Genomic DNA, 56,797 nt, shown 5'->3' with positions numbered 1-56,797 from the left:
TGCCATGGCGATCGAGGGCGAAGCGCGGTGACGAGCGCAATGCGCGCCCGTGACACGCGCCCCGCAGACAGGACGTTTTGCCTCGGTGTGGAGAAAATGTCCCTCCCCACGCTGGCGCTGATGAGCGATGTTTGGCAGCTCACACTTCGATCGGGCTCGCAGCCGCCGGCGGACCGCCGCGCCCGGCCGCTGCGGGCGGAGTCGCTGGCGATCGGGGCCGAGTTCGTTTACTCCGTTGTAAGCAGGCTCATGCGAGGTCTCAGGTAAGGCGGGGACGAGATGCGCGTGGGAGACGTCATCGACCGTCGCTTCCTGATCGAGCGCCTCGCCAGCTCGGGCGGGATGGGGGACGTCTACCGCGCCTGCGATCTGGTCACGAACGAGCCGGTGGCGCTGAAGGTCTTGCAGCGGCGAGGGCTCCAGGAGGCGATCCGGTTCGCGCGCGAGGTCGAGGCGCTCGAGGCGCTCACCGCGCTGCGGCACCCGGGCATCGTGCGCTACATCGCGCACGGCGCGACCGACGCGGGGCAGCCCTACCTCGCGATGGAGTGGCTCGCCGGCGAGACGCTGACCGAGCGGCTCACCCGCAGCTCGCTCACGATCGCCGAGAGCATCGCGCTCGCGTCGCGCATCGCGTCGACGCTCGGCGTCGTGCACCGCGCCGGCATCGTGCACCGCGACCTCAAGCCGAGCAACCTGCTCCTCGTGGGCGGCGCGATCGAGGGGGTCACGCTCATCGACTTCGGCGTGGTGCGCCTCGGCGCCATGGACCGGCACCTCACCATGCCCGGCACGATGCTCGGCACCCCGGGCTACATGGCGCCGGAGCAGGCCCGCAGCGAGCCGAACATCGACCCCCGCGCCGACGTCTTCTCGCTCGGCTGCGTGCTCTTCAAGTGCCTCACCGGGCGCTCGGCGTTCCAGGGCGCCGACGGGCTCTCGGTGCTCATCAAGGTCATCCTCGAGGAGCCGCCGCGGCTCCGGGAGCTGCGCGGGGACATCCCCGAGGCGCTCGACGACCTCGTCGCGCGCATGCTCGCGAAGCCGCCGAAGGACCGGCCCCGCGACGGCGACGCGGTCGCGGCGGAGCTGCTCGCGCTCGACGACGCGGGCGTCGGCGCCGCGAGCAGCCGCCCGTCGAACACCCTGCGCGGGGGCGAGATCACCACGAACGAGCGCAAGATGATGTGCCTCGTGCTCGCGCGCGACGCGAGCGGCGACGCCGAGGCGACGCGCTCGCAGGAGGAGGACCTGGAGCGCAGCAAGGCGCTCATCGCCGTCGCCGAGCGCTACCAGGGAGAGCTCGAGATCCTGGAGTCCCGCTCGCCGCTCATCGTGCTCACCGCCGGCGGCGCCCCGACCGACCTCGCGGCGCAGTCCGCCCGCTGCGCGCTCGCGCTGAACGCGCTGCTCGGCAGCGTGCCGGTCGCGCTCGTCACGGGCCGCGCGGAGATGTCCGCGCGGCTGCCGGTCGGCGAGCTCATCGACCGCGCGGTCCACCTGCTGCCGCCCGCGCACGCGCCCGCCGGCGCGCACGCCGTCTGCATGGACGAGGTGACCGCAGGGCTGCTCGGCGCCCGGTTCGACGTGACCCGCGACGCGGGCGCCCTCCGCCTGCACGGCGAGCGCGAGGAGCTCGCCTCCACGCCGCCCCTGCTCGGCAAGCCGACGCCGTGCGTCGGGCGCGACCGCGAGCTCGCGCTGCTGGAGGCGGCGTTCTCTCACTGCGTCGAGGAGTCGACGCCGAGCGCCGTGCTCGTGACCGCGCCCGCGGGCGCAGGGAAATCCCGCCTGCGCTCCGAGCTGATCCGGCGGCTCCGCGACCGCGGCGAGGACCTGGAGGTGTGGATCGGGCGCGGCGACCCGATGAGCGCCGGCTCGGCCTTCGCGCTGCTCGCCCCGGCGCTGCGGCGCGCGATCGGCCTCTTCGAGGGCGAGCCCATCGAGGCGCGGCAGCGCAAGCTCCGCGCGCGCGTCGCGCGGTACGGCCACGCCGAATCGGCGCGCACCGCGGCGTTCCTCGGTGAGCTCGTCGGCGTGCCGTTCCCCGACGGCGACAGCGTGCAGCTGATGGCGGCGCGGCGCAGCCCCGTGCTGATGAGCGACCAGATCCGCGTCGCCTGGGAGGAGCTCCTCAGGGCCGAGTGCTCGGCGAGGCCCGTGCTGCTCGTGCTCGAGGACCTGCACTGGGGCGATCTGCCGAGCGTGCTGCTCGTCGACTCGGCGCTCCGCAGCCTCGGCGATCAGCGGCTGATGGTGCTCGCGCTCGGCCGGCCAGAGGTGCGGGAGCTCTTCCCGAAGCTCTGGGCGGGGCGCGGCGTCCACGAGGTGCAGCTGTCGGGGCTGCCGCGGCGCGCGAGCGAGCGGCTGGTGCGCCAGGTGCTCGGCGAGGACGTCGCGCCGGAGCTCCTCGCGATGATCGTCGACCGCGCCGACGGGAACGCGTTCTACCTGGAGGAGCAGCTCCGCGCGGTGGCCGACGGCAAGGGCGCCGACCTGCCCGAGACGGTGGTGGCGATGGTGCAGGCGCGCATCGAGGCGCTCGACATCGAGGCGCGGCGGGCGCTGCGGGCGGCGAGCGTGTTCGGGCAGACGTTCTGGCAGGGCGGGGTGTCGGCGCTCGTGGGCGGGGCGCAGGTCGCGCCGAAGCTGGTCGAGCTGGAGCAGCGCGAGGTGATCTCCCGGCGCGGCGAGGGCAGCCTCCCCGGCGAGGTGGAGTACAGCTTCCAGCACGCGATCGTGCGGGAGGCGGCCTACGGGATGCTGACGGACGGCGACCGGCGGCTCGGGCACCGGCTCGCCGGCGAGTGGCTGTCGCGCGCGGGCGCGGGCGCGGTGGACGCGATGGCGCTCGGCGAGCACTTCGAGCGCGGCGGCGAGCTGTCGCGGGCCGCGGCCGCGTACTGCCGCGCGGCGGAGCAGGCGCTGCGGGCGCAGGACCTCGCCGCGGCGATCGAGCGCGCCGAGCGCGGCGTCGCGTGCGGCCCGAACGCGCAGGCGCTCGGCGCGCTGCGCCTCGTGGAGGCCGAGGCGCACGTCTGGCGCGGGGAGCTCGCGCTCGCGGAGCAGCGCGGGACCGAGGCGGTGGACCGGCTGCCCGCCGGCTCCGCGGCGTGGTTCTCGGCGATCAAGCACGTCGCCATGGCCGCGGGCAAGCTGGGCGGCTTCGAGCGGGTGGAGCGCTGGATGAGCGCGGCGCAGGCCGCCGAGGCGGAGGCGGAGGGCGCGCTGGTGGCGAAGCACATGTGCCTCGGCGAGGGGGCGCTGCTGCTCGTGTTCGGGGGGCGCTACGCGTTCGCGGACGCGCTGATCGAGGCGATCGAGGGCGACGGGACGGATCTCGCGGAGCGGGAGGTCGAGGTGGTGGCGCGGCTGCACGCGGCGCGGTCGGCCCGGGCGCTCGTGAGCGGCGATCCCAGCGCGTGCCTCGCGGGGCTGTCCGCGGCGCTCGCGGCGTTCGAGCGCGCGGGCGACCGCGGCAACGCGTGCGCGTTCCGCATGAACGTCGGGTACATGCACGCGGAGCTCGGGGATTTCGCGGGCGCGGAGGAGGTGCTGCGCAGCGCGCTCTCGGGCGCGGAGCGGATGGGGTTGCACGATCTCGCGGTGGCGACGCTCAGCAACCTGGGGCACGTCCTCGGCTACCGGGGGCGGATCGAGGAGGCGGAGCGGACCGAGCGCGAGGCGATCGCGCTGTCGCAGCGGCTCGGGGATCCGCGCACGGAGGGGAGCGCGCGGACGTACCTCGCGCGGATCGCGCTGCTCGCGCGGGACTTCGAGGGGGCGGAGCAGGAGGCGAGGGCGGCGGCGGAGATCCTGCAGAGCGCGCCGCCGCTGCGCGCGGCGGCGGTGGCGGCGAGGGCGAGGGCGCTGCTCGGGCTGGGGAGGTTCGACGAGGCGCTGTCCGCGGCGGGGGAGGCGTTCTCGATGTTGCAGGCGATCGGGGCGATCGAGGAGGGGGAGTCCGCGGTGAGGAACGTCTACGCGGAGGCGCTGGCGGCGAACGGGATGGAGGCGGACTGCGCGGCGGCGATCGCGGCGGCGAGGGAGAGGTTGATGGAGAGGGCGGGGAAGATCAGCGATCCGGTGTGGAGGGAGCGGTTCCTCACGATACCGGAGAACCAGCGGACGCTGGAGATGGCCGAGCGGTGGGCGGGATAGGAGGGCGAAGAAGCCCACTCCCCCTCCACCATCGGTCACCAACCTGAACGTGAACGTTCGAATGTAGGAGAACGCGGCGCGAAGGTTGGTTAGCGCCTACGGGACGGGGGGATCAGCCCTCGCCGGGCTCGGCCGGCAGGCCGGCGTTCTTGCGGAGGGTGGCGATCAGGCGGTCCATCGCCTCGCGGTAGCTCTTCTGGACCGCGGCGATGCGCTCCTCCATCGTCTCGTCGATCTGCTTCGCCTGGGTCGCGGACGAGTCGAGCATCGCCTTGCTGCGCCCGAGCTCCTCGATGCGCGCCTCCGACGCCTTCTTCTCCTCGTCGGTGCGGCGGCCAGAGGACTGGAATGCTCGCTCCGCCTCGACCGCCTCGTCGATCGACTTCTTGATGGCCTCGATCTCCTCGAGCATCCGGCGGAGCCGGAGCTTGTGCTCGACCATGTCGATGTGGACGACGTAGCTCACGAAGCTCACGGCGTCGGCCTGCTTCTCGAGCGTCGCGGCGTTCTCCTTGCCGAGCGAGGCGCGGTAGCGCTCGATGCGGCGGTGCGCCTCGCTGCGCTCGCGGACGTACTTCTCGAGCTGGCGCTCGACGCCCTCCTCGAGCGCGTGCGCCGTGGCGCCCGTGACGTCGACGTCGCACCCCTTCTGCTTGACGACGTACTGCGCGGCGCCGCTCACCTTGCGGGTGAGGTCCTCCTTGTTGTCGTTGAAGAACGCCGCCGCGCCGTCGACGGCGCGCACGCGCTCCACGTAGTCGTAGCTCCGGCCCGCCGCGTCCGCCTGCTCGATGACGTCGAGGACCTGCTTCCAGTCCGGCTTCTTGAGCTGATCGGGATAGCCCGCGAACTGCGCTGTGGCGCGCTTCGCGAGGTCGTCGCGCTCGCCGAACGACGTGGCCGTCGCCTGCAGCTCGGCCGGGTAGCGCTCCGCGTAGCCGCTCTGCGAGGCCGAGGACGCGATCTCGGGCTCCGGCTTGGGGGCGCTGCAGCCGAGCGCGAAGAGCTGGCCGGCCAGGAAGAGCGCGCCGGCGATAAGGTACGGTCGGTTCATGGGCGCTGGCCTATAGCCCATCTCCGCCCTGGCCGCGCGCTCCGCGCCGACGCCACCTCGGTCAAGGGTGACGTGACCCACATCCGCGCAGCCCTGCGCAACCAGGGCGACGCACGCGCGACATCACGGCACAAGGAGCCATGCTGCGCGTCGCGAGCGCGTCGCGTTACGACGCGTAAAACGCCGGAATCGCTTCCCTTTCGTACCCGCCCTTGGCATTGTCATGGGCCCGCTCTGCGCGCTCAGCTCGCGCTCCAGACGGTCGAAGACGGTTGTTCCTTAACTCTGCATTTCACAAGCGCCGGCGCCTGTCACGGAGGCGCCGGCCACCTTCGCGAGGGATGTGAGGCATGGGAGCTCTGAAAGACAAGGTCGTCATCGTCACGGGCGCGAGCTCGGGCATCGGCAGGTCGACGGCCGTCGCGCTGGCCGCCGAGGGCGCCAGGGTCGTCGCGAGCGCGCGGCGCGAGGCGCAAGGGCGCGAGCTCGTCGCGGCCGTCAAGGATCGCGGCGGGGAGATCACCTGGGTCACCGCCGACATGCGGGTCGAGGGCGACGTCGAGGCGCTCGTGAAGGCCGCGGTGTCCACCTACGGGCGCCTCGACTGCAGCTTCAACAACGCCGGATCCGGCTTCTTGATGCCGCTCGCCGACATGTCCAACGCCGACTACGACCTGGTCATGGACACGAACCTCCGCGGCGTCTTCTGGTGCATGAAGTACCAGATCAAAGCCATGCTCGCGAGCGGCGGGGGCTCGATCGTCAACTGCGCGTCGGTGGCCGCGTCGCGCTTCTTCCCCGGGCTGGCGGTCTACGCTGCCTCCAAGGCCGGCCTCGTCGCGCTCACGCGCACGGCCGCGGTCGAGTACGCGCAGAAGGGGATCCGCATCAACGCGGTGAGCCCCGGCGTCGTCGAGTCGGAGATGTCGACGGCCGGCTGGCGCCTCGACGATCCCCAGGGACGCGCCTTCGCCGCGTCGCTCCACGCCATGAACCGCGTCGGCGGGCCCGAGGAGGTGGCCGCGCTCGTCGCCTTCCTCTTCAGCGACAAGGCCTCGTTCATCACCGGCCAGGACGTCGCCGTCGACGGGGGCCTCCTCTCGGCGGCGTGGCCCGCCAACTACGCGGGCGGGGGCTGATCCGCGCGCCGCGGCGGCGCCCGGGGGAGCGCGCCGCGGCGGAGCCCGGCCGGAGGCCACGCGCCTCACCCCGCCGCGCTCGGATCCTCCGAATCCCGGGTTCCCGAGCCTCCTGCGCCCCATACTTCGGCCATGGGTCAGCCTGAAGCGGAGCCGCCCCCCGCGGCGGGTCGTGGCGAGCGCCCGGCGGCCTCCGCCCCGTCGCTGTTGCGCGCGCTCCGCCACCGGAACTACCAGCTCTTCTTCGCCGGCCAGCTCGTCTCGCTGGTCGGCACCTGGATGCAGTCGGTCGCCCAATCGTGGCTCGTCTACCGGCTGACGGGCTCGTCGCTGCTGCTCGGCACCGTCGGGTTCGCGACGCAGATCCCCGTCTTCCTGCTCGCCCCGATCGGCGGCACGGTGGCCGACCGGCGGAGCCGCCACCGCATCCTGCTCGCCACGCAGTCCGCCGCGATGGCGCTCGCCTTCGGGCTCGGCGCGCTCACCCTGAGCGGGCACGTCCAGGTCCGGCACATCCTCGGGTTCAGCGTGCTCCTCGGCGTCGTGAACGCCTTCGACATCCCGACGCGGCAGGCGTTCGTCGTCGAGATGGTGGGCAGGGAGGACCTCGCCAACGCCATCGCGCTCAACTCCTCGATGTTCAACGGCGCGCGGATCCTCGGCCCGGCGGTGGCGGGCATCCTCGTCGGCGCGATCGGCGAGGGGTGGTGCTTCGTCGCGAACGGGGTGAGCTTCCTTGCCGTGCTCGGGAGCCTGCTGGCGATGCGCGTCGCGCCCCGTCCGGCCGCCGCCGGGCGCGGCTCCGCGTTCGCCCACACGGTCGAGGGCTTCCGGTTCGTCGCGCGCACCAGGGCCATCCGCGCGCTCCTCCTCCTGCTCGGGGTCGTGAGCGTCACCGCGATGCCGTACGCGGTGCTGATGCCGATCTTCGCCGATCGGATCCTGCGCGGGGGGGCGCAGGGGCTCGGCATCCTGATGGGCGCGTCGGGCGTCGGGGCGCTGCTCGGCGCGCTCGTCCTCGCCAGCCGGAGGCGGCTCCGGGGCCTCGGCCGCTGGGTCGCCGCGGCCTGCGCGGGGTTCGGGGTGGCGCTCGGGCTGTTCGCGCTGTCGCGGTCGTTCTGGCTCTCGGCGCTCCTGCTCGTGCCCGTCGGCTTCTCGATGATGGTGCAGATGGCGGGGTCGAACACGCTCGTGCAGGCGATGGTGCCGGACGCGCTCCGCGGGCGCGTCATGGCGGTCTACGCGATGATGTTCATGGGGATGGCCCCGCTCGGCGCGCTGCTCGCCGGCTGGCTCGCGGGCAAGATCGGCGCGCCCGCGACCGTGGCCTCGGGCGGCGCGTGCTGCGTCGCCGCGGCGGCGGTGTTCGCCGCGAGGCTCCCCGGGCTGCGGCAGCAGGCGCGGGAGCTGATCATCGCCCAGCAGATGGCCGCCGGGACGCCCTCGGAGCAGCTCACCCAGCCGGTCGCGGTGGGGGCCGCCTCGGAGGAGCAGGGCGCGGTGCGGCCGGCGTGAGCGGGCGGGGCCGGCGCGGTCCGGCACCTCGCATGCACGCCGCGGGTCGAGGCGGGCGTGTGTGCGGTCGACGCACCGCGCGCCGGGCGAGGGGAGGGGATCATGGGGCAAAAGGCCAAGCAGCGGTCCGAGGCGCAGGCGCAGGAGAACAGGCGGTTCGACGAGGTCGATCAATCGAAGGGGATCTTCCGGCTCGACGGGCCGCACCCCAAGGACGCCGAGCTCCGCGCGCCGGGCTCGCTCGGCGGCGGGCCGTACGAGGAGTCGGGCCGCGGCGGCCCCGCGGGCTCGCTCGAGCTGCGGGAGGCCGGCGCCGAGGCCACCGCCGCGGGCGCGGCGGCCCCGTCCGAGGAGGAGCCGCCGTCGGAGAGCGGCGCGACCGAACAGGCGCAGCCGAGAGGCGCGTTGCCCCAGCACGAGGAGCCGGGCGCGAAGGACCGCAAGGCCGCCGGGCAGAGATAGCGGGGCGCGGCGCCACGGCGGCGCTCGCGCCGGCGCCTCGCGCGCTCACCGCGGGGCGACGGCGCTCGCGACGCCGATGGCGATGTATTGGCCGACGATGCCGGCCACGCCCACCGTGTCTCGGAGGCTCTTCATGAGCCGGTCGGGCAAGACCAGGTCGTCGACCAGAAAGCAGCCGAGCGCCGACAGCGCGCCCGTGAGCGCGCCGCCGCGCCGCCCCGCCGCGTCGAGCGCCTTCTCGTAGCCGATGCCCCACACGAGCAGGCCCCCGGCGAGCGCCGCCATCCCTGCGGGCGTGGCGACCGGGTCGAACCGGCGCTTCGCGCGGCGACCCCCGAGGCCGACCGCCGCCGCCATGGCGTTCATGGCGGCCCAGGGGGATCCGCGCTTGATGGTGGACGCTGCCATCATCGTGCACATCGTCGCTGCCGTCAGCACGGCGCCCGTCCGCAGCCCGCGCGTGACGATCTCGCTCATCCGGATCGCCTGCTGAGGGCGCTGCGCCGCTGCGCGAGGCGTCGCCCCGGGAGACCCGGGCATCGCCGCGGGCGGCAGCGCCGTCGCCTCGGGCGGCAGCGCCGTCGCCTCGGGCGGCAGCGCCGTCGCCTCGGGCGGCGAGGCGATCGGCGCGGCGGCCACCGAGGCGGCTTCGGGCGGCGGGGACGCCGCCTGGAGAGGTGATGTCATCCCCTCGGAAGGCGGGACCAGCGCCTCGGGCTGATCCGGCTCCGCGCCCTCCCGGCGGCCGACATGGAGGTAATCCTCGCGGCCGTCATGGTACGTGTAAGGGACCGGCCTGGGACCCTGGTGCTCCGGCTCCGCCGTTCCTGCGGCGCGTTCCGGGTTCATTCGATTGTCCATCTGACACCTTTCAGCGATTTCTGCGGATACGTGGGTTCCTCTCCCCGACATGTGCCAACTCCGTGCCAGGCCCGAGCTGGCCAGTCCATGGAGTCGGGGCGCCGTTGGTTCATGGCCGGCGAAAGCGCCGCGGTCCGACGGCGGCGAACCGGTCGCTCCGCCGGCCCGACCGATCCGTCCTCCGCCGCCCGACGGCTGTGGTTTGCCGCTCGCATGGGGGCGCGCTCAGGAGGATTTCATGAGCACAGCCCGCCCGCTGGAGATCATCGCCGCCACGAGGACATCACGCGCCGTGAAGACGGCGGGGGTGATCTTCGGCATGGGCGCAGGTGGCCTGATCGACGGCATCCTGTTTCATCAGCTCCTGCAGTGGCATCATCTGATCTGCTTCAGCTGCCATCCAGGCGCGACCATCGACGATGTGAGGCGGAACATCTTCGCCGACGGTCTGTTCGGCGTTGTCGCATTGAGCCTCACCGTGGCAGGTGTCATCAAGCTCTGGAGCGCCCTGCGCGCGGGCGGAGCTGAGCTCCCCGGACGGATGTTCCCGGGCGCCGCCGCCATGGGCTGGGGGCTGTTCAACCTGGTCGAGGGGGTGATCGATCATCACCTCCTGCAGATCCACCATGTCCGTCCAGGTCCGGGGCAGCTCGGCTGGGACCTGGCCTTCCTCGCGTCCGGTGTCCTGCTGATGCTGGTCGGCCGGCGTCTGATGCGCGAGGCGCCCGCGTCAGCGGCCGCGCCGGCTCGGACCTGACTCGCCCCCGCGCCAGGCAAGCTGGACCAGGCGGTGCAGCAGCGACTGCGAGGGCGCCTGAGGGCCTGCCTCGAGCGACGGAAACGCGCTCGTCAGCTGGGCCGCGGCGAACGGCGTCCTCCTGGCGATGAGCAGCTCGCAGCGGCCGTTGAACACCGCGGGGTCCCGGGGCGAGGCGGGGGGGTCCAGCGAGAGCGCCTCCGGGAGCTCTGCGACGGCCCGCCTCAGGTCGTCGAGCTCCTCGATCGCGAGGCGCCGCTCGTGCGGCGCTTCTGCGCCGTCGCCGCCCGCGCGCAGCAGCGCGTGCCCGCTGGCCTGCGAGCGGAACGGGCCGTCCGAGGAGGGGGACAGCGAGAGCTCGACCTTGACCCAGCGGCGCCCTCCGCCGGCCGGCGCGACGCCCTCGAGGACGAGCAGCCAGTCGGGGGCCGCGGGCCGGCGCGCCAGCGCGCGCCTGGCCCAGCGGCGCTGCGCGGCTGGCCCGACCCACGGCGAGAGCCCCGCGTGCCACGCGCGGAACGCGAGCTCATCGCGGTACGCCGCGCCCGGGAGCCACCCGCTGGCCACGCCGATCGACTCCCAGACCGCGAGCCCGGCCGCGAGCGCCGGACCCACGCTGATGCACTGGACCAGCCCCGGAATGCAGGCGCCGGCCGCCGCGAGCACGGCGCCTCCGGCCGCCGCCGAGGCGGCCAGCTGGACCGCGCCGAGCCCGAGCTCCCACGGCTTGCAGCCCCGGCACCGCTGCCGCAGCTCGGCGGTGCTCAGCTCGCTCGGATCGCGCAGGTCGCATGCCGCTCTGGTCATATCCCTCGTCGCCGCCCGGCGCCGGACCGGAGGCGAGCTCTGCCAGCATACCGCGGATCCGGCGGCCCGCGCGTTCAATCCGCGTCGCCGCCAGGAGCCGCGATGGCGCCGACCTTCGCCCTGGTCGCGCGCAGGTACTCGCCGGGAGCGACGAGGATCTGCGTGCCGCGCACGCCGGCCGAGATGGAGACGACCTCGAAGAGCTCGATCGTCTCGTCCGCGTAGACGGGATAGGCCTTCTTCGCGCCCAGCGCCGTGACCCCGCCGCGCACGTAACCGGTGAGCGGCTGGACCTCCTTCAGCGACACCGTGTCGACCTTCCGGTCGCCGGTGAGCCTGGCCATCGCCTTGAGATCGAGCTGGGCGTTGCCCGGCACCACCGCGAAGCAGACGCCGTGGCGATCGCCGCGCGCCACCAGCGTCTTCCACACCTGCTCCGGCGGCAGGCCGATCTTCCTGGCCACGGTGCCCGCGGTCAGGTCGCTCGGGTCGACCTCGTAGGTGCGCAGCTCGTAGGGGATGCCGAGGCTGTCGAGGATGCGCGCGGCGTTGGTCTTCATGGCGATGGGCCGGGCCATGCTATACGCGCCGGCTGCGCCGATGACGACCGAGAAGAAGCATCGGCCAGGTGCACCGCGCTGCGCTCGCGGATGGGCGCGAGGTCGCCGTGAAGGTGCAACACCCGGGGATCGACCGGCGCTCCGCAAGGACGAGGCGGCGTTCGCGCGCCACGCGGCGCTCATCCTGGGCACGCGCGGCGGGCGGTTCGAGGAGCTCTCGCTGGCGTACACGCGCCGGTGCTTCGAGCCGCTGTTCGGGTTCTACTCGGTCCTCGCGCGGCTCGACGTGGAGGCCGACTACGCCGCGGTCGAGGGCGCCTTCCTGCGGGAGGCGGGGCTGCTCGGGTAGGCGATCGGGCGCGCCGCGCCGGCTCAGCGCGGTCGCCGGTCGTGGAAGAGGAGCGTCTCGATGGTGCCGGCCTCGCGGAGCCAGGGCTGGTCGTGCGGCCCCGGCAGGACGCGGAGGGTGTGGGGGATCGAGCGCTTCGCGAGCTGCGCGGCGAGGGTGGCGTTCGCGTCGCGGAACGGGTCTCCCTCGCTGGTGAGCAGGTGGAGGTCGCGCGGGCCGGCCGCGGCGACGGCCCTGGCGAGCCGGTCGGCGTAGGCGGGGGCGCGGTGGGCGCTGATGGCGGACTGCACGCCGCCGAGGGCGCCGAAGAGCTCGGGCCTGCGGAGGAACACCTCGATCCCGATGAAGCCGCCGAGGGAGCAGCCGTCGAGCGAGGTGCGGGCCGCGTCGTCGAACGCGGGCGCCTCGGCGCGGGCGCGCGGCAGGACCACCTCCGCGAGCCAGCGCGCGTAGCCGTCGAGCGCCGCGGCGGGGTTCGGGGCCTTGTGGACGTTGGGCGTGAACGGACACGCGATCGCGAGGCCGCGGAACGGCCGCGCCGCGAGCGCGGCGTTCACCTCGGCGAGCCGCGCGTCAGTCCAGTCCTTGCGACGCGAGGTGCGCCCGAGCGGCGGGCGGCGCAGCCGCTCGTAGGCCGGCCCTAGGCCGTACCGCTCTAGCCACGCGAAGGCGCCGAGGCGCTCGTCGCCGGTCTCGCCGAGGCCGTGGAGGAGCACGAGCAGCGGCACGCGCTCGCCCGGGGCGAGGTGCTTCGGGACGAGCAGCGTGAACCGCCTGCCGAGGGCGCGATCGCCGGGGACCTGGAGGTCGCGGACATCGAAGGCGGGCGGGGAAGCGGGGGGCGGCGGCGAGGGCGGCGCGGCGCCGGCGTTGTCGGCGAGGGCGGCGCGCGGGGCGAGGGCTGCGGCGCACAGGGCCAGGAAGGGGCGCCGGTGGAGGAGCATGCGCCGAGTGTCGCAGCTCCGCGGCCGTCAGCCAGCCCGCGGCGGAGGTCTGTGGCGATCCTGACCTTCGGCTGCGCTTGAATGACGCCGTTGCCATGCCTCGCTCGGACGTGAAGGGAGGTGGTCCAGCGCCGTGAGGGGCTGACAGGAAATGCCCGAGATGCGCGGGAGGGAGTGGACGCACCGGCCGCGCAGCGGGTACACCGACGCGCCCATGGACACGACGCACGATGCGACGGACGCGACGCACGACGAGGTGGGGCAGACGAGCCCGATCCGTCCTGAAGATCAGGACCCGAAGCTGTGGAAGGGGAACGGGTGGACGGCGCGGGTCATCAAGAACGAGGACGACGATGGGTGGGCCGTCGAGATGACGTGCGACGGCCAGAGCGAGCCCTCGCTGGTGGGGCCGTGGACGATGGGGCGTGACAAGAAGAACCCGAAGCCGCTCGACGCGAGCGCCTTCGCCACCCTGGTGAAGACGGCGAACGAGATCCTTTCGCGGCACGACCAGCAACGCCGGGCGCAGCTGCACCGGAGCGTGACGACGGTGGTCGGGGGCGGCGCCCGGATGCGGGTGGACCTCGACATCGTGCCCGACGAGGACGATCCTCACGCCATCCTCACGGGGCGAGACGCGGCAGGGGAGACCGTGAGGCGGTCGAGGGTGTCCCCGGACTTCAAGCTCACCGCCGAGAGCGCGCGGGCGTGGCTCGAAGAGGGCGTTCCCGAGCCGTGACGGGCGCGCGGCCGGCGAGGGTCCCCGCCGCCGCCATGCCGCGGCGCTCAGCCCGGGTGGATCGGCGTCCAGGCCGGCGGGTCGCTCGCGGGGAACGACTCGTCCGACGCCTCGTCCACCGGCTCCCACGCCTCGCGCTGCGAGACCGCCCCGCCGCGATCGAGCGGTGTCTGCGGGCTCCGCTCCTTGCGCGTCTTCGCCCTCGTCGCCTCGGGTCCGGCCGCGGCGCCTTCAGGCGATTCCGGCTGTCGCTCCGCTGCCTTCTTCTCGTTCGTTCCCATGCGTCACCCTCCGGCGCTCCCGTGCCCGACACGACAGGTGGAGCCGGCGAGGCGTGCCGCAAGGGGACCCCGCGCCGGATCGAGACCGCTCTCGCTCGCTCCTCCCCGCTCAGCGCGCCGGCTGAGCCTCGACGAATCGCTCGAACACGGCCTTGCGCAGCAGCTCCGGCGGCAGGATCCCCTGGGCGAGCACGAAATCGTGAAATCGCTGCGCATCGAAGCGAGGGCCCATCATGGACTCGACCTCTGCCCGGAGCTCCATCAGCCGGGTGAACCCGTAGAAATACGATGTCGCCTGCCCCGGCGCGCGAAACGTGTAGCGCTCCACCTCGGACCGAGCGAACGGCGCCGACAGCACCACTTCCTGCTCCAGGAAGGCGCGCGCGGCCGCAGGCGTGATCTTGCCGGCCTGGAGCTCCGGATCCAGGAAGGCGCGCGCGGCCCGCAGCAGGCGGTATTGCAGCGAGACGAGCTGACCCTCGGGCGGCATGAACGGGAACACGAGGGCCTCGGAGTACAGCCCCCACCCCTCGGTGTTGGCGCTGTTCATCGCGAAGACCGCCCGGGCGATCGAGACGCCGCGCTCGACGAGCGAGGCGAACTGGAGCTCGTGTCCGGGGCGCGCCTCGTGGGCGGTGAGCGTCCACGACGCCGCTGCATGGGTGAAGTCGTCAACCTTCTGCAGCCCGTCCGCGGCGCCGGGGGGGCCCGGGAGGCTGAGCGGCAACACGAACTCCCCCACTTCCCCCTGGTTGCCGAGCAGCCGCGGCGGCCGCATGTGCGGCGCTGGCGTCTCGGCGCTCTCGGCGGCGGTGCCGAGCCGGATGCGCGCAGGCCGCTCGGGCAGCGTGACGAGGCGCTCTTTCCTGATGATGTCCTCTATCTGGGCCAGCCGCGCCTTGTAATGCGGCAAGATGGCCTCGCCCACCAGCTGCTCTTTCTTCAGGGCGCGGAGCACGTCGCGGTAATCCGCGCCTGGCAGCTCGCGCGCCCTGGCGACCGAGCTCGAGAGCTCCTGCATCTGCGCCGTCAGATCCTCGAAGGCGGCGTGGGCCAGGGGCGCGAGCTCGGCGGGCGGCAGATCGACGCCGTACGACTCGAGCGCGAACGCATAGAGCGGCCGCGGCAACGCGAAGTCGGTCCGCGCCCGGGGGAGCACGTCGCTGCGCAGCGCCGCGTCGTACGCCTCGAGCTGGCGATTCAGCGCCGCGAGCGGCTCGTCATGGCCGCTGATGCCGTATTTCCTGAACAGCTCACCGATGCCCTCCCGCACGCGGGCGTTCGTGGCGAGGTGCCGCTCGATCTCCATCCTGGGCGGGGCGAGCAATCCGGGCTTCTCGAGGTCCTGGAGGAGCCTGGCCATGGCCTGCTCGGCGATGGGCACGTAGCCCGCCTCCATGCCGGCATAGCGCCGGAGGCGCGTGCGGGCCGCAGCCCGCCGCGCCGGTGATACCCGGTCGTCCAGGAGGTTCGAGATGCCGTCGAACACGAGCCCCGTGACGTGCACGTAGGTGACGCTGTACTTCTCCTCGAGCTCCGAGCTGCGAACGGCCCGGTCCGCGGCGTCCAGCAAGATCTGCAGATCTTCGGCGACCGCCGGGTCCTTCTGGGTTTCTCGCCGTTTCTGGAGCTCCACGATGGCCGCGCGGAAGGCCGCGCGTTTCTGCGCCTCGACCCCGGGCGATAGATCCGCGATCTCCCGGTCCGCGCGCTCGATCCCCAGAGCTCCGGCGCGCTCCGGCGAGAACCGGACGAGCACGTCGAGGAGGACCTTTGCGTGCTCGTTGCTGCGCTCGACCCAGGCCGGGAGTCGCTGGGCCGCGGCAGGCGCCGAGCGCGCGGCGGGCGCGGTGCTCGCGGCCGCCGAGGGCGCCGGCGAGGGCAGGGGAGCCGGCGCGGCGGCAGGAGGCGGGGCGCCTCGGGCGCACGCAGCGGCGAACAGGGGGACGAGGACGAAGGTGCGAAGTGCGCGCAGGGCCATGCCGGACATCTTGCGACGGAGCCGCCGCGCGCCAGCCGCAACGCGGGGCAAATGCGGCCGGCGTGAGCCCAGCTCAGCTGTGCTCGAGCGGAAGCCCCGCCTTCACCCAGCCGCTCGTGCCGCCATCCAGGTTGTAGAGCTGGTTCAACCCGAGCCGCTCGGCGAGCTTCGCCGCCGTCAGGCTGCGGGCGCCCTTCGCGCAAACGAACACCACCCGATCACGCGGCAGGGCCCGCTGCGGATCCGCTCTCAGTTGATCGAGGGGCACCAGCCGCGCGTGCGGCACGTGTCCGACCGACCACTCGCGTGGCTCACGCACATCCACAACGTCCACCTCGCCGCTCTTGATCAGCTCGTCCGCGTCCCTGGGCGATATCGTCTGGATCATTCGTCCATTATAACGGACGTGTGCGACAGTGGCAACCCGGGGGACACAAGTTCGCCGTCGAGACGAAAACCTTCGAAATCCCGTGTGTTCAGCCTGTTTTGAAGATCCAACCAGGGGGGTGGACGGCGAGGGCGGCTGGCAGGGAGCCCGGCGGCGTCCGCCTCAGCGGACAGCCGCCGGACGGCCAGTCAGCGCGACCTCCCGATCTGGATTCTATGCAGCGCGTCAACCAGCGCGTCGATGTCCTCGCAGGTGTTGTAGGGGGCGAGCGACGCGCGCACGGTGCTCTCCAGGCCGAAGCGGCGCAGGATGGGCTGCGCGCAGTGGTGGCCCGAGCGCACCGCGATGCCCTCCCTGTCGAGCGCCCCGCCCACGTCCTCGGTGCGCTGCCCATCGAGGACGAAGGAGAGCACGCCCGCCTTGTCGGCCGCGGTGCCGATGAGCCGCAGCCCGGGGACGGTCGCGAGGGCGTGGGTGGCGTAGTGCAGCAGCTCGTGCTCGTAGCGGCCGATGTTCTCGATCCCGATCCGCGTCACGTAGTCGAGCGCGGCCCCGAGGCCGACCGCGTCCGCGATGTTGCCGGTTCCGGCCTCGAAGCGCGCGGGAGGCGGGTGGTAGATCGTCCGCTCGAAGGTGACGTCCGCGATCATGTTGCCGCCGCCCTGCCAGGGCGGCATCGCGTCGAGCACCTCGCTCTTGCCGAAGACGGCGCCGATGCCCGTGGGACCGAACACCTTGTGGCCCGAGAACACGTAGAAGTCGCAGTCGAGGAGCTGCACGTCCGCGCGCATGTGGGACACCGCTTGAGCGCCGTCCACGACGACGCGCGCGCCGTGCCGGTGCGCCATCGCCACCATCTCGCGGGCGGGCGTGATGGTGCCGAGCGCGTTCGAGACCTGCGTGATCGAGACGATGCGCGTCCGCGGGCCGAGCAGCTTCTCGTACTCCTCGAGGATCACCTGGCCCCGGTCGTCCACGGGAGCGACACGGAGCCTTGCGCCCTTCTCGGAGCAGAGCTGCTGCCAGGGCACGATGTTGGCGTGGTGCTCGAGCCACGTGATGACGATCTCGTCGCCCGGGCCCACGTTCCTCCGGCCCCAGCTCTGGGCGATCAGGTTGATCCCCTCGGTGGTGCCGCGCACGAACACGATCTCGCGCGTGGACGGGGCGTTGATGAAGCGGCGCGTCGCCTCGCGCGCCGCCTCGTACGCGTCCGTCGCGCGGGCCGCGAGCGCGTGCGCCGCGCGGTGGATGTTGGAGTTCTCGTGCTCGTAGAAGTACGAGAGACGATCGATGACGGCCCGGGGCTTCTGGGTCGTCGCCGCGTTGTCGAGCCAGACGAGCCGCTTGTTGTGGACCCGCTCCTCGAGGATGGGGAAGTCGCGGCGGATCGCGTGGGGGTCCAGGATGCCGGCGGAGCCGCTCACGCCGCGGACCAGCGCCGGATCCACGGCGCGGATCTCGTGCGCTTCGACCTGGGGAGGGCCGACCGGCGACTCGATGCCCAGCGCGGGCGCGCCGGGCACGAAGTACGGGTCGGCGTCGCGGCCCGCGAGATCGCCCAGCACCGGGATGCGGAGCACCTCGTCGGCCGCTCCCAGGCTCAGCGGATCGGAGCCCACGAGCGGGACGCGGACGAACCCAGCGCGCACCGTCGAGTCCGGCAGCGACGCCTCGCCGGGGAAGGCGGGCGTCGCGCCGGAAGAAGCGGGGACCGAGCCGGGAGGCGGCAGCGCCGCGCCGGAGGAAGCGAGGACCGAGCCGGGAGCCGGCAGCGCCGCGCCGGAATAGGGGGGGACAGAGCCCGAATAGGCGGGGACAGAGCCGGAGTAGGCGGGGGCCGACCCGGGGTAGACGGGGGCCGCCGCCGCGGACGGCCCCGGTACAGGTGACGGCGCCGCGCCAGCCGCCGCCAGGTGCGGGACGGGTGACTGCGACGGCGCGGCGCCAGGAAGCGGCGCCGCCTGCGCCGCCGCCCCCTGCTTCACCGGCGCGCCGAGCATCTCGTTCGCGAGCTGCGCGATCACCGCGGCCAGGGAGGCGGGGTCGAAGCCGGGGACGCCGGGCGCCGGCGCGGGCGCGCCGCCCGGCGCCGAGAGAGGCACGTTCAAGGGCGCGATCCCAGAGCTCCCTACGGCGTGGGTCACCTGCGGCAGAGCACCCTGGAGATCCGCTGTCAGGATCTCACTTGTACTCATAGTAGCTGTCCACCTGGACGCCCTCGAGCACGCCGAGCGCGTCTTCGGTCAGAACCGCCGCCGAGCAGTACAGGGACGCGAGGTACGAGGCAGCCCCGAGCTGGTTGATGCCCATGAAGCGAATCGACAGGCTCGGGCTCACCTCGCCGGGGATCCCGGGCTGGAACAGGCCCACGACACCGCGCTTCTTCTCGCCGGTGCGGACCAGGAGGATATCGGTCTTGTTGCCCGCGAGGTGCAGCTTGTCGGTGGGGATGAGCGGGAGGCCGCGCCAGGTGAGGAACGGCGAGCCGAACAGGGTCACCGTCGGCGGCGGAACACCGCGCTTCGTGCATTCGCGACCGAACGCCGCGATGGCCCGCGGGTGCGCCAGGAAAAAGGCCGGCTCCTTCCACACGCGCGCGATGAGCTCGTCGAGATCGTCCGGCGTGGGGCCGGCGCCGCGCGGCTTGATCCGCATGCTCTCATGCACGCTGTTGAGCAGGCCGTAGTTGCCGTTGTTGATCAGCTCGTCCTCTTGCTTCTCCTTGAGCTTCTCGACGAGGACGGTGAGCTGCTCTTTCACCTGATCCATGGGGCTGCGGAACAGGTCGGAGATCCGGGTGTGCACCTGGATCGTCGTGGTCACCGTGTTGAGCACGAACTCGCGCGGCTGCTCTTCATAGTGAATGCGTGCCGTGGGCAGCTCGGCCGCGTCATCCGGGCTGCAATCGACCGCGAAATCGCTATCGGTGACCCGGTTGAGGCGGTACACGCCTGCTTCGACGGGCGTCCAGGGGAGCAGCTGCACGAGCCAACGCGGGGTGGAACCGGCCCACTGGGGCGGAGTCTTGCTCGTGTTGGCGTGTTGCCTTGCGGCGCGCTCGCCAAGCAAATGGCTTTCGTGGTTCGTCATGGCAGGGCTTTTCCTCGAGCTTTGGCGCGTGGGGGGATGTCTCCGCCAAAGCTGAGCCAGTACTACAGCTTCTTCCTGGGTTGCCGCAATGGCGCTCGTGATCCCTGGACGCTTTCCTCCTGTAAAGCAGATGTGTTTTCCATCATGCTGGACTCCTATAAAACGGATTTTCCTTCGTGATGGTGGAGCGCAGGCGCACGTGCCGTGGTGGATGCGGACACCGGCGGACGTCAGCTGAGGTCAAGGCCCAAGCGGGTTGCGGTGTCGTTGCGGCAGCGTTGCGGCGGCGTTGCGGTGTCGTCCGAAATGAAAGATGAGGAGTCGGGTGATTGTTCTTCCCGGCGCACTTCGGGCCCGCGGATCTCACCGAGGAGGGGACCGACTACTTCGTCGGGCACACGCTCGACGCGGCGCTGCTCGCGCTCCACGAGCAGGTCCGGAGGGGCCTTGGCTTCCCGAGGGAGCTCGACGCCCGCGAGGCCGCCCGCCCTCGCCGAGATCGCGCGCGCCGACACCGGCATCGACATCCACCCCGGCGCCGAGATCGGGGCGAGCTTCTTCATCGATCACGGGACGGGCGTCGTCATCGGGGAGACGTGCCGTATCGGCGAGCGCGTGCGCCTCTACCAGGACGTCACCCTCGGCGCGAAGAGCTTCCCGCGCGACGCGAGCGGGAACCCCATCAAGGGGATCGACCGCCACCCCATCGTCGAGGACCAGGTGGTGGTGTATGCCGGCGCGACGATCCTCGGGCGCATCACCATCGGCCGCGGATCGAGCATCGGCGGCAATGTGTGGCTCACGCGCAGCGTCCCGCCGAACAGCCGGATCAGCCAGGCCCAGGTGCGGAGCGACGTCTTCGAGGACGGCGGCGGCATCTGACGGGTCCGAGCGCGTCGTCACGGCGCGCTCGGCGCCGGCGAGATCCGGCTCGTGCCCGGCGTCGACGCGGTGTATGAGCGCCGGCCTCCCGCCGAGGCCGCCCCGCGATGATCCCCCGCCGCCGCCTGCACCGCGCCGTCTTCGCGCTGGCTGCCCTCTACAACGCCTGCTGGGGGCTCTACGCCGCCGCCGACCCGCAATGGCTCTTTCGCTTCGCGGGCATGGAACCCCTCAATCACCCGCCGATCTTCGCCTGCCTGGGGATGGTCGTCGGGGTGTACGCCATCCTCTACGCGGAGGTCGCGCGCGCGCCCGAGCGCGGGTTCCTCCTTGCGAGCGTCGGTCTGCTCGGCAAGGTGCTCGGGCCGATCGGCCTCGCTGGGCTGCTCGTCACCGGGCAATGGCCGCCTCGGTCCGCCGTGCTCTGCTTGACGAACGATCTCGTCTGGTGGATCCCCTTCGGCCTGTACCTCCACGACGCGTGGCCGTTCTTCGTGCGGCAGTGGAGAAATGCGCCGGGGAGCCCGTAGCTCCTCTGGGGGCTGACCTCCGGACCGAGCCGGGGACGAGCTCGGCCGGCATGTGTCGTTCGCGCGGGCCAGGACAGGCTATACGCTGCCGCGGTTCGCCGGCGCGAGGGCCGGCGGGAGGGTGTGCGTTCATGAGCTCGAACAAGGCAGCGGTCGTCGTCGGCGTCGGCCCCGGACTCGGGGCCGCGGTGTCGAGGCGCTTCGCGCGCGAGGGGTTCTCCGTCGGCCTCATGGCCCGGACGGCCGCCGCGTGCGAGGCGGTGCAGCGGGAGATCGAGGGAGCCGGAGGGCGCGCCTTGAGCGTCCCGGGGGACGCCACCGACGCGGCCTCCGTCGCCGCGGCCTTCGCGCGCGTGGAGGCGTCGCTCGGGCCGGTCGAGGTGCTCATCTACAACGCCAGCGCCTTCCGCGTGGCCGGCGCGCTGGAGCTCACGCCGCGAGAGCTCGAGGACGACTGGAAGATCAGCTGCCTCGGCGGTTTCGTGAGCGCGCAGGCGGCGCTGCCCGGCATGCTCGAGCGCGGCCGGGGGACGATCCTCTTCACGGGCGCCACCGCCTCGCTCCGCGGCGGAGCCCGCTTCGCGTCCCTCGCCGTCGGCAAGTTCGGCCTGCGCGCCGTCGCGCAGTCGCTCGCGCGCGAGCTCGGCCCGCGCGGCATCCACGTGGCGCACGTCGTCATCGACGGGCTGATCGACACCCCGCGGGTGCGCGCGATGGTGCCCGGGAGAACGGCCGCCACCCTGCTATCGCCGGAGGCGCTGGCAGAGACCTACTTCCAGCTCCACGCCCAGGCGCCGAGCGCCTGGACCCACGAGATCGACGTGCGCCCGTCGGTGGAGAAGTTCTGATCCTGCCCAGGGAGGCGCGGTCACCGACCAGCGTGGACGGTCGTCTCGAGCGTGAAGGGGTCGTGGCGATCGCTCGACAGGCCGCGCCATCGGTCCCGAGCTCCGCGCGCAGGCGCGCTGCCGGCGGGCCCGAGCGCGTCGGGCGAGATCCCCGATCCATCTCGCGGAGCCCGGGGTAGAATCGTGGTGAGCTGGCCGTGGCGCCCGCCGGCGAGCGTGCAGCCGCGGAAGCGGGCGCGCGCCGCGTGGAGGCGCGGCGCGCTCGCGAGGAACGAAGGATGACAGAGAGAGACAGGCAATCGACCCCCGCGGTGGAGCCGTGGGGAAACGGGCGCGGTTACGGCCCGATCTCGCCGCGGCACCCGCTCGGCGGCGAGATGACGGACGTGGTGCGCGGCATCTTCACGCGCCTCAGGCTCCCGTGGCTCCTCCAGCGCTACTCCAAGATACCGGTGCTCGCGGTCTTCAGCTGCGTGAACGGGTTCGTGAGTATCGGCCTGATGGCGGCCCTCGCCGTGGTGACGAAGTCGCCCTTCGTCTTTCCGTCGCTCGGGCCAACGGCCTTCCTGTTCTTTTACACTCCCACGGCGGCGTCGGCCGCGCCGCGCACCACCATCGTTGGGCACAGCATCGGCATCGCGGTCGCGTACATGAGCCTGCTCATCACCGGGCTCACGCACGCAGGTCCGGCGACCGCGACCGGGGTGACCCTCCCGCGCGCCATCGCCGCGGCGCTCTCGCTGGGGCTCACGGCCGGCCTCATGGTGCTCGCCCGCGCGCCACACCCTCCCGCGGGCGCGACGACGCTCATCGTCTCGCTGGGCATCCTGTCCCGGCCTCCGATGCTCCTCGTGCTCCTCGGCGGGGTTGTCCTGCTCACGCTCCAGGCCATCCTCATCAATCGCCTCGCCGGCGTCGACTACCCGCTGTGGGCCCCGCGGCAGGCGCGCCCGGAGCAGGATCCACCGCCGCCTCCTCCTTGATCCAAGGGCCTCCCGTTGCCGGGATCGGAGGAGCGGATTGACCACATGGAGCGGGATGCGGTTGACGGTCGCGCGCACGTCGACGCCGGCGCGCCTTGACGTCTGGCGAGCGCTCGTGTGCTCTCGTTCCGCTTCGCGTCGCGCGACGCCGAGCGGCTCGACCAGGAAAGGGAGGATCATGCTCACGCATAGCTACACCTACGAGGCGACCCTGGCGGATTCGCACAAGATCACCTGGCGCGTCGAGGACATCATCGGCGGTGACAAGCAGCTCGACTTCTCCAAGCCCTTCCTGCCCGAGTCGCTCGCGGGCACGGCGTCGATCCGCTGTCTGAGCGCGCGGGAGAAGCTCCTGCTCAACCAGATCCGCGGCAACAGCTATCTTTACCTCTTTGGCTTCGTGGAGGAGTTCATCCTGCCGTTCGTGCTCGATCAGGCGCGCTCCGCGGTCCACGGCGCCGACGCGGTCGAGGTGCGCGCGCTCGTCACGTTCGCCGAGGAGGAGGCGAAGCATATCCACCTCTTCCGCCGGTTCTCTGCGGAGTTCGCGCGCGGCTTCGGCGCGGAGTGCGGGGCCATCGGCCCCGCGAAGGACGTCGCGGCGGCGATCCTGAAGCACGGCGCGCTCGGCGTCGCGATGGTGACCCTGCACCTCGAGTGGATGACGCAGCGCCACTACCTCGACAGCGTCAAGGAGGGTGACGCCGAGGGCCTCGACCCACAGTTCTCGAGCCTGCTCCGCCACCACTGGATGGAGGAGGCCCAGCACGCCAAGCTCGACACGCTGCTCGTCGCCAAGCTCGCCCGCGAGGCCGGGCCGGAGGGCATCGCCCGGGCCTTCGACGACTACGTATCCATCGGCACGATGCTCGACGGCGGCCTCGCCGCGCAGGCCAGGCTCGACATCGAGGCCCTGGAGCGCGCCGCCGGCCGCCCCCTCGCCGAGGCCGAGAAGGCCGAGATCTTCGAGGCGCAGCAGCGCTCTTACCGCTGGACGTTCCTCGGCTCGGGCATGACCCACCCGAACTTCGTCCGCGCGCTCGGCGAGCTCAGCCCCGCCGGCGCCGAGCGCATCGCCGCGATGGCGAAGGCGCTCGCCTGAGCGCCCCCTGGGCAGGCGACGCTCCGCCGGGCGGCGCGCCCGGCGCCACCGCGTCACTCCGCGAGCGCAGCGTCGCCCAGCGTGTTCACGTATCCCGACTCGATGATCCTCTTGAGGAGCATCAGGAACACGCCCGCGTCGCGCCAGCACTCCGCCGGCAAGCTCGCCACGCCGCCGCGCACGACGTCGACGAATCGCTCGACGACGCGGCCATCCCCGGCGCTGTCGTCGGCGGCGAGGTCGCGCAGCGTCGCCGCGATGACGTCCTCGTCATCGACGCCGACGAACCGCAGGGTGGCCTCGACGAGCCTCCGGTTCGGATGGTTGAAGAGGTTGAGATCGAACCGGCCGCGGGGGCCCGAGCGCCGATCGACGTCCTGATCTCCCACGTCGTCGAAGACGCGCGAAGCCGCGTCGGCGAACCGCTCGCACACGCGCCTGACCGCCGGGGAGGCCAGCACCTGTGCTGTCGTGGGGAGCTCGGGGCTCGCGCTCCGGTAGAGGCTGTAGACGACGGCGACCGTTCCGGCCGTTTGAATGCTCCCGATCGCATGCGCGACGAAATCGCCGGCGTGGTCGTCCCAGAACGCACCCTCTTCGCGCTCGAGATAACGCTGGCTGAGCTGCCGCATGGCGGAACCATGGCTCAGAAAGCCGGCGACAGGCGACTCGATGAGCGCGCCCGCGTCCTCGGGAGAGCTCAGGCGACGCAGCAGGCGCGCCACCTCCGCCAGAGGTCGAGCGCGCGCCGCGACGAGGGCAGGATCGGGGCGCGGCGCCCTGGCCGCGTCGAGCTCGCGCCGGAGGACGGCGGACGCCAGCTGTTTCGCGTCGCTCGACGCGGGAACGTGCAGGCGCGGCGCGTGAACCTCGATGAACCGGTGCGTCGCGACCACCATCGCCAGGTCCCCGTCATCCATCAGGCCATCGAACAGGAACAGGAGCCCAAATACGATGGAGACCTCGGCGAGGCGCTCGATCTCCTCGATTTCGATCGCGATCGCGGCGCAGAACGCGGTCGCCTTGGGGCCGATCTGGCGCACGACGCGCTCGATGTGCTCCGGATCGAGGTCGGGTAAGGCGCCCTGGACGATCGGGCGGAACCTCTCGAGAAAACACGCGTGCACGGAGCGCATCCTCTCGGAGAGCGCGCGACGGCCGACGGCGGTCGGGTAGGAATCGCCGAAGACGTGGCTCTGCCACGTCCTTTCCATCAGATCGTCTAGCTTTCCCATGACGGTTGCGACACGAGGAGCGCGCCGAGGACCCACGCGCGGTCCACCCGCGCCGGGCAATACAGCTCCTTGCCGATCCAGCGGAGATCTTCCTGGCCGGCGCCGATGTCATGGTTCGATATCAGCCAGTCGCGCCCCCGTCGCCAGGCGCCCCGCGCCATCGATTCGAGCTCGCGGTTCCTTCGGGCGGCGCGGAGCGCGAGCACGGCGTACGCCGTCTCTGCCGCGGTGGGCGCGCCGCCGGCTCCCCAGCCGCCATCGCCGCGCTGGGCGCGCAGCAGCGCCTCCATGCCGCGCTTCACGGCGGGCAGCTGCCCCTCGTGCGAGAGGGCCAGGATGACCTGGCTGGTCGTGTAAAGCCAGGAGCTGTGCCATTTGTCGCCAACCCACCGCCCGTCCGGCTGCTGGCGCTCGAGGAGGTACCGCGCCGGCTCCGACGCCTTCTCCCCGCGGGACGCGAGGGCGTGCATCGCGTGTGCATTGGTCGTGAGCGAGGGTTGCAGCTCGTTCGCGTACGTGATGAACATCCCGCCTCGCTCGAAGCGCCGCAGCGTCTCGATGGCGCGGGGCGCCGCGAGCTCTCCCAAGGTGGCGATGACCGTCGAGGTGATGTCGCCGTCCTGCGTGAACGCGTCGCTCATGCCGATGCCCTCGGGGCGAAGCGCGGCGCCGAGGTCGAGCAGCTGCGGCCGCGCCACGTCGCCCAGCCGGGGATGGTCGAGGAGATCGAAGGCCCGCAGCGCATACAGGACCCAGGCCTGCTCGAATCGACGGATGGGCCACACCGTGGGGACGACGCCGGGGATCCCGACCTCGGTCGCGTCGCTCGCTCGAAGCAGGTACTCGCGCGCCGCCGCTCGTGCGGCCGCGAGGCCGACCTTGTCCCGGGATGCGTGAAGCCAGGCGGCCGTGGCCGCGGGGCTGTGCCCGACGCCGCCGCTCGCGTCGAGGAGGTCGGGCGAGGGGCCGCTCCCCCAGCCCTCCCACGAGTGCGACGCCGCGCTGCCGGCCGCCGGCCGGGCCTTGCCGATCAAGGCCCGGCGCCGCTCGCCGAGCGCAAGGAGCGCCCTGTACGGGCCCCAATCGACGCCGAGGCCGAGCGAGGAGGCCCGGTCGAGGAGCCTGGGCATGAGCAGCTCCAGCCCGACAGGGATGTCGTCCGGCAAGGACGTCCCCCAATGTGCTGCCTGGTTGCGCAGGAACGCAAGGCCCCCCTCGCAGGCGCGGCGTACCTGCGGCATGAGCTCGCGGTAGGGATGGAGGGCCACGAGCGACGCCAGCGTCGGGAGATCGCGCGCGCGTGGGACCGACGAGAGCCCCCAGCCCCCATCCGACCGCTGCTGATCCAGGAGCCATGGGATGATGCTCGCCCTGGCATCGGGAAAGACATCGAACATCAGCACGGTGGCGGTGTCGTACACCGACGGGCTGACGAGACCCCCGCCTCGCCCGAGCTCCGCCACGAGCTCGCGAAGAACGGCCAGAGCGTGATCGGAAGGACTCGAATGCGGCGAGGTGTTCATGTGCTGATCCACCCGGTGAGGACCGGCTGCCGCCGGCGACCGTGTTGATGGTGAGCGGCGTCGTCCCGTCGGAGATCGCGGTCGATGGCTCGATGCGCTGGGGCGCTCGAGCTTTGCCCGTTCAGCACCGACGAAAGGCGACCCGTGTCGCGGCCGTCGGATGCCCGGTCGGGAAGTACACGTGCTTCGGTGAAGCGCCCTCCAAGTGTGGAACGAGCCCGGCGCGGCGCAACGCCCGGACGAGGATGAACTGAAGCTGGAGCGCCTCGATGCAAGCGACATTGTATCCAAGACAGAAGTGCGGCCCCCCGCCGAACGCGGCCAGCTCCAGCGGACCCGGCGGGCTCGAGCGATCTCTCCAGCGGTTCAGATCGAAGCGATCGGCGTCCGGGAACAGCGATGGATCATAGCCGAATTGCGCGGGGCTGAGGGCCAGCGGCGTATTTCGAGGGACGCGTCTACCGTTCAGCGTGATCGTCTCGGTGACCGTCCGGAAGATGAACCAGACCGGCGTGTACATCCGCAGGACTTCCCGGAAGACGGCGTTGGCGACGGGGAACCGGTCGGCCTCTCTCGCGGACATGGGCACGGACGCGTCCGGCGCGGCCGCGTGTTCGTCGCAGAGCGCGCTCCACACCTCGCTCCGGCGCGACAGGACGATGACGATCCAGGCCAGGATGGAGGCGCTGGTCTCGTGCCCGGCGAGCAAGATCGCGCGAAGGTTGTCGACGATGTCTTGGTCCGACAGGGGGACGCCCTCGTCGTCGCGAGCCTTCGAGAGCATCTCGACGAGGGAACCCGCGGCGCCGCCCCCGCGAGCGAGCGCGAGGAGCTTCCGCAGGCGGTCGTCTATCCAGGCGCGCGCACGATCCGAGCGGTACGCGGGCATGCCTGGCAGACGACCCGGGATCGGGTAAACACCCAGGAACAGCTCGCGATAGGCTCGGCTCCAGGCGTGCACATCCTCTGTCGGGACCCCGCAGATTCGAAAAATGATCTCGAGGGTCAGATCCCGCATGGCGGGATGGACCGCGAAGCTCTCTTGCTGGAGCCAGGCATCGATCTTCGCAGCGAACGCGGAGGCGATGGTGGCGGAGGCCTCCTTGGCGAACCCCTGAGGGGAGAACGAGGGGTTGATGGCCGAGCGCATGTGCCGGTGCGGCGGCCCGTCCTGCGCAGCCATCGAGCGGCCCACGATCCCCTTCAGGTGCTCCGGATGGTCCATGACCACCTCGGGCGCGCGCAGGAGATCGATGGCGTCGGCTCCGACATAGAAGAGCCGGCGTTGCGCGAACCCGAGGTTGACCCAGAAGAGCGGACCCAGCGCGCTCCTGCTGCGCCGCAGCAGGCCGACGGCGTCCCGGTAGAGGACGGGCAGGTGACCGATCACCGGCAGCTCTCCGGCCGCGGTGGGGAAGCTATCTTGGTCGGTTCGACCCAGGGAGAGCATGATGAACCTCGTTCTCGCGTAGGCCGCGCCTGCGGCGCCTGTCTCGTCGTCGTCACGAACTCGAACGCGCGCGCCGCCGGGGGTGCTGGCGGTGCTTCCCGGATCGACGATGCCGGACGCCGGCGCCGCGCGAGCCGCGCGAGCAGAAGGGGAGGGGCCGCGGGTCAGCGGCCCGAGGAGCCGTTCGTCGCCGACGTCGACGCGAGCTGGCGCATCTGGTTGATGCAGAACATGATTCCAGCCCGCAGGTTCGACCGCGTCACCATGCTGTTCAGATCGAGGCCCAGCTCGACGATCGTCTGCGCGACCGATGGCCTGATGCCGCAGATGATCCCGTCCGCGCCGAGGAGCCGGATGGCGTTCACGAGCTTGATCAGGTGATTCGCGACCTGCGTGTCCACCATCTCGACGCCCGTGAGATCCAGGATGGCATACCGCGCGTTGGTGCGGACGATCTCGTCGAGCAAATTCTGCATGACGTCGGCGGTCCTCACGCTGTCGACGACACCGACCATGGGCAGCGCGACCACCCCGTCCCAGACCTGGATGATGGGCGTCGAGAGCTTGCCGATGACCTCCTGCTGCTTCTGGATCTGCAACAGCCGTAGCCGGAGCTCCTCTTCCGCTCTCTTCGCCTCGGAGACATCGAGCGAGAGCCCGATCACGGACTCCACGCTCCCGAGCGGACTCTGGATCGGCACCATCCAGTTCTCCCAGAACGAATTGTTGGCGGGGACGTGGCTCATCGAATGGATGGGAGACCCGCGGAGCGCCCGCCTCACGTTCTCCGTACCTTCGGGGGCGCTGGCATAGACGTCGAAGACGTTCGTCCCGACGAGCTGCCCCCGCTTGAGGCCGAGCCCCGCGAGCCCCCTCCCGTCGTGGCGGGTGATGACCCCCTCCGCGTCGCACGACCAGACGATGACGGGGAGGTTCTCGGAGAGGGCGCGGAGCATGTCCGCGGCCTCTCCCTTCCCGGGCTCGGGGGCGGGGTGATCGTCGGCGCCGGACGTCGCGTGCAGCGAGCCGTAGACCGCCTGGCCGTGCGGCGCTCTGCGCAGCACGCAGGAGAAGGACGCATACACGTTTCCGGCCGTCATCACCCGCCCGCGGAGCTCGACGGCCCCGGTCGCCTCCAGAAGCCCGGACCACTTCGCCCGGGCCGCCTCCCGGTCGTCGTCGTGGAAGAGCTGGAAGAACGCCGTCCCCGGCGTGGCCGCGTGCCCGACCGTGTGGCCGAATGACTCGCTAAAGTGCGACAGCGTGCCGTCGACATTCGCTACGAACAGCGCCTCGGGGGAGTAGAGATAGGCTGCCTCCCACGTGTCGCGTGAACTCATGTAATGCTGTGTCATGACGAACGTTGCCCTCCCCCAAGCCCGATTCAGGCCTCCTACCTGTGCTCACTTCGTTCGTAGGGGCCGTGGATCGTGCATGTATTTGACCAAGAATCGGCGCCAGCAGACTCACCCCTCTCAGGACCCGCGAGCGCGATGACGAGCGCCCGGAGATGTGCAAACGCTTCGATCCCAGCGAGGGTTCCAGCTTGCATTGCGAGATTACAAGCCGCACATCTCCGGCTGAGGCCGGGTAGATCCGGAACTCGCGCTAAGGCCATTCCCGATGTGTGATCGTGATCGGTGTCCAGGATGCTGTTCAATCCGTTCGGCCCGGAACGCCGCGAGGCGAGGGGGTTCGGACGAGATGCGAAGACTGCGCTCCTCATGACGGTGATCGAGCGGACGCCGCCCGGTGTTCCATGGGGTCACACCTATGCTGTCGTGACGCCAGGGGAAAGGACTTGACTTCCACGAACCGCTTGGATGTGCTGTCCGGCAGCGCGGCTGCGCCGCTCTGAGCTTGACATGGAAACCGAGACCGCCCCGCGCCCCTCGCCCGAGCAGATCGACCTCTCCGCGCCTTCGGTGATAGCCGATCCTTACCCCGCGTACCACGGGCTGCGCGGGCGATCTCCGGTGCTCTATGCGCGCGTGCCCGCGGGCGGCGCGGCGGGCCTCGGCGAGCCAATCCGTGCCTACGCGCTCCTGCGCCACGCGGAGGTGCTCGCCGCGCTGCGGGATCCCCAGACGTTCTCGTCGAACGTCACGGACAAGATCCGTGTTCTGCCGCGGATCACGCTGCTGCACGACGATCCGCCCCGGCACACCCACCTCCGCAGGCTCGTCAGCCGTTCGTTCACGCCGCGGCGCATCGCAGAGCTCGAGCCGTGGATTGGCCGCCTCGCCGCCTCGCTGCTCGAAGCGACGGGCGACGGGCCGTCAGACGTCATGGGCGCCTACGCGATGCCCCTGCCGATGATGGTGATCGCCACCCTGCTCGGTATCCCGGCGGAGCGCTATGTGCAATTTCGGAGCTGGTCCGAGTCCGTGATGTCCTACAGCGGTATACCGGCGGAGGAGCGCGCGAGCCGCGGTAAGGCGATGGTCGACTTCTTCGCGGCGGAGCTCGAGGCGCGACGGCGCGCGCCGTCAGGCGATCTCATCTCGGCGCTGGTCGAGGCCGAGATCGACGGCGCGCGCCTCGACACGCCCGAGGCGGTCGGCTTCTGCGTCGGCCTGCTCGTCGCCGGCAACGACACCACGACGAACCTCATCGGCAACATGGCGCACCTCCTGTCCGAGCGGCCCGAGCTCTACCGGCGCGCGCAGCAGGATCGGAGTCTGGTGGAGCCGATCATCGAGGAGACGCTGCGCCATTCGAGCCCGGTGCAGCGCCTCTTGCGCGTCGCCACGCGGCCGGTGGACGTGAGCGGCGTGATGATACCGGCCGGGCACCTGGTCGACGTCGTGTTCGGCGCGGCGAACCGCGATCCCGCCGTCTTCGAGGAGCCGGACGCGTTCCGGCTCGACCGGCCTCCGGTGGAGCACCTGGCGTTCGGGCAGGGGACCCATTTCTGCATCGGCGCGGCGCTGGCGCGGATGGAGGCGCGCATCGCCCTGAACGCGCTCCTCGACTGCTATGAGTCCATCACGCCCGGCGAGGTGCCTCCGCTGCGGCAGACGCGGGCGATGATGCCGCTCGGGTTCGAGTCGCTCCCGCTCGTCCTGCGCCGGAGCCGCGCCAAATCCTGATCTCGGATCGCTAGCGCGGGGGTGCAGATTCGTGGGATACGGGCTCAGCCGCCAGGCAGGCGAGTGAGGCGCACGAAACGCCGCAGCTCGTCACACGCGCGGAAGGAACGTCACCTTGCCGGTCTCGAGGGCGTACTCGGCGCCCACGATCAGCATGCCTTCCTCGGTGCACAGCCGCTCGAGAAGCCGGCTGCCGTGCCGGAGGTGATCGCACGAGTTGCGCACGTTGGCGCGCATCGCCTCGCGCAGGAGAAAGTTCCTGTCGGCGTGGCGGCCGGCGGCGCTCACCACCGTCTCGACGGGAGCTCGGCAGCGCTCGACGATATCGCGGATGTTGTCGGTGAGGGGGCCGCCGTTGTCCTCGTGGAGCAGCTCGCTCAGCGTGGCGTCGATGGCGCCGCAACGCGAGTGGCCCATCACCACGGCAAGGCGGGTCCCGAAGGCGGCGGCGGCGAACTCCACGCTGCCCACGAGCGAGGGCGCCACCACGTTGCCCGCGACCCGGATGACGAACAGGTCCCCGAGCCCCTGGTCGAAGATGAGCTCCGCCGGCGCCCGCGAGTCCGAGCAGCTGAGGATGATGGCGAAGGGCTGCTGCCCGTCCACGAGCGCGGCCCGCGCCCGCTGCCCCATCACGACGTGCTCGCCGCGGATGTTGTCCACGAAGCGCCGGTTGCCCTCGATCAGGCGTTCAAGCGCCTGATCGGCCGGCACGACGGGCAGGGCGGGCGGAGCGTTGCTGAATCCCATGCTGAGCGGCCACCCTGGGGGACCAGGCCGCGGGCGTCAATGGGTGAATATTCCACCTCACATGTTATCCGCGTTATCCATCCGCGGTCCGCGGGCTCACGGCTCACCCAGCCCCACCGCTGCGCCGCCGCCGAACCGCGAGCGCCGCGAGCGCCGCGGCGGCCCCGAGCGCGCTCAGCGGCTCGCGCGGCGCTCCCCCCGGGATCGCGCATCCGCATCCCTCGACCCGCTGCTCCTTCGCCGGATCGACCACGACGCTGACCTGGTCGCTCGCCTCCAGGATCCCGTCGCTGACCGTCACCTCGAACGCCAGGGTCGTCGCCGCGGCGACCTCGGGCGCCACGAAGGTCGCCCGCGCGCCCTCGCCGGTCAGCTCGACCGCGGGCCCCGCCGTCTGCACCCAGGAGAACGTCAGCGCGTCCTCCTCGGGGTCCGAGCTCCCCGAGGCGTCGAGCGTCACGAGCTCGCCGAGCGCGACCGCCTGATCCGCCCCCGCGTCGGCCACGGGCCCGCCCTGGCAGGAGGCGGTGTCCTCGACCACCGTCGCGAACGGCTTGTTCTTCAGGCCCGCGAACCCGATGTCGTCGAGCTCCCAGCCGGCGTCGCCCGCGGCCGCGTCCGTGCCGACGCGGAACCGCACCTGCACCGTCTTCCCGGCGAACGCGGTCCCCAGGTCGATCGCCACGTGGTCGACCTCGGGCCACGAGGGGCTCTGGCCGACGAAGGCCCTCCGCCTGCCCAGCGGATTGCCCGACTCGACGGTGACCCTCCCGCTGTAGCCGGGCTGCGCGCGACTCCCGATGTCCCGCCATGTCGCGCCGCCATCGGCGCTGATCTCGACCACCGCGCCGTCCCAGAACGTCTCGTCGCTCGTCTCGAACTGGTGCCGGTGCGCGAACGTCAGCACGAAGCGCTCGGACTCGCTGACCTCCAGGGCCGGCGACACCAGCGCCGTGTCGGACACGCTCCCGAGGTTGACGCCGCGCCACACGCGGTTCGGCGCGGTCCCCTCGGCGCGCGACCAGACGAGCTCGCTGGAGAGCCCCTCGACGCGCCAGGTCGTGCTCTGCGCCTCCACGTCGTCGACCGCCGAGGACCCCGGCAGCTCGTCGAAGTTCACGCGGCGCACCAGGGCCTGGACCCGCACCGGCGTGCACGCCGCGGCGCTCTTCAGCGTCAGGCTGAGCTCGAGGTCCTCGGCGGGCGCCACGGTCCGGTCGAGCTTCACCGCCACGGTCGCGGTCCCGGTCGCGAACGGCGCGATGTCGCCGAACGACGCGCGCGCGCCGTCCGGGAACGTCACCCCGGCGGAAGGCACCTCGATGGACGCCACCGCCCCGGTCAGGGGCGCCGCGCCGCGATTGACGATCTCGATCGCGATCGTGCCGGACTCCTCCGCGTCGAGCAGCCCGTCGCGGTCGCAGGAGCCGGCGCTGTCGTCGAGCTCCGCCCGGACCAGCGAGATCTCGGGCTGGACGCTGAAGCTCTCCACGACGCCGGAGAAATCGTGCGAGTCGGCGCGCGGGGACACGGCGCACGTGCCGGCGCCGCGCCGGGCGAACGCCTCCGCCAGCGCGAGGAAGTCGCCCTGATCGCTGGCGAGCGCGGCGGCGAGGAGGGCGTCGCGCTGCTCTGTGTACGTCGGGCTCACCGGCGCGAGCTGCATGCCGGCCACCACGTAATCGCTCATCCGCCGCCGGGTCTGCTCGAACGCGCGCGGCGGGGTCAGGCCGCTGCCGTGCCGGATCAGCCCGACGTAGGCCTCGAACAGCATGCTCGCCCAGACCTCTCCCGCGTTGTGCTCCTCGGAGTTGTCGGAGAACGACGAGTTGAGCGGGTGGTCGGGGAGGCGGGCGCCCTCCGAGATGTGCTTGAACGTCAGCCCGTTCCTCGTGAAGTCGACGGAGTAGGGGGCGCGGCGGATGCCGAAGTAGCTGTCGCCGAGCGCCGCGCTCCCGTAGCTCGAGAGCGGGAAGGCGCCGTCGAGGTCGTCGCCGTCGCGCAGCGCCATGTGCAGGGCGATGAAGTCGCCCCACCCCTCGCTCTGCGCGCCGCACATCTTCGTGCCGCACGCGACCTGACGGAGGTGGATGTAATGGCCCCACTCGTGCGCCACGATGCTGTTGTCGATCGTTCCGTCGCGCTCGACGCCGGGCTCGCGGGTCATGGTGACCGTGAGCGGCGCGTCCGAGGCGGCGAGCGCCGCCTTGAGCGCGCTGCCGTCCTCGTGCGAGACGCTCTGGGCGGGGGTCGTCACCTCGGGGGCCTCGCCGGACAGCCGCGGGGCCCCGTCGCTCTCGCGGTTGTTGGCGATGATCACGCCGATGGCGCCCGCCGCCTGCGCGCTCTGCGCCTTCTCGCCGAAGGTGCACCCGCCCCGGTCGACGAGGGCGATCTTGCCGGCCACGTCGCTCGTGATCGGCCCGCATGCGTCGCCGCGGGGCTCGGCGCCGTCCTGGGCGAGGGCGAGCTCGCCGGTCACCTCGTAGCGCTGGGGCCCGAACAGGGCGGTGTTCGACGCGTAGCTGGCGTTCTGCGGCGTGACGCTCAGCGAGCGCTGATCCGGCCCGGACCACAGGTACATCTGCATCCGGGGCGACGCGCCGTCGTACGTCGCGTCCATGTTCGCGTTGTCGCGGCTGCCGCCGGTCGCGTCGTCCTGCGCCTCCGCGAGGAGCGGATCGCCGCCCAGGCCGCCCCGACCGAGGTTGTCGCGCTGGGCGTTGCCCGCGGCTTCGGTGAAGCCGGAGTCGTAATACCAGTCATGGAGCCAGTTCGTGACGTAGAAGATCTGGGTGACGGCCGCCATGGTCTGCTCGGGCGTGGCGAGCGGCTCGGCGAGCGGGTCATAGATATAGTCGAACGAGCCCGGCCCCGAGAGCGCCGCGCGCGTATCGCCGCTGGAGAACCCGTCGGGCGCGTTGTGGTCCGCGTAGGCGTCGACGTTGTTGCCGCGGGTCGAGGTCGCGTCGGCCGGGAGCCACGGATCGGCCCCGCCGTCGAGGTTCGTGTTGAAGCCATCGATGGAGATGAGGCTCGGCGCGACGAACCGAGGGACCTGGCCGTCGGGCCGCCCGGTCGGGTGCGGCGAGAGATCCGCGAGGGGGCCGTCGAGCGGCCTGTGATCGCCCCCTTCCTCCGCCCAGACCCGGTAATCGAACGCGGCGTGGGAGAGGTTCTCCCGGGAGAGCATCTGCCCGTCGCTGGCCCCGAACACCCAGGCGTACGCCGCGGAGCTCGTGCCGCCGGCGTCGCCCGAGACGAGCTCGACGAAGTAGCCGGCGACGAGCCGGTCGGGCAGCGGAAAGAGCACCTTCCTGACCCGCGCCGGCTGCGTGAAGCGCAGGCTCCCGGCGCGCTGGCGCGCGTGATCGGTGTCCGCGATGTCGAAGAGCCGATACCCGCCCTTCGCCTCGCCGAGCTCGCGGAGGTCGGCCGTCTTGATGTCGATGCGGTGCGCGTCGCGCAGGGCGCGGACGACCGCCTGCGCCGGCGAGCCGGAGAACGCCCGGCCGCGGAGCGAGCCGGCCGCCGGCGAGGCGGCGCCGGGCGCCAGGGGGACGGCCGACGCGTGGAGGTTGCCCGCGAGGGCGACGAGCCCGAGGTCGCGCTTCATGAGCACCTTGAGCCCGCTCCGGAAGACCGGGATCCCGTCGACGTCCTGGCCCAGCGTTACGACGATGCCGCCGCGCCCGGTGTCATGGACGTGGCGCACCACGGCCGTATCGAGCGCGGCCTGCGGAAGACCGTAGAGGCGCGCGTACCGCTGCACGTACCACCGGGCCGCGGCCTCGGGCGTCGCGTGGGTCCCGGCCGGCGGCCGGTGGCCCGGGGACGTCGCCCACACGAAGGTCGGCACCCCGCGCTGCGGATCGATCGACGCCACGACGGCGCCCGGCGCGCGCTCGTCGACGTCGATGACGCGCGCGCGGCGCGCCGCGCGGACGGGCGGCGCGGGTGGAGCCTTGAAGTATGCGTCGTAGTTCGGGCGCTCCCGCGCATGGGCGATGGGGCCTGCGAGCAGCGCGAGCGATAGCGCGGTGTACCGAACTGAGACCTTCATGTTCCTCGATTCTCCGACTCCGACGGGACGACGCATGACCGGCCGCGCGCGGGTAGGCCGCGCGCTTCCTCCCCGGGCGCCTCGCGCCCACCCGTCGAATCCGCGGCGCGAGGCAACCTAGCCCCAGCGTGCGCGCAGGGAAAGCGCGACGGCTCTCGCTCTGTCCGGCGTCGTAAGGCGCCTCTCATGCAATTTCGTCCGGGCGCTCCGCAGAGCGCGAGTCACGCGGCGCCGAGACCAGAATGGAATAGAGAAGCAATCCTTGCTGGCGCATTGCATGAATCCATGAATTGCCGTGTCATGCGTCCTCGCGAGGCGAGCCGAGCGGCTCCCTCGGTCGCCGCGGGGTGGGCAGGAGGGTGGTTGTCGCGCCCGCGATCCGCTCCGGGACCTGGACGGCCTCTGGTCGGCTCGCGCGGCGCGTCGTGCAGCGCCGGCTCGTGGGGTGCGGACTCGCGCGGCGCGTCGTGCAGCGCCGGCTCGTGGGGTGCGAGCTCGTGATGTGCGGACTCATGCAGGGCTGGCGCCGCGAGCCAGCTCACGCGCGGGGTGCCAGTATGACGAAGCGCTGACATGGCGCCCGACCCCCGGGGATTATCTTCGCAAAACCCAACGTGATCCACGCCTTGCACGTCGAGACCAAGCTCGTCTCCGAAGAGCTCTGCGTACTGTTGCGTCAGGTCGATCCCGCCGTCTTCGTCTTCCACGACGAACCCGAGGTTCGCGCCCGGGTCGAACGGGTGGCGTCGCGGCTCCGCGAGCTCGTCGTGGCGGCCGAGCGCGACGATGCCGGGGGCAGGCTCGAGCGGCTCCGCGAGCGGCTCCGCGTGCTGCTCGCGGCGGTCGAGCGGGCGACCCCGACCGGGACACCCTCACCCAAGGCGGCGTGGATTGCGTTCCAGCGAGAGGTGCAGCCTGCCTACGAGTCGCTGCTGCTGACGCTGCGCGGCGTGGTCGCCGCGCCGCCGAGCGTCAGGCCGACGAACCATGTGCGCAGCCTGTGGCACGTGGGCTCGGGGCTCTCGGTGCTCGGGCTGATCCAGCTCCTGCCGGAGCGCGGCTGGCTCGTGGCCGCGAGCGGCGCGTTCGTTGTGGCGGTGTGGTCGATGGAGATCGCCCGCCGGGTCAGCGAGCGGGTCAACGAGCGGCTGATGGGGGTCTTCCGGCTCGTGGCGCACCCGCACGAGCGCTACCGGGTGAACTCGTCCACCTGGTACGTGACAGCGCTCTTCTTGCTGGCGCTGTTCGGGACGCGGCTGAGCCAGTCGCTCGCCGTGGTGGTGCTGGCGGTGGCCGACCCGGCGGCGGCGCTCATCGGCCGCCGCTTCGGCCGCACGCGGCTGCGCGACGGCCGCTCGCTGGAGGGCACGCTCGCCTTCTTCGCGGCGGGCGCGCTGAGCGCCCTCGTCGTGATGTGGGCGCTCGGCCCGGCGTCGCTCTCCTCGCGGCTCCTCCTGGCCGCCGTCGCGGGCCTGGCCGGGGCGGCGACCGAGCTGTTCTCCACGCGGATGGACGACAACTTCACGATCCCGGTCGCCGTGGCGGCCGCGGTGACGGTCGCCGGCGCGGGCTGACGTCAGATAACGTCAGGCGCCATCTCGCCGCCGATCTCCAGCGCGAGGCGAGCGAGGTACTGTCTCATGAACTCCGCGCGTCGCGCGCCCTCGCGGCGCCCTGCCGCCGTCGTGAGGCTCTCGGCGGTCTTGAACAGCTTCACGTGGAAGTGGTCGATCGCGTTCACCCGGTCGTCCCACGGCCTCCGCTCGGCGAACGGATCCCCGGGATCGTAGAACCGCACGCCGAGCAGGCCGCCCACGGCGAAGCAGCGGGCGATCCCGATCGCGCCCAGGCCGTCAAGGCGGTCGGCGTCCTGGACCACCCTGGCCTCGAGGGTCGTCGGCTCGATCCCCGCGCTGTAGCTGTGGCTCTCGATGGCGTGGGCGATGTCGGGGAGGAACGCCTCGGGGTACTCCACGCTCCGCAGGAAGCAGAGCGCCTCCTCCGCGGAGAGCCGCGACGCCTGGGAGCGCCTGGGGTCGTTCTTGGGGACGTTGACGAGATCGTGCAGCCACGCCGCGGGGACGACGATCTCGAGCCTTGCCCCTTCGTCCGCCGCGAGCGCCTTGGCCGTGGCGACCACCCTCGCGAAGTGCGCCAGATCATGGGCCGGATCCTTGCCGAGGTCGGTCTCCTCGAGCTTCTTTGCGAAGAGCGCTTCCCAGTCCTTCATCTCCCGCCTCATAGACGCGGACCCCGACCCGCGCAACGGCTCTGCGCGGCGCCCGCACTCTCATGGGCACCTGCCCCTTCGCCTTCAACGGGTCACGTCACCGATAGGGATCGAGCTCCAGCTCCCTTTGCAGGGTGCGCGACACGACCCCCCAGTCGGCCTCGTCGCTCCCGGCGAGGCCGACGGAGAGATAGAACTCCGGCGCTTGCTTGGCGACAAGGATCAACGAGCCTCGCTTCGCCGCGAAGGTGTGGGCATTGGAGAACCAGTACGGCTCGAACCCGAACAGGCCGGCCAGCCAGCGGCAGCGTGCCAGCGTGTCCGGGCGCAGCTCCCGCTCGGTGTACATCGCCTGCAAAGGGAGCCGGGTGGCGAGGCGCGCGTTGAGGACGGGCAGGCAGATCAGCTCCGACAGCGAGCCCGCGACGGGCTCGGTCCGCGAGAGATCGAGCCGCCCCTCGTCGTCGAGGGGCGCGCCGTCGTGGCGCACGACCTCGGGATCGTCGCCGCCGAGCAGGAAGATGTCCTCCTCGTCGTCGCCGATGGGCACGGCGAACGGCTCCACGCCCTCCGGGATGTCCTCGAGCATGTCCGGGCGCCGCTCGATCATCTCGCGCGGGGAGGTGGCGTAGAGGCCGAGCTTCAACGCACCCGTGTCTTCGCCCATGCGCTCGAGGAAGGCGAGGTGCACCGCGCTCGGCGGCCGGCCCATCGCCCGGGTGAGCTCGGCGATCTGATCCAGGGTCGAGCCGCGGAGGGCGCGGCTGAAATCGGGATCGAGCGAGGTGCAGAACTCGATGCAACGGTCGACGAGGTTCATGAACGTTCTCCGTGCCTGCGGGTCAGGCGCCCACCTCGCAGAGGAGCCGCCCCAGGCAGCGGCGGCACTGCTCGCAGGATCCGATCTCGTGCTGGTGCTGGAAGCCCGATGTGCCCAGATCCTTTTTGACGTCGAGCCACACCTCGGCGAGCTCGATGTCCTTGAGGCCGCGGCCGATGGCGTTCCTCAGAAGGACCTGCGCGGCGCACCGGCCGAGCTTTCCCCAGCCATCCGTCATCGCCTCGGTGTTGAACGGCGCCTGGGTCTTCACGTAGGTCGTGGTGGTGCCGTCGAAGTTGCTGACGGTCCGCTGTTTCTTGATGTTGCCGCCGAGGCCGATGGGGCCGGACCAGCCGCCGTCGGCCGTCCAATCCCCGGAGAGCGCGTAGAGCCAGACGTCGCCACCCGTCCCGTCCTTGCCGACAAGGACCCCGAGCATCTTGCCCTTGTTGACCCGCTTCGTCGTACTACCCCTCTTCAGGGGCCGGACGTAGTCGAGCAGCGCGTCCGTGAGGAACCCAACGTAATCCGCGTCCTTGTCGTCCGTGTCGCGGGCGAAGCGGCGCACGGCGTCCGCGAGCGCGCGGGCCTTGGCGAGCGCGCGCGCGCTGCCGGGGACGTGGTGCCAGACATGGCGTGGCGAGGTGCTGGCGCTCTCGCTGGAGGCGCCGGAGCAGACGGGGCAGCGGCCTCCGTGCTGATGTCCTCCGGAGGAGAGAATGCCGATGCCATCACCGCCCGGTGGCGCCGTCCATCGATCCTCCCCGTCCCACTGCGGTGTGGCCTTGTGCTCGCAAATGGCGATCCGGTCGCTCTCCTCGACGTTGTCCTTCCCCTTGCGGTGCCACTTGATCGCCGAGCACCCATGACGGTGGACCTCCACCGCGAGCTTGTCCTTCGCGCCCTTGCTGGCAAGCGTGTATTTCGCGACGACCTCGTCGTCCTCGTGACCTGGGTCGGCTGGAGGACCCGCGTCGCCGGCCTTGGGACGGGCCTTGAGGAGCACCTTGCTCTTCTTCTCGCCGTGATCCCCGTCAGGCTGCACGTCGGCGATCTTCATGTAGCCGCCGCCCTTTGGCTTCCACGTGTGCTCGCCCTCGCCCGCGGGCAGGCCGGCGACGTCGAGCCGCGCGGGTTCGCCCTCGGCCTCGGCGACCACCCAGCCGACCTTCCACACGTCCGGATCGCTGTCCAACCCGAGCAGCACCTTGGCCTTCTTCTCGTCCGCGCCGGCGTCCTCTGCCACAGCCGTCTCGGCGTCGATCTCGGCGGTGAAGCTCTTGATGCGCTCGCGCACGAACACCGCCACGCCCTTGGCCGTCAGGGCGCCGATGGCGAGCGCGTGTGTGTACGTGAGGCCGAGCTCGACCACGCCCGGTTTCTTGGCCTTGACCTTGATCTTCTTCTGCTTGCTCCCCCCATCGAAGCTGGCCTCGATGGGGTTGGAGGAGAAGTCCCACGCGTGACCGGGCTCGCCGAGCGTGTCCACAGTCTCGATCTCGGCGGTCCCGCCGTCCTCTGGGTCCAGCGCGACGACGACCGGCGGCGCCGAGATGTCGGTGAACGCGATCCCCACCTGCCGGGTCATGGTCTGGCCATCGAGCGTGTACGCGACGGACAGAAGAGCCGTCTCGCCCTCTCCGGTCTTCTGCGTGCCGGCGATCTCCACGACGTCGGTCTGCTGGCCACCGACGAGGGAGATCCCATCGACCCCGGTCCAGACGAAGGTGCCTTGGGCCGTCGCCGATCGGGGGACGGCCTTGTACTGCTGCTTGAAGTGCTTGAGCGTCGAGGTCCTGGGCTGCGCTTGCCCGTCGGCGTCCTTGATGTCGAGAGCGACCACGTTGAAGGTGTGCGTGGCAGGGATCTCCTGACCATCGACGCTGTATTTCACGCTGATCGTGGCGCGCCCGTCGCGCTGCGCGGCGGCCCTGACGATCGCGTCCGCGCGATCGGCGTCGAACTCGTAAAGGGACGGGCCTCCCGATTTCGCCCAGGCGTACTCCCCATCTTCCAGCGGCTGGGTGAGCACGGCCCGGAATGCGCGCTGCTGCCCGGTGAGGACATGGACGTTGGCCGGGCTCTCTCCGTCGCCGTCCTTGATGACGAGGTTGACGACGGTGACGTCGTGCCTGGCTCGAGCGGTTCTGCCGCCGAGCTTGAAGGCGACCTCGATCGTCTCGACATCGGCAGCCTCTCGCCCCGCGGTGATTGTTGCCGTCTCTTTGCTCGAGTGGAGGGTGAGCTTGCTCTCCGGGGTCACGCAATTCCACTCGAACGTCCCCCCTTTGACGTCGAGCGTCGGCACCGCCTTGTACTTCCGCTTCGAGCCGGCGAGCACGAAGTCCTTCGCCGCCGCCGCTCCGTCCTCGTGCTTGATGGCGACGCCGACGAAGACGATCTTCCCCGTGGCCGTGAGCGGCTGGATGGCGTTCTCGTGCGCGCAGGTGATTTCGACGTCGACCTCGCCGTGCTGGGTCGCGCGGATCGTGACCTTCTTCTGGTCGTCCGGGTGGACGATGGTGGCGCCGTTGCTCTCGGTCTCCCACGTGAACCGGCTCCCGTCCGGCGCGCCCCGCACCGTGAGAGAGGCCGTCGTGCCTCGCTCCGTGTCGACGGCGGCATGCGTCATCTCGGGGTCCACCCAGATGTCGGTTACGGCCATCTGGATCTGCCTGGTCGTGGTCTGCCCGTCGAGCGTGGCGGCGAGCGTGAGCGACGCCGGCGCCTCCTTGGTGGTCTTCGCCGTCCCCGCGAGCTCGACGCTGGCCTCGCCGCCCGCTCCCACGACGACGAGCGGGCCGCCCGCAGTCCAGGCGTATCCCTCCAGCGCGACCGCCGGCTTCGGGACGGCCTTGCATGTGTGCCTCATGTACCGCAGCACCGAGACCGGCGGCGCGGCGCGACCGTCGCCGCCCTTGATGGCCACGTCCACGATCGTGAAATCGTGGTGGACGGTGGCCATCTGATCCCGGGGCTCGAGATCGAGCATCGCTGTCACCTGGATCTTCGCGAGGCCCGTGTCGCGGGGATCGATCGTCGCCACGTCCGTGCGCACCGTGAGGTGGTCGAGCCCGCACCTCTGCGCCCCTGCCGATTTCCAGTGGAACTTCGTCCCCGGCCCGGCCGGCTCGAAGACGGCAGCGAACCGCCGCGGCGCGTCCACCTCGCCGAGGAGGGCGTGCTTCTTCGCATCACCGTGCTTGTCGTCGTCCTTGATGCGGAGCTGGACGATGGTCACCTTGAGCTTCGTGTCGACGCTGCGGCCGCCGTCCGTGAAGCGCACGCGGAGCTTCATGACGCCGGCGCCGTCCCCCGCGGCCTTGACGGTGGCGGTGTCTCCGGCGCTGCGGATGTCGGCGAGCGCCGCCGGATCGTCTGCAGTCCAAACAAACTGGCCGCCGCCGATCGCCGGCGTCAGCACGGCCTTGTAGGTGCGCTTGTTCTGCGCGAGCACCCAGGGAACCGGATCCGAGCCGTCCTGGGCCTTGATCTCGATCTCGAGCGGGACCACGTCCACGTCGCCGCTGACGGTGCCGGGCGCGTTGACGTAGTAGGTGCCGGTCGCCGCGAGCGAGAACGTCAGCGTGACCTTCCCGACGCCGAGCGGCTCCACGTAGAGGGGCACGTTGCCGTTCCAGTGCCTGGGGTGCACGGCCGCGCCGGACACGAGCTGGTTGCCGCCGGCCAGCGCGTCGTACACCTGCGCGAGGCCTGTGTTCCACGTGAGCGTCGCTTGCCCGTCGAAGCCTGCCGGATCGACCGAGAGGTCGACCTGCGCGCGCGCCGGCGTCGAGCCCCCATCCCAGTAGACGAGCTGGGGGTGCTGGACCTGAATTTGCGGCGTCGCGTGCTGGGTGCAGCGGCGGTATGCCACCTGCGCGAGCCACCAGCCGTTCTCGACCGCCTGCCAGAGTTGATCGCGCGCGCCGCCGATCAGCTGGCTCACGGAGCGCCTCCGTCGAAGCGCCGGGACGCCTCGTTGCAGAGGGCGCTGATCCGCGTGCCCGGGTGCGCGAGCGCGGGATCGCGCAGGATCTCCCCCGCCCACGGGTGGAGCGGATCGACGTCGAAGTCGCGGCCGAGCACGAGCATCAAGGTCACGAACTGGCCGGCGTGCGCCGGCTGCGAGAACCCGATCCGCCGGGCCTTGGCGAGGCCCTCGCGGACGAACCCGAGCAAACCGCTGTCGCCGAGGGCGGCGCAGCGATCGGGGAAGAACCGGCGGAGGTGCTCGGCGACGCCGCGCTCGAACGTGGCCTCCGTCAGGACGTCGACTTGCGCGGCGCGGATCCGGAGCATCGGATAGACCATGGAAGCCGAGCGATGCGAGCCGGTCAAGCGCGCGCGGCCGTCCCCTGCGCGTCCAGCGCAGGATGAGGCCCGTCGATCGTCGGGGAGGGCGCGTCAGGACGGCGTCACCGGCGCACCTCGAATTGCCCCAGCGGGTGCGCCACGCCGTTGACCATCACATCGATGCTGTGGCGACCGGGATAGTGACGGCGGGTCGTCATCTCCTCGAAGGAGACCTTGCCGGCTATCTCGGCCCGACCCGACGGCGGCAGGACGAGCTTCCGCAGCTTGAAGACCTTTGGCCGCGTCGCGCCGTTCGCCTTCACGAAGTGCACGGCGCAGTCGACGATCAGCTCCTGGTCGCGCGGGGCCGTCGACGCGAGCTCGAAGGAGAAGCGGAGCTCTCCGCCGAGCTTCACCGATCGCGGGGACAGCGACGCCGAAGCGATCGCGACGCTCGGCGCCGCGCCGAAGCCGAGCGCGTCGAGCGCGCCGCGATCACCCTTCTTGACGAGCGAGCGCAGCGCGTGGCGCACGATCCATTGCCGCCCGGGCGGCGCGCCCTCGAGCCAACGCCGGCAGAGGCTCGCCGCGATGTCCGGGTGGTCCTTGCCGATGTCATTGATGTTGTTCGCGACGGAGCGCTGCACGTAGCGCTCCGGATCGTCCTTCAGGAGCTCGAGCAGCTCGATGACCGGGCCTGGATCCTGCTGGAAAGCGCGGAGCCGCGGGGCCCACGGCAGCCGTGGGCGCGTCCCCTCGGAGACGAGCCGCCGGACATGGACGTTCGGGTCGGCGGCCCACGTGCGGAGCCGGCGGAGCGTCGCGTCGGGGTACCTCGTCAGGAACGCGCGGATGCTGAACTCGGCGGAGAACCGCTTCGTCAGCTCGACTTGCGCGGTCATCGCGTCCTCGAAGTGATCGAGACCGCGCTTCGCCACATAGAACACGTGCGGCATGTACTGCAGCGGCGCGAGGCCGAACGCGTCGCTCCGATCGAGCTCGGGCCCGAGCGAGGCGACGATCACGCGAGCGGCCTCCGGAAAGGGCTGCGGCAGGTGGTGGTGCATGACGTCCGCGATGTGGGAGGCGCGGCCCGTGAGCTCCAGATCGGAGAGGCCCGCCAGGCAGTCGCGGGCGAAGCCGCGCTCGTCGAGGCCAGGGTGCGCCGAGCGGAGGTTGCGGGCGATCGAGCGGACGCACCGCTCGTCGAAGAGGTCCTTCAGCCGGTCAGCCATGGGTACCTGCCGGTGAGGACGCCGAGGCCGATTGGCCAGGTGTTCGCCACGTTGGACATGGGCGTTGACTAGCGCGAGACCCTGACAGATTCTGTCACCATATGTCGCGCGCCGTCCGGGTCATGGAGCTCTCCGACCTGCTTCGCGCGCGGGGAGCGACGACGGTCGGCGAGCTGGCCGCGGCGCTCGGGGTCAGCGCCCGCACCGTGCGCAGGGACCTCGCGACGCTGAGGGAGCGCGGCCTCCGCATCGAGGGCGAGGCCGGCCCCGGCGGGGGGATCCGGCTCGATGCCGGCCGGGGCGTCACCGCCGTGCACCTCTCGGTCGCAGAGATCGTGACGCTCTGGCTCTCCGCGCGCCTCTCTCAGGCCGCGAGCGACCTTCCGTGGAGCGACGCCGCCAGCTCCGCGCTGGCCAAGCTGCTCAGCAGCCTTCCTCCTGAACGAGCGCGAGAGCTGCGCGCCCTCTGCCGCAGGGTCATCGTCGGCGATCCGGCGAGCGGGCCAGTGCGCGCCGGAGCCGGGGCGCCCCCCGCAGAGCTGGTGAGGCTCTTCGAGGAGTCGTTCTCCGCCGGCGTCGGCCTCGGGTTCGACTACCAAGACCGCGAGGGGAGGGCGTCGAGGCGACGCGTGGAGCCGCACGGCCTCCTGATCCAGAGCCCTGTCTGGTACGTGCTCGCCCTGGACACGGGAAAGAACGAGCCGCGAATGTTCAGGATGGATCGCATCTCGACACCCCGCGTCCTGCGGGAGATCGCGTTTCGCCCGAACGCCGACGTCATCTGGGCGCTCTTGCCGGACGAATGCGCGTGGAGACCGCTCCTCGGCGAGCGACAGTGAATGTTGGCCAACGCGGACGGATACCGTTCAGGCTCCGATCCTGTGCCCACCACGGTTCGACCCAGCTGAGCCTGGGACGCACGGTGTCGTATGGTTGCGCGCATCGGCTCTGCCTGATAGCTTTGGTTTGATACAACACACGACATCCTGGCGAATGACCAGAACGAAGAGCGACGTCCGGTACACGGGGTGTGTGCTCGATTCCGGGCGATTGCAGAGAGAGAGCTCCCGCCGAGCAGTGACCAGCGATCGATGGCGCACGGCCCACATGCCCCCTGAGGCCGTGCTCGCCTGCGTGCGGTGGCCGGTGTCGCACGGGTAGATACGGGCTTCGTGCTCGCCGAGGTTGTTGATGCATGCCTCTCGTCGCTGGATGGCCCCCCATCCAGTCGACGATCGAGGGCCATCGTGTTGGATGGCCATTCTTGAGGATTCGAACCAAGGAGCGTGAATGAACTGTTCAGCCGCGAGGTGGGCGTCCATCTCCTTCGCTGCCCTGACTGCCTCTCTGCTCGGAGGTCCAGCGTCCGCGCACCTGCCGGAAGCGCAGGGAGATCCGCCGGACAGGGACGCGGTCCTCGACTGGAACGCCGTCGCTCTGGACGCGGTCGCAGAGGACTCCTCCCGCGCACGCGGGCGGGACCAGCGCGGGCCGACGCGCGTCTCACGGGCCCTCGCGATCGTTCATGCGGCGATCTTCGACGCCGTGAACTCGATCGTCCCGAGGTACGAGCCGTACTCCATCCTCCTCGACATGCCGACCGCACGCACGCCGGAGCAGACCGTCATCGGGATCTTCTGGTCGTATGACGCCGCCCAGCGCCTCGGTGAGCCGCCCCGGCTCTACAACCAGATCGCGCGGGTCCTCGCGGTCGAGGAGTGCAACTCGGAGATCGAGAACGCTCGTTACTTTGCGCTTGTCAACGTCGCGCTGGCCGACGCCGCCATCGCCACGTGGGAGACGAAATACCGTTACGAGTTCTGGCGGCCGATCGTCGCGATCCGTCGGGCCGACAGGGATGGCAACTCGCTCACCGTGGCTGACAGGAGGTGGACGCCCCTCGGAACTCCTGGCAGCAACCAGGGCCCGCCGCGCATGACCCCAGCGTTCCCGGCGTACACCTCCGGGCACGCGAGCTTCGGGGCTGCCATGTTCCAGGTGTTGACCCGTTATCATGGGACGGATCGTATCCCCTTCTGCTTCATGTCCGACGAGTACAACGGAGTAACGACGGACGAGCGGGGCAATGTCCGCCCCGAGATCACGCGCTGCTATTCCAGCTTCGAGGAGGCGTCCTGGGAGAACGCGGTCAGCCGCATCTACCTGGGCGTCCACTGGAGGTTCGATGGCGTGCGCGGGATCCGTCAGGGCAAGCGCGTCGGAGACGCCGTCTTCGACAGGATCCTCCGGCCGCTTCCTTGACGAGTTCGTCAACGAGCCGCGCGATCCATCGAGAGGAGATCCGCGGCATCATGGCGGGTCTCCCCGGCGCCGGCCATCCTCTCAGTTCATGAGCCGGGAGCGAGCGGGCGCCCACCGCTCGGGCCGCGGCGCGGAGAGCGGACCCGCGTGGTGGTGGACCATCTTCCACTGCCCGTCTTCGAGGACGAACACGTTGGTCGCGCACAGGTGTGCAGGCTCGTCGCCGTTCGCCTCGTAGCACGTGACGAAGGCGAAGTCCCCGAAGAGGTGCGCCGAGGCGCCCTGGCAGCGCATGCGCAGGGGCGAGGTCTGGCGCAAGAGCTGGCTCCAGCTCTCGAGCACGCTGGCGCGCCCCGAGAGCGCCTCCATGCCGGGATGGGCGCAGGCCACGGGCGCCCGCTCGGCCCACACCCGGCACATCGCCTGGTGATCCCCGGCGCGGAACGCCTCGTAAAAGGCCTCGTTTGCGGCCAGGACAAGCCGTTCCGCCGCGACGCGCTCCTCGACGCTCATGCAGCGACCATGCGCTCCGGCCAGCGCGGGCGCAAGGGCCTCGATGGCGTCGTCTCGGCGCCTCGCCCGCTCGACCCCACGCCCGGGCTGACTAGGACGGGCCCTTGCTTCGCTGGTGGAGGACGAGCTGTGTCCGGTTCATCAGCTCGACGCCGGCCGCGTCGAGCTCATCGAGCGCCGCGACGCGGAGGTTGTGCATGCTCCCGTCCTCTTCCACGGCGCTGTACCAGGCCGTCAGCGTGAGGTCGAGCGAGCCGTCCTCCATGTCGGTCAGGAAAACGGTGGGGGCCGGGTCTCGCGCCACGCCGCTGGCTCGCTTGCCGGCGCGCACCAGGGCCTCCATCGCCGGCTCGAGATCGCGCAGCCGGCCTTCCACGGTGAGCGTGACGGCGCCGCGCAGAAGCCCTCGATCCGAGTAGTTCACGATCGGGCCGTTGGTCACCGCGGCGTTCGGGATCACGATCTTCTCGTTGTCCGTCTACACCAGCGTGGTGTTGAAGAGCCCGATGTCCTCGACGATGCCCTTGTGGCTCCCGATGGCGACCTTGTCCCCGAGCTGAAAGTGCTTGAAGAAGAGGATGAGGACGCCGCTCGCGAAGTTGCTCAGGCTCCCTTGCAGCGCCAGCCCCACCGCCAGCCCCGCCGAGGCGACCAGGGCCACGAGGCTCGTCGTGTGGATGCCCACCGTCTCCATCGACGCGATGAACGTCGCCGCGAGCACGGTGTAGCGGAGCATCGACGCCAGGAACCGCGCGAGCGCCTGATCCAGGTGCGTCTTGGTCAGGGCCGTGACGGCGAGCCGGTACGCCCATTTGCTCGCGAGACCACCCGCGGTGAGGAGGATGATGGCGGTGGCGATCGCCCTGAGCGTGGCGGCGGAAGGTACCAGTTCCTCAAGGTGCATGTTGCGGTGGCGCGCCGACAGCGGGCGCGCCGCCCGGGCGGAGAGGATCCGCCCGCCGGCCTCAAGGGCTGCCGAGCAGCGCGCGGCCGCGCGCGGGGGCAGGGCGCGCGCGGCCGACGCGCGATCGACAGCGCGTCAGGCCGTCGGGTGAATCTCCGAGCCTGCGGCGCGGTGGGCAGGCGCCGCCGCGAGCTGGTTGATGTGCACGTGCTGGCTCGGGACCGGGAGCCCCATCTTGCCGAGCTCCTCGCGGATGATCTTGGTCGTGGCGAAGTAGACGTCCCAGTAGTGATCGGTGTGGCAGAAGGGCCGGACGGCCAGCACGGGCCCGGCGAGGGTGAAATCCAGGATCTCGACGCTGGGCGCAGGGGTTTTCGCGACGTTGGGGATGAGCGCGAGGTGCGTCTTGAGCCGCGTGATCGCCGCCTCGTGATCCGCGCCGTGGGCGAGCTGCGCGGTGCAGTCGACGCGGCGGACCGGGTTCGTGCTGAAGTTCTGGATCGTGTCGCTGAAGATCTTGTTGTTGCCCACGATGGTGCGGACGTTGTCGGGCGTATCGAGGGTGGTCGCGAAGAGGCCGATCGAGTGGACGGTGCCCGTCACGCCGCCGGCCGTCACGTAATCCCCTGTCTTGAAGGGGCGCAGGAGGATCATGAAGACGCCGGCCGCGAGGTTCGACAGGAGGCCGGACCACGCCATGCCGACGGCGATGCCGATCGCGGCGAGCAGGCTGGCAAAGGTGGTCGTCTCGACGCCGAAGACGCTGAGCACGGCGATGATGAGCAGGATGTTCAGCAGCACGGACGCCGCCGACTCCAGGTAATGAGCCAGCGTCGTGTCGAGCTTCTTCAGCGCGGAGCTGCGCTGCATCATCGACAGGAGCCCCCGGACGATCATGCGGCCGATGACCCAGACGAGGATCGCGCCCACGATCTTCCCGCCGACGCTCACCCCGAGCGCTACTGCCATGTCCACGTACCGCTGAACCCTCTCGTCCATCTCAAGCCTCCTGGCGACGTATGCGCCGCTCGCGGGGGCCCCGTGCAAGGCGCATGCGCGACGCGCCTTGCTGGATCTGCCCCCGGCGGCCAGCCTTATCACACCGGCGGGCCGCTCCGCGAGGGGCGTGACCGAGATTTTCGAGCCTCAGCGCTGCGGCCTGCGGACATCAGGCGGCCGCGGAGCGGATACCTCGTTGTAGCGAAGGAGCAACGGACGGCGGGGCCGATCGCGGCGTGCGGCGGCGATCGAGCGGCCGACGTGCAAGGGCACGGGAGCAAGCGAGCGCGCCAGGCAGGCGTGTCCAGCCAAGGAGCTGGCCGAGGCGATCTTCGTCGCCGCCGAGGTGACGCTCGAGGAGCGGAAAGCGGACGCGGGCCAGCGGCATGGGCGGAGAACGGCGTGGCCGGCGTACAGGGCTGTGAACCGGCTCAATGAAGACTATGTCCAAAGGCTCTCGGGTTGATCGGGAATTTCAAGCCAATGACCAACCCGTACTCCGTGCCGTAAGAAGGTATCGTCGCGCCAGCCCCCCCGTCGAACGGAAGGGCGAGTCGAAAGCCCGCGTAGGCGATGGGGATCGCGATGAAGGGCACGATCTGCGCTCCATACGTTCGGGCGTTCGACCGGCCCGCGCCCTCGGTGTACGCCGAGAGCTCGGCGCCGACCGGGCCGAACCCACCCTGGAAACCGAGCGCCAACCTCTCGTGGACCGGTCGGTCGGCGACGAGCTGCGCCTGCGCAACGGCGCCTATCCAGGCGAACGAGCGCTGTCCGTACCACGCGAGGCTGCCCTCGACGCCGGCGCCCACGGCGTCATCGGCGTTCTCGCGGCCAGTATAGCTGAAGAGGCCACCCACGCTCACGACCGGGTCGCCAGGGCGCCCCACGTTGGGCCAGCCTTCCCCGGGATACACCACGGGGGGAGGGCTCCCCGCCGGGGGCACGCCTTCCGCCTGCGCCGATGCAGAGCCAGGGAGAAGGCAAGCGCCGACAAGGACCGCTGTGACCGCCGAATGGTTCATGCACCTGTGATCTAGCCCATGCAACCCGGCCAGTCACGACGAAGGCGTATGCGAACGGAAGACGCGCTGTGCTAGGCTCGCCGTCGATGGTGCAGCTCTCGCGCGCGGAGCAGGTCGCGGCGCCAGCGCGCATGAACGCCGCGCTCGACGCCCGGCCGGCGCCGCACTTCGGCTCGAATGCCCGGGGTTTCACCGAGCACCGCTCACGCTCTGCGCTTGGAGCGCCGCGCTCGCCTGGGACCCGCTCGTGGCCCTCGGCGAAGACCTTCCCGCTCGCTGACGATATCGACCTCGACCTAGGGCGAGTGCGAGGCCGAGAGTGGTGACAACCATGAATATGCCATCGTGTCGGTCGTGATTGTCGCCCAGGTCGCATTGGAAGCCGGCATCGCTTCTGGGTGGATCTGGGGATTCACATGCACGGCCGGTATACACGTTCCCGTAAATATCGGTGCCGTAACAGGGATCGCCGATGTGGACGTCGCCGGGGTTCGGGTATGGGCCGAGCGTCCCATATGGCGTGCAGCAATACTGGGGGAGCGTGGTCGAGCCTGCTCCCGTGGTCGTGTCAGGATTCGTATGAGGACCCGGTGCCACTGATGAAATTTGAGTAACCGTCTGAGTCCACGCTAGCCCATGGGTGAATGCGTCGTATCCGATGAGATACTGAGCAGGGCGCACCATCACGGCTCCATGGGCGATGTACGGATCGCCATAAGGTCCGAGGTCGCCCAGCTGGTACGGGTACGGATCATTCACAATCAGCGAGGGGACGCTCGCGGTAGTGTCGTAGCCGACGATGAGTGCAACGTGGGCGGGCGAGTATTGGTTGGGGATCCCGGTTGGAGTAATGGCTGCGACCACCGGGCGCCCCGAGTCAATCTCGATGATTGCTTGATCCATCGTCAGGGGGCCGTCGAGAGGCGTCACATCCACCTGTGGGACCGGTCGCATTAGGGATTGTTGAACGATTGCAGGATAGCCCTCCATGACCTTCACAAGATTGGCCATCTGGCCCGCTGGAAAAATGCAGGTGCGACAGTCGCTGTAACAGCTGCCACCTAGGGTGCCCACGATACCGCACTGATAGTCGCCTATTGGATTCACGTTCGGTACGCCGTAGTACCGGAACACCATCTCCGATACTGCCACCCAGCACCAAACGGGCGTTTCCTGAAGGGTGGCGGCGATCGGTAACTCGTCTGCAGAAGCTGCCGCGGACGTTAAGAGGATCAATGCAGATAACGCGCCCTGGGTTAGGTTTCGCATACCTACCTCGGTTGTTGACGGTTGGTTTCAGATCGTTTCGAAGCCTCCCGGGTCGAAATGTTCCCGGAGGTATGGCGGCACGGATGCGATCCGCAACGATAGGCAAATAACCGGGCAAGGTCAACAGGTCGTCGTCGGACTCGCCCTCCTCCGGAGCGCCGTCTCCCCCTCGCCTCCGGTAGAGGCGCTGCGGGAGACGGGGAGCGGTGCACCGTCTCTCATCTTGTCGGTGCCGGTATGCCAGCGTTCGTCGCGGCGCGGCGTGGCGCGCGGCCTTCGTGCCGCGTTGACGAAGCGCGTGTGCGCGGCGTCGCGGATTTTGCGCGAGGCTGCGCCTCGGGAGTCCGGCTGGCCCGGATCGTCGCCTGGACCATTCTCTGCGCGGCGCCAGGGACGAACTCCGGGAGCGTCGTGCTAGGCTCCCCTGCCATGGTGCAGCTCTCGCGCGCGGAGCAGGTCGCGGCGCTCGCGCGCATGGTCGCCGCGCTCGACGCCCGGCCGGCGCCGCATTTCGACGCCTTCGCGACCCTGTTTCACGGGAAGAGCCTCAGGAAGGGCGAGGCGTTCGTGCGGGCGGGCGAAGCGAGCGACTCGGTGGCGCTCGTCAACTCCGGCATCGCGAGGATGTTTTACACGCGGAGCGATGGGAAGGAGTTCAACAAGGGGTTCATCTCCGCGCCAGACTTCATGTCGGTGCTGGAGGCGCTGATCACCGGGGAGCCCGCCCGGCTGACGATCCAGGCGCTGACCCCGATGCAGCTCTTCGTCGCGCCCTACTCGCGGCTGAGCGAGCTCTGTGAGCGCGACATCTACTGGGAGCGGGTGAGCCGCCGGATCGTCGAGCGGGTGTACCTGAAGAAGGTGCGCCGCGAGGCGTCGCTGCTGATGGATCCGGCCGCCGAGCGCTATCGCGCGTTCCTCGCAGAGCACGGGGCCGTGGCGCGCCGCGTGCCCGACTACCACATCGCCGCATATCTCGGCATCACACCCGAGGCCCTGAGCCGCCTGAAGCGCGCCGCGACCAGGACCGCGGCTTCTTGACCTAGGTCAAGGTGCGATCTCGCTCCGCTGGTCATGGTCTCCCGCATGACGACGGAACGAACGAAGCGAGACGGCGAACGCCCAGCAACGGAACCCACGCGCGGCCCGGGGCGCCGCGGAGCGCCGCGGGGCGCGGCCCGAAGGACGGCGCTGATCGCGGGCCTCGCGGTCGTGCTCGCCGGCCCGGCGCTGGTCGCGTGCGGCGCGGCGGCGCCGAGGCTCCACCCCGTGTTCCCCGAGCGCCCGGTGGCAGAGAAACCCAGAGGGAAGATCCTGTTCGTCCTCAGCGCCGCTCGAGAGCAGACGCTTGCGGACAGCTCGAAGCGCGCGACCGGCACCTTCCTCGGCGAGTTCTACGAACCGTACCTGGCCCTCACCGGCGCGGGGCACGAGGTCGTGTTCGCGACCGACGGGGGCGGCGCCCCGGCGATCGACCCGGAGAGCCTCGACGAGCGGTACTGGGGAGACGGAGCGCGGCGCGCGCAAGCGCAGCGCTTCGTCGAGCGCGCCCCGGAGGTCCGCGCGCCGCTCAGCCTGAAGGCGGCGCGCGCCGCGGCCGACTCGTTCGACGGCATCGTCGTTCCCGGCGGACAGGGCGTGATGGTCGACCTGCTCGACAACGCGGATCTGCACGCGCTGCTCGCTCACTTTGGCGGGAAACACCAGCCCGTGGGGCTCATCTGCCACGCACCGGCGGTGCTCACCCGCATGCGGCAGCCGCATCCGCTCAGCGGTCGGACGGTGACGTCGGTCTCGTCGTTCGAGGAGTTTTATATCGAGACCTTCGTGATGGGGGCCGACGCCCAGGTCCGGGGCATCGGTGAGCAGCTCGAGGATCACGGTTACGAGCACGAGGCCGCATTCCCCGGGAGCGCCTACGCCCAGCGGGATTGCAACCTCGTGACCAGCCAGAATCCCTTCTCCACCGATCGGTTCAGCGCGCTTTATCTGGAGGCCCTGGCCGACTACCGGCGCGGCGCCCGCTGCGCCGAGGATGCCCGCGAGGGCCATCGATAGGCCTGCTCGGCGGAGCGAGGGCCATGGGATCTCCCTGGCCCGTTCGGCCCGCGGCGCTACGGCTCGCGCGCCGCGATCTCCTCGCGCGACTCGCAGATCACCCGCTCCACACCCCGCAGCGTCTGCACCGCTGGGATCGACCCGAAGCCGAGGTGGACGCGGAACTTCAGCTCCAGGGGCGCCGCGGTCGCGGCAGGGAACGCGCCGCGCTATTCAGTTCAGCGGGAGCAGCCGGCGATCAGAGTTCACCGCGGGATTGCCGCCCTGGAGCGGCGGAGCCTCCGCCGGAGAGCGGCCCCGATCACAGCGAGGTAGAAGGCGCTCGCGCCGTTGCCGGACGCCCCTTGCCCCATGGTGCAGCCAGTGTCTGCCGGCTCGTCCACTCCGGGGCCGCTCGAGGTGCTCGTCGGACCCGGGTTTCCATCGCCGCCAGCGGCTGCAGCGCTGCTGGATGCGGTCGCCGTCCCGGGGCCGCCATCGCCGCCAGCGCCGGCGGTGGTGCTCGTCGAGCTTCCGCTCGCCGAGCCGCCACCCTCGCCTCCGGCGCCAGCATCGCCGCCAGCGCCGCCCATGCCGCCAGGACCGGACTCACCGCCACCGGCGCTGCCTGCGCCGCCAGTTGCGGACGTTCCGCTGCCAGCGCCGCCAGTTCCTGGCTCACCGCCGCCAGCGCTGCCGGCGCCGCCAGCTCCTGGCTCACCGCCGCCAGCGCTGCCAGCGCCGCCAGTTCCTGGCTCACCGCCGCCAGCGCCGCCCATGCCGCCAGGACCGGACTCACCGCCGCCAACGCCGCCTGTTCCGGGCTCACTCCCGCCAGCGCCGCCAGCACCGGACTCACCGCCGCCGACGCCGCCAGTTCCGGGCTCACTCCCGCCAGCGCCGCCAGCACCGGACTCGCCGCCGCCGACGCCGCCAGTTCCTGGCTCACTCCCGCCAGCGCCGCCCCCGCCTCCTGCACCGGGAACACCGCCGCCAGCGCCGCCCTCTCCGCCAGCGCCCGTGCTGCAGCCGTTGTCCCCGGGGCCGTGCCATCGAGGATCGTACAGCTCCGCGTCCCAGTTGGGGCCGACGATGAGGACATGGTCGCTCGGCAGGAGCGCGGACGTGGAATAGCCATGCGAGAGCAAGGTCGACGGGGCAGGTGTCCAGGAGTTCGTCGCGGGGCTGTAAATCTGCGCCGTCGTCCCTGCAATGACGAGCACCTCGCCTGTCGTCAGCAACGTGGCAACATGACTGACACCCGACAGCTGGCTCATGGACCCTGTGGGAGTCCAGACGTTCGTCACCGGGTCGTAGGTCTCCGCGGCTCCCCCGACGACGAGCACGCGACCGTCCAGGAGCCGCGTCGCCGTGGGCTTGCCCCGAGGCACCGTCATGGGCGCCACCAGAGACCAGCGCCGGGTCGCGGGATCGTAGATCTCGGCGCTGGCGAGCGGCTCCGCGGTCGAGATGTCGAAATCGTCGAAACCCTGTATCCCGCCGACGACCAGCACCCTGCCGTCGTTCAGCAGCGTCGCCGCGTGCTCCGCCCGGCTTGCTTTCATCGGCTCGACGGTGACCCAGGTGTCGTCGGCTGGACGATACAGCGCGGCCGATCCGGTCCTGCGGACGCGGAACGGCTCCATCGGGTAGTCCATCACCGCGCCTCCCGCGATGAGCACGTCGCCGCTTCCGAGCAAGGTCGCCGTGTGGTTGTATCGACGCTCCTCGTCGGGGGCGGCCAGCGTCCAGGCATCCGCCGCCGGATCGTAGATTTCGTTGTACAGATCCGCCTCGGAATCATCGAAGCGGCCCCCGCTGATCAACACCCTGCCGTCGGCGAGGCGTGTCAGGTCGGGGAGAGCCCGCTCGAAGTTCAAAGGCGCCGCCAGGGAAAACGTCGTGCTCGATGGATCGTAGATCTCGGTTGTCTTCGTACCGGCGTTGCCGCCCGCGACAAGGATCTTCCCGTCCTCCAGCTCCACGGTCTTCGCGTAATTCCGCAAGGCGTTCAGGGGGCCGAGCTGCGTCCCCGAGGGCGTGACCGACGGGTCATAGATCTCGGCGCCCGGCGCGCTCGAAGTCCCGCCGACCACGAGGACCCGTCCATCCGGGAGCAGCGTCGCCGTGGCGCTGCCGCGGCTCACTTCGCTCCTGGGCGCTGTCGAGAAGGTCCGCGTGCTCGGATCGTAAAGGTCGGGCGGCTGGTTGCCAGAGACGAAGACCCGCCCATCGCACAGCCGCGTCGCCGTGTGCCAGCCGCGCCGAAAGCTCATCTTGTTCTTCGCGAGCGTCCATGCGTTGGCCTCCGGATCGTAGGTCTCGGCCTCGGATTCCCAGTCATAGCCGGTCACCAGCACGTCACCGTCCTCCAGCAAGGTCGCCGTGAGCATCCACCTGGCGCGGAGCATGTCCGGCCCCGGGGTCCACGCGCCCGTCGCGGGATCGTAGATCTCGACGCTCGACACCACGCTGGCTCCTATGATCCTGCCTCCGGCGACCAGCACGCGGCCGTCCTGCAAGCGCGTCGCCGCGTGCTCCCTGCGCACGACAAGCGCCGCGGGCGTCGGCGTCCAGGCGTCCGACACGGGATCGTAGAGCTCGGCGGCGGCAGCAGGAGCGGCGCCAGCCGGCGCGCCCCCGGCGACGAGCACCCGCCCGTCGGCGAGCTCGGTCGCGGTGTGCCCCGAGCGCTCCGAGGTCATGGTCGCGGCGGGGATCCACGAGTCGGTCGTCGGATCGTAGAGCTCCGCGGTGGCGACCCACGCGGCGCCGCTCATGGCGCCGCCCGTGACCAGCACCCTGCCGTCGGCGAGCAAGGTCGCCGTGTGAGCCGACCGCGGCTGGCTCATCGGAGCGGCGGGCAACCACGCTTCGAGCGCGGGATCATAGATGGCCGCGCTGGCGAGGTGGTACTGGTCTGACGAGCCGAGCCATCGCCGCCCGCCCGCGATGAGCACCCTGCCGTCGGGAAGCGACGTCGCGGTGTGCTCGTGGCGGAGCGTCGCCTCGGAGGCGGCCGTGACGGTCCATGACGGGTCCACGAGGAGCGGCGAGCCCGTCTCCTCGACCCAGAGCGAGATCTCATCGCCTTCTACCTCCAGGCGCGTCGGGACGCGCTGGCGCGGCGACGCATAGGCCTCGGGAGCCGCCACGATGATCCGCGGCTCCCCTGCCGCGTCGAGCACCTCCACGTTCGCGCCACGGCGGCGGAGGCGCGCCCCCTCGACCTGCCATGACGCAACAGGTCCCGCGGCGGGCGCCCCGTCGGGGAACCAGAGCCACTCTTCCGCGCCGTGCCGCTGCGCCGTCCAGAGCGCGAAGCCGCCCGCGCGCGGGTACGCGAGGGCAGCGCCGATCTTCTGGACCTCACCGAGCGCGCCGCGCTCGCGCACCTCGATGCCGAGGCCACCCGGCAGGTCGAACCGCACGGCGCCGCTCCCGTCCGCGGGGAACGCGAGCGTCAGGCCGCCGCGCGACGGGCTCGCCGCGAGCTCGAAGCCCGCTGGGGTGGGCACGAGCGCGTCGTCGCCGCGGAGCGCCGCGCGGGCGCGCTCCTCGAACTGCGCCTCCAGCGCCTCGACGTCGAGCGCCTCGCTCGATGGCGCCGCGCAGCCGAGCGCGCATGTCAGATAGACAATCCAGAGCAGCGCCACGC

Annotated in this window: 44 protein-coding genes and 1 pseudogene (1 of these 45 running past the window's edge); 17 read left to right on the top strand and 28 right to left on the bottom strand. The window is 71.1% G+C overall.

All coding sequences use genetic code 11. The features are described from left to right. The first annotated feature begins 279 nt into the window (after nt 1–279). A complete protein-coding gene (locus WMF39_RS25505) occupies nt 280–4,161 on the top strand; it encodes a serine/threonine-protein kinase (RefSeq protein WP_437739083.1) in 3,882 nt (1,293 codons plus the stop codon). A gap of 112 nt (nt 4,162–4,273) precedes the next feature. Here WMF39_RS25505 and WMF39_RS25500 read toward each other — a convergent pair whose 3' ends face one another. Continuing rightward, on the bottom strand, nt 4,274–5,215 hold the full coding sequence (locus tag WMF39_RS25500; RefSeq protein WP_437739082.1) for a hypothetical protein: 942 nt from the start codon (nt 5,213–5,215) through the stop codon (nt 4,274–4,276). 350 nt (nt 5,216–5,565) lie between these two features. Here WMF39_RS25500 and WMF39_RS25495 point away from each other — a divergent pair, with 350 nt between their 5' ends. The 3 genes from WMF39_RS25495 to WMF39_RS25485 all read left to right on the top strand — a co-directional run bounded on the left by WMF39_RS25495 (nt 5,566) and on the right by WMF39_RS25485 (nt 8,331). Further along, complete coding sequence (locus WMF39_RS25495; RefSeq protein WP_437739081.1) at nt 5,566–6,354, top strand: SDR family NAD(P)-dependent oxidoreductase; 789 nt, start codon at nt 5,566–5,568, stop codon at nt 6,352–6,354. 132 nt (nt 6,355–6,486) lie between these two features. Beyond that, the gene (locus tag WMF39_RS25490; protein ID WP_437739080.1) at nt 6,487–7,869 is read left to right on the top strand and encodes an MFS transporter; all 1,383 of its coding nucleotides are present in this window, start codon (nt 6,487–6,489) and stop codon (nt 7,867–7,869) included. A gap of 102 nt (nt 7,870–7,971) precedes the next feature. Beyond that, entirely contained in the window at nt 7,972–8,331 is a 360-nt protein-coding gene (locus WMF39_RS25485) for a hypothetical protein (protein WP_437739079.1), read from the top strand. Nucleotides 8,332–8,376: 45 nt separating this feature from the next. Here the strand turns inward: WMF39_RS25485 and WMF39_RS25480 are convergent, their stop codons facing one another. Further along, nucleotides 8,377–9,192, bottom strand: a complete 816-nt coding sequence (locus WMF39_RS25480; protein WP_437739078.1) for a hypothetical protein — start codon at nt 9,190–9,192, stop codon at nt 8,377–8,379. A 307-nt stretch (nt 9,193–9,499) separates the two neighbouring features. Between WMF39_RS25480 and WMF39_RS25475 the strand changes: the two genes are divergently transcribed. Continuing rightward, nucleotides 9,500–9,949, top strand: a complete 450-nt coding sequence (locus WMF39_RS25475; RefSeq protein WP_437739077.1) for a DUF2243 domain-containing protein — start codon at nt 9,500–9,502, stop codon at nt 9,947–9,949. On the opposite strand, the gene WMF39_RS25470 is transcribed toward WMF39_RS25475, so the two are convergent. The 3 genes from WMF39_RS25470 to WMF39_RS25460 form a co-directional block, all read right to left on the bottom strand. Beyond that, complete coding sequence (locus tag WMF39_RS25470) at nt 9,923–10,756, bottom strand: hypothetical protein (protein ID WP_437739076.1); 834 nt, start codon at nt 10,754–10,756, stop codon at nt 9,923–9,925. The two genes, WMF39_RS25475 and WMF39_RS25470, sit on opposite strands and share 27 nt — an antisense overlap. A 74-nt stretch (nt 10,757–10,830) precedes the next feature. After that, nucleotides 10,831–11,316, bottom strand: a complete 486-nt coding sequence (gene ybaK, locus WMF39_RS25465; RefSeq protein ID WP_437739075.1) for a Cys-tRNA(Pro) deacylase — start codon at nt 11,314–11,316, stop codon at nt 10,831–10,833. Between the two features lie 372 nt (nt 11,317–11,688). After that, nucleotides 11,689–12,609: an alpha/beta hydrolase gene (locus tag WMF39_RS25460; RefSeq protein WP_437739074.1), complete on the bottom strand. Its 921-nt coding sequence runs from the start codon at nt 12,607–12,609 to the stop codon at nt 11,689–11,691. Between the two features lie 160 nt (nt 12,610–12,769). Between WMF39_RS25460 and WMF39_RS25455 the strand changes: the two genes are divergently transcribed. Continuing rightward, on the top strand, nt 12,770–13,348 hold the full coding sequence (locus tag WMF39_RS25455) for a hypothetical protein (protein WP_437739073.1): 579 nt from the start codon (nt 12,770–12,772) through the stop codon (nt 13,346–13,348). A gap of 47 nt (nt 13,349–13,395) precedes the next feature. Here the strand turns inward: WMF39_RS25455 and WMF39_RS25450 are convergent, their stop codons facing one another. The 5 genes from WMF39_RS25450 to WMF39_RS25430 form a co-directional block, all read right to left on the bottom strand. After that, nucleotides 13,396–13,629 (bottom strand): hypothetical protein, encoded by a 234-nt coding sequence (locus tag WMF39_RS25450; RefSeq protein ID WP_437739072.1) that lies wholly within the window; start codon nt 13,627–13,629, stop codon nt 13,396–13,398. A 109-nt stretch (nt 13,630–13,738) separates the two neighbouring features. Further along, nucleotides 13,739–15,610: a DUF885 domain-containing protein gene (locus WMF39_RS25445; RefSeq protein ID WP_437739071.1), complete on the bottom strand. Its 1,872-nt coding sequence runs from the start codon at nt 15,608–15,610 to the stop codon at nt 13,739–13,741. A 73-nt stretch (nt 15,611–15,683) separates the two neighbouring features. Then, the gene (locus WMF39_RS25440; RefSeq protein WP_012237276.1) at nt 15,684–15,998 is read right to left on the bottom strand and encodes a rhodanese-like domain-containing protein; all 315 of its coding nucleotides are present in this window, start codon (nt 15,996–15,998) and stop codon (nt 15,684–15,686) included. A gap of 188 nt (nt 15,999–16,186) precedes the next feature. Further along, a complete protein-coding gene (locus WMF39_RS25435) occupies nt 16,187–18,196 on the bottom strand; it encodes a family 2A encapsulin nanocompartment cargo protein cysteine desulfurase (protein ID WP_437739070.1) in 2,010 nt (669 codons plus the stop codon). Further along, the gene (locus tag WMF39_RS25430; RefSeq protein WP_437739069.1) at nt 18,183–19,091 is read right to left on the bottom strand and encodes a family 2A encapsulin nanocompartment shell protein; all 909 of its coding nucleotides are present in this window, start codon (nt 19,089–19,091) and stop codon (nt 18,183–18,185) included. The genes WMF39_RS25435 and WMF39_RS25430 overlap by 14 nt, the downstream gene beginning before the upstream one ends. 335 nt (nt 19,092–19,426) lie before the next feature. On the opposite strand from WMF39_RS25430, the pseudogene WMF39_RS25425 reads away from it, so the two are divergent. The 5 genes and pseudogenes from WMF39_RS25425 to WMF39_RS25405 form a co-directional block, all read left to right on the top strand. Further along, a pseudogene (locus WMF39_RS25425) lies at nt 19,427–19,973 on the top strand (serine O-acetyltransferase); the annotation flags it as partial. A gap of 107 nt (nt 19,974–20,080) precedes the next feature. After that, on the top strand, nt 20,081–20,503 hold the full coding sequence (locus tag WMF39_RS25420; RefSeq protein ID WP_437739068.1) for a hypothetical protein: 423 nt from the start codon (nt 20,081–20,083) through the stop codon (nt 20,501–20,503). Nucleotides 20,504–20,634: 131 nt separating this feature from the next. Next, nucleotides 20,635–21,351, top strand: coding sequence for an SDR family NAD(P)-dependent oxidoreductase (locus tag WMF39_RS25415; protein ID WP_437739067.1), 717 nt, complete (start codon nt 20,635–20,637; stop codon nt 21,349–21,351). 278 nt (nt 21,352–21,629) lie between these two features. Further along, nucleotides 21,630–22,334: an HPP family protein gene (locus WMF39_RS25410; protein WP_437739066.1), complete on the top strand. Its 705-nt coding sequence runs from the start codon at nt 21,630–21,632 to the stop codon at nt 22,332–22,334. Nucleotides 22,335–22,512: 178 nt separating this feature from the next. Further along, nucleotides 22,513–23,436 (top strand): hypothetical protein, encoded by a 924-nt coding sequence (locus WMF39_RS25405; RefSeq protein ID WP_437739065.1) that lies wholly within the window; start codon nt 22,513–22,515, stop codon nt 23,434–23,436. A 53-nt stretch (nt 23,437–23,489) separates the two neighbouring features. Here the strand turns inward: WMF39_RS25405 and WMF39_RS25400 are convergent, their stop codons facing one another. The 4 genes from WMF39_RS25400 to WMF39_RS25385 all read right to left on the bottom strand — a co-directional run bounded on the left by WMF39_RS25400 (nt 23,490) and on the right by WMF39_RS25385 (nt 28,984). Then, entirely contained in the window at nt 23,490–24,671 is a 1,182-nt protein-coding gene (locus tag WMF39_RS25400; protein WP_437739064.1) for a hypothetical protein, read from the bottom strand. Continuing rightward, nucleotides 24,659–26,194 (bottom strand): hypothetical protein, encoded by a 1,536-nt coding sequence (locus WMF39_RS25395; RefSeq protein ID WP_437739063.1) that lies wholly within the window; start codon nt 26,192–26,194, stop codon nt 24,659–24,661. Before WMF39_RS25395 ends, WMF39_RS25400 begins: the two co-directional genes overlap by 13 nt. Before the next feature lie 121 nt (nt 26,195–26,315). Beyond that, nucleotides 26,316–27,644, bottom strand: coding sequence for a cytochrome P450 (locus WMF39_RS25390; protein WP_437739062.1), 1,329 nt, complete (start codon nt 27,642–27,644; stop codon nt 26,316–26,318). Between the two features lie 164 nt (nt 27,645–27,808). Continuing rightward, nucleotides 27,809–28,984, bottom strand: coding sequence for a PAS domain S-box protein (locus WMF39_RS25385; protein WP_437739061.1), 1,176 nt, complete (start codon nt 28,982–28,984; stop codon nt 27,809–27,811). A 525-nt stretch (nt 28,985–29,509) separates the two neighbouring features. On the opposite strand from WMF39_RS25385, the gene WMF39_RS25380 reads away from it, so the two are divergent. Further along, a complete protein-coding gene (locus WMF39_RS25380; protein WP_437739060.1) occupies nt 29,510–30,736 on the top strand; it encodes a cytochrome P450 in 1,227 nt (408 codons plus the stop codon). A gap of 90 nt (nt 30,737–30,826) precedes the next feature. On the opposite strand, the gene WMF39_RS25375 is transcribed toward WMF39_RS25380, so the two are convergent. Continuing rightward, complete coding sequence (locus WMF39_RS25375) at nt 30,827–31,486, bottom strand: carbonic anhydrase (protein WP_437739059.1); 660 nt, start codon at nt 31,484–31,486, stop codon at nt 30,827–30,829. 103 nt (nt 31,487–31,589) lie between these two features. Beyond that, nucleotides 31,590–35,549 (bottom strand): M36 family metallopeptidase, encoded by a 3,960-nt coding sequence (locus WMF39_RS25370; protein WP_437739058.1) that lies wholly within the window; start codon nt 35,547–35,549, stop codon nt 31,590–31,592. A gap of 614 nt (nt 35,550–36,163) precedes the next feature. On the opposite strand from WMF39_RS25370, the gene WMF39_RS25365 reads away from it, so the two are divergent. Further along, on the top strand, nt 36,164–37,123 hold the full coding sequence (locus tag WMF39_RS25365; RefSeq protein ID WP_437739057.1) for a diacylglycerol/polyprenol kinase family protein: 960 nt from the start codon (nt 36,164–36,166) through the stop codon (nt 37,121–37,123). Between the two features lie 2 nt (nt 37,124–37,125). Here WMF39_RS25365 and WMF39_RS25360 read toward each other — a convergent pair whose 3' ends face one another. The 5 genes from WMF39_RS25360 to WMF39_RS25340 form a co-directional block, all read right to left on the bottom strand. After that, nucleotides 37,126–37,779: an HD domain-containing protein gene (locus WMF39_RS25360; protein WP_437739056.1), complete on the bottom strand. Its 654-nt coding sequence runs from the start codon at nt 37,777–37,779 to the stop codon at nt 37,126–37,128. A 97-nt stretch (nt 37,780–37,876) separates the two neighbouring features. Beyond that, nucleotides 37,877–38,599 carry a hypothetical protein gene (locus tag WMF39_RS25355; protein ID WP_437739055.1) on the bottom strand — a complete coding sequence of 241 codons (723 nt, stop codon included), beginning with the start codon at nt 38,597–38,599 and terminating at the stop codon, nt 37,877–37,879. Between the two features lie 22 nt (nt 38,600–38,621). Beyond that, a complete protein-coding gene (locus WMF39_RS25350) occupies nt 38,622–42,548 on the bottom strand; it encodes a hypothetical protein (RefSeq protein ID WP_437739054.1) in 3,927 nt (1,308 codons plus the stop codon). After that, the gene (locus WMF39_RS25345; protein ID WP_437739053.1) at nt 42,545–42,913 is read right to left on the bottom strand and encodes a hypothetical protein; all 369 of its coding nucleotides are present in this window, start codon (nt 42,911–42,913) and stop codon (nt 42,545–42,547) included. The genes WMF39_RS25350 and WMF39_RS25345 overlap by 4 nt, the downstream gene beginning before the upstream one ends. A gap of 104 nt (nt 42,914–43,017) precedes the next feature. Beyond that, nucleotides 43,018–44,130, bottom strand: coding sequence for a DNA alkylation repair protein (locus WMF39_RS25340; RefSeq protein ID WP_437739052.1), 1,113 nt, complete (start codon nt 44,128–44,130; stop codon nt 43,018–43,020). Between the two features lie 101 nt (nt 44,131–44,231). Between WMF39_RS25340 and WMF39_RS25335 the strand changes: the two genes are divergently transcribed. Together WMF39_RS25335 and WMF39_RS25330 are read left to right on the top strand one after the other, a co-directional pair. Next, nucleotides 44,232–44,969, top strand: a complete 738-nt coding sequence (locus WMF39_RS25335; RefSeq protein ID WP_437739051.1) for a helix-turn-helix transcriptional regulator — start codon at nt 44,232–44,234, stop codon at nt 44,967–44,969. Between the two features lie 451 nt (nt 44,970–45,420). Beyond that, nucleotides 45,421–46,392 (top strand): vanadium-dependent haloperoxidase, encoded by a 972-nt coding sequence (locus WMF39_RS25330; RefSeq protein ID WP_437739050.1) that lies wholly within the window; start codon nt 45,421–45,423, stop codon nt 46,390–46,392. 81 nt (nt 46,393–46,473) lie between these two features. On the opposite strand, the gene WMF39_RS25325 is transcribed toward WMF39_RS25330, so the two are convergent. The 6 genes from WMF39_RS25325 to WMF39_RS25300 all read right to left on the bottom strand — a co-directional run bounded on the left by WMF39_RS25325 (nt 46,474) and on the right by WMF39_RS25300 (nt 50,736). Continuing rightward, complete coding sequence (locus tag WMF39_RS25325) at nt 46,474–46,905, bottom strand: nuclear transport factor 2 family protein (protein ID WP_437739049.1); 432 nt, start codon at nt 46,903–46,905, stop codon at nt 46,474–46,476. A 91-nt stretch (nt 46,906–46,996) separates the two neighbouring features. After that, a complete protein-coding gene (locus WMF39_RS25320) occupies nt 46,997–47,365 on the bottom strand; it encodes a hypothetical protein (RefSeq protein ID WP_437739048.1) in 369 nt (122 codons plus the stop codon). Between the two features lie 18 nt (nt 47,366–47,383). Then, nucleotides 47,384–47,809, bottom strand: a complete 426-nt coding sequence (locus WMF39_RS25315; protein WP_437739047.1) for a mechanosensitive ion channel family protein — start codon at nt 47,807–47,809, stop codon at nt 47,384–47,386. Between the two features lie 135 nt (nt 47,810–47,944). Next, nucleotides 47,945–48,808 (bottom strand): mechanosensitive ion channel family protein, encoded by an 864-nt coding sequence (locus WMF39_RS25310; RefSeq protein ID WP_437739046.1) that lies wholly within the window; start codon nt 48,806–48,808, stop codon nt 47,945–47,947. A gap of 431 nt (nt 48,809–49,239) precedes the next feature. Beyond that, nucleotides 49,240–49,668, bottom strand: a complete 429-nt coding sequence (locus WMF39_RS25305; protein WP_437739045.1) for a hypothetical protein — start codon at nt 49,666–49,668, stop codon at nt 49,240–49,242. Between the two features lie 354 nt (nt 49,669–50,022). Next, on the bottom strand, nt 50,023–50,736 hold the full coding sequence (locus WMF39_RS25300; RefSeq protein ID WP_437748029.1) for a C39 family peptidase: 714 nt from the start codon (nt 50,734–50,736) through the stop codon (nt 50,023–50,025). Between the two features lie 795 nt (nt 50,737–51,531). Here WMF39_RS25300 and WMF39_RS25295 point away from each other — a divergent pair. Beyond that, nucleotides 51,532–52,143: a Crp/Fnr family transcriptional regulator gene (locus WMF39_RS25295; RefSeq protein WP_437739044.1), complete on the top strand. Its 612-nt coding sequence runs from the start codon at nt 51,532–51,534 to the stop codon at nt 52,141–52,143. Between the two features lie 45 nt (nt 52,144–52,188). Continuing rightward, nucleotides 52,189–53,160 (top strand): type 1 glutamine amidotransferase domain-containing protein, encoded by a 972-nt coding sequence (locus WMF39_RS25290; RefSeq protein ID WP_437739043.1) that lies wholly within the window; start codon nt 52,189–52,191, stop codon nt 53,158–53,160. A gap of 245 nt (nt 53,161–53,405) precedes the next feature. Here WMF39_RS25290 and WMF39_RS25285 read toward each other — a convergent pair whose 3' ends face one another. Beyond that, a protein-coding gene (locus WMF39_RS25285) for a kelch repeat-containing protein (RefSeq protein ID WP_437739042.1) crosses the window boundary here: on the bottom strand, nt 53,406–56,797 show its 3' portion. The gene runs 46 nt beyond the window's last position; only the last 3,392 of its 3,438 coding nucleotides appear in the window; the start codon falls outside the window, past its right edge; it ends in the stop codon at nt 53,406–53,408.

Source organism: Sorangium sp. So ce1504 (genome assembly GCF_051521635.1).
GTDB lineage: Bacteria > Myxococcota_A > Polyangia > Polyangiales > Polyangiaceae > Sorangium > Sorangium cellulosum_B.
The sequence above is the reverse complement of the archived record's forward strand: the minus strand, read 5'-3'. Positions and strand labels throughout refer to the sequence as shown.

Bases quoted from the DNA above. Each gene is read 5' to 3' on its own strand.
- WMF39_RS25505 (WP_437739083.1), top strand. From the start codon at position 280: ATGCGCGTGGGAGACGTCATCGACCGTCGCTTCCTGATCGAGCGCCTC.
- WMF39_RS25500 (WP_437739082.1), bottom strand. From the start codon at position 5,215: ATGAACCGACCGTACCTTATCGCCGGCGCGCTCTTCCTGGCCGGCCAG.
- WMF39_RS25495 (WP_437739081.1), top strand. From the start codon at position 5,566: ATGGGAGCTCTGAAAGACAAGGTCGTCATCGTCACGGGCGCGAGCTCG.
- WMF39_RS25490 (WP_437739080.1), top strand. From the start codon at position 6,487: ATGGGTCAGCCTGAAGCGGAGCCGCCCCCCGCGGCGGGTCGTGGCGAG.
- WMF39_RS25485 (WP_437739079.1), top strand. From the start codon at position 7,972: ATGGGGCAAAAGGCCAAGCAGCGGTCCGAGGCGCAGGCGCAGGAGAAC.
- WMF39_RS25480 (WP_437739078.1), bottom strand. From the start codon at position 9,192: ATGGACAATCGAATGAACCCGGAACGCGCCGCAGGAACGGCGGAGCCG.
- WMF39_RS25470 (WP_437739076.1), bottom strand. From the start codon at position 10,756: ATGACCAGAGCGGCATGCGACCTGCGCGATCCGAGCGAGCTGAGCACC.
- ybaK (WP_437739075.1), bottom strand. From the start codon at position 11,316: ATGAAGACCAACGCCGCGCGCATCCTCGACAGCCTCGGCATCCCCTAC.
- WMF39_RS25460 (WP_437739074.1), bottom strand. From the start codon at position 12,609: ATGCTCCTCCACCGGCGCCCCTTCCTGGCCCTGTGCGCCGCAGCCCTC.
- WMF39_RS25455 (WP_437739073.1), top strand. From the start codon at position 12,770: ATGCGCGGGAGGGAGTGGACGCACCGGCCGCGCAGCGGGTACACCGAC.
- WMF39_RS25450 (WP_437739072.1), bottom strand. From the start codon at position 13,629: ATGGGAACGAACGAGAAGAAGGCAGCGGAGCGACAGCCGGAATCGCCT.
- WMF39_RS25445 (WP_437739071.1), bottom strand. From the start codon at position 15,610: ATGGCCCTGCGCGCACTTCGCACCTTCGTCCTCGTCCCCCTGTTCGCC.
- WMF39_RS25440 (WP_012237276.1), bottom strand. From the start codon at position 15,998: ATGATCCAGACGATATCGCCCAGGGACGCGGACGAGCTGATCAAGAGC.
- WMF39_RS25435 (WP_437739070.1), bottom strand. From the start codon at position 18,196: ATGAGTACAAGTGAGATCCTGACAGCGGATCTCCAGGGTGCTCTGCCG.
- WMF39_RS25430 (WP_437739069.1), bottom strand. From the start codon at position 19,091: ATGACGAACCACGAAAGCCATTTGCTTGGCGAGCGCGCCGCAAGGCAA.
- WMF39_RS25420 (WP_437739068.1), top strand. From the start codon at position 20,081: ATGATCCCCCGCCGCCGCCTGCACCGCGCCGTCTTCGCGCTGGCTGCC.
- WMF39_RS25415 (WP_437739067.1), top strand. From the start codon at position 20,635: ATGAGCTCGAACAAGGCAGCGGTCGTCGTCGGCGTCGGCCCCGGACTC.
- WMF39_RS25410 (WP_437739066.1), top strand. From the start codon at position 21,630: ATGACAGAGAGAGACAGGCAATCGACCCCCGCGGTGGAGCCGTGGGGA.
- WMF39_RS25405 (WP_437739065.1), top strand. From the start codon at position 22,513: ATGCTCACGCATAGCTACACCTACGAGGCGACCCTGGCGGATTCGCAC.
- WMF39_RS25400 (WP_437739064.1), bottom strand. From the start codon at position 24,671: ATGGGAAAGCTAGACGATCTGATGGAAAGGACGTGGCAGAGCCACGTC.
- WMF39_RS25395 (WP_437739063.1), bottom strand. From the start codon at position 26,194: ATGAACACCTCGCCGCATTCGAGTCCTTCCGATCACGCTCTGGCCGTT.
- WMF39_RS25390 (WP_437739062.1), bottom strand. From the start codon at position 27,644: ATGCTCTCCCTGGGTCGAACCGACCAAGATAGCTTCCCCACCGCGGCC.
- WMF39_RS25385 (WP_437739061.1), bottom strand. From the start codon at position 28,984: ATGAGTTCACGCGACACGTGGGAGGCAGCCTATCTCTACTCCCCCGAG.
- WMF39_RS25380 (WP_437739060.1), top strand. From the start codon at position 29,510: ATGGAAACCGAGACCGCCCCGCGCCCCTCGCCCGAGCAGATCGACCTC.
- WMF39_RS25375 (WP_437739059.1), bottom strand. From the start codon at position 31,486: ATGGGATTCAGCAACGCTCCGCCCGCCCTGCCCGTCGTGCCGGCCGAT.
- WMF39_RS25370 (WP_437739058.1), bottom strand. From the start codon at position 35,549: ATGAAGGTCTCAGTTCGGTACACCGCGCTATCGCTCGCGCTGCTCGCA.
- WMF39_RS25360 (WP_437739056.1), bottom strand. From the start codon at position 37,779: ATGAAGGACTGGGAAGCGCTCTTCGCAAAGAAGCTCGAGGAGACCGAC.
- WMF39_RS25355 (WP_437739055.1), bottom strand. From the start codon at position 38,599: ATGAACCTCGTCGACCGTTGCATCGAGTTCTGCACCTCGCTCGATCCC.
- WMF39_RS25345 (WP_437739053.1), bottom strand. From the start codon at position 42,913: ATGGTCTATCCGATGCTCCGGATCCGCGCCGCGCAAGTCGACGTCCTG.
- WMF39_RS25340 (WP_437739052.1), bottom strand. From the start codon at position 44,130: ATGGCTGACCGGCTGAAGGACCTCTTCGACGAGCGGTGCGTCCGCTCG.
- WMF39_RS25335 (WP_437739051.1), top strand. From the start codon at position 44,232: ATGTCGCGCGCCGTCCGGGTCATGGAGCTCTCCGACCTGCTTCGCGCG.
- WMF39_RS25330 (WP_437739050.1), top strand. From the start codon at position 45,421: ATGAACTGTTCAGCCGCGAGGTGGGCGTCCATCTCCTTCGCTGCCCTG.
- WMF39_RS25325 (WP_437739049.1), bottom strand. From the start codon at position 46,905: ATGAGCGTCGAGGAGCGCGTCGCGGCGGAACGGCTTGTCCTGGCCGCA.
- WMF39_RS25315 (WP_437739047.1), bottom strand. From the start codon at position 47,809: ATGCACCTTGAGGAACTGGTACCTTCCGCCGCCACGCTCAGGGCGATC.
- WMF39_RS25310 (WP_437739046.1), bottom strand. From the start codon at position 48,808: ATGGACGAGAGGGTTCAGCGGTACGTGGACATGGCAGTAGCGCTCGGG.
- WMF39_RS25300 (WP_437748029.1), bottom strand. From the start codon at position 50,736: ATGGATCAAGCAATCATCGAGATTGACTCGGGGCGCCCGGTGGTCGCA.
- WMF39_RS25295 (WP_437739044.1), top strand. From the start codon at position 51,532: ATGGTGCAGCTCTCGCGCGCGGAGCAGGTCGCGGCGCTCGCGCGCATG.
- WMF39_RS25290 (WP_437739043.1), top strand. From the start codon at position 52,189: ATGACGACGGAACGAACGAAGCGAGACGGCGAACGCCCAGCAACGGAA.